The sequence below is a fragment of the Bacillus cereus group sp. BfR-BA-01381 genome (assembly GCF_022663555.1).
Taxonomy (GTDB): domain Bacteria; phylum Bacillota; class Bacilli; order Bacillales; family Bacillaceae_G; genus Bacillus_A; species Bacillus_A pacificus.
In genome coordinates, this window is sequence record NZ_JAKUFR010000009.1 from 57,672 (window position 1) to 100,594 (window position 42,923).

The window sequence follows — 42,923 nt, forward strand, 5'->3', positions numbered from 1 at the left end:
AATGAAGTGCATACTCCTCTTCAACTTGCTCAATATGCAGCAACTTTAGCAAGTAAAGGTGATAAATATAAACCTCAAATCGTAAGTGCTATTATTGGTCAAGATGGTAAAGAAACAAAAAAGTTTAAACCAATTTTAGAAAGTTCAAATCGTTACCCAATGAACTTTTGGAGTGTCGTACAAGGTGGAATGAGTCAAAATATAGAGGAGATTAAAAAGTTGCCCTTCGACGTCGCTGGTAAAACAGGTATTACAGGTTTTCCGAATGAGCAAGCAAGAATGATCAATCATTCTCTATTCATTGCATATGCTCCTACCGAAGATCCACAAATTGCCCTTTCTGTCGTTATTCCTGGTAGTAATTCAGAAAAAAACATTGCTGCTCTCGTTACATCAGAAATTTTAGAGTCCTGGAATACTCTTCAAAAAGAGAATAAAAACCAAAAGGAAGGTTCACTTTAATGAACCTTCCTTTTTTACCAAATAGAATCTATATTTATTATTTTCCATTCACCTTCATTATTCTTTTCAAACATAAATGAGTATTTAATGTCAGTTAAAACATACTCTTTTTGTACATATCCAGTATTACCGTTAATTGTCGATATTTTTATATATTCATCTTTCTGCACTTTTTCTGGAATCCAAGCTTTTACCATTTCATTAGATACTTCATATAAAACTTGCGATTCTCGCTTTGGTTCAGCTAAAATTTTCGTTTTATTTCCAGTAACAGTTGCATATATAAAATGAGGTTGCTTTGGTTGGTTACTTTCTGTCAAACCACTTGGTACTTTATATACATGTTTTGTATCATTTGCAAATTCTCCCCCCATTGTAAGAGCGACTTGCAACTCATGAAAAATATCTTCATCAAACTTCAATTCATCCTTCTTATAGCTCTTCCCTTTAAATTGAACTTCATCGTTTAATGCTTTATACAATTCATTTTTATTTTTTACATTTGTACTTTGATATAACTCATTCATGAATTGTTTTAATGTTGGATCTTGAGCAGACTCATCTTTTGTTTTAGGCTTAATTTGTGTACTACTTTGTACCGGTGATTTATTATCATCAAGCCAAGGTTGTTGAACAATAAAAAATAAAAATGTACAAGCTAAAACCACAACAATTGGCAATGCTTTTTTACGAAATCGTCTTGTTTGTTTTAGAGAGCCTCCCTCATTACTTTCATATATAGATTGCTTTATTTTATAAATATATTCTTCTTCGTTTTTACGGTGTTCCATTGGGCCTTTTTTTAATTTTCTATACCAGTCAGGATTTTGTTTATTGTTCATCACTACTACCCTCCCCTATTAATTTTGAAACCTTACTTCTTGCTCTACTTAATCTAGATTTTACAGTTCCAATGGATACTCCTAGTGTTTCAGCCATTTCTTCATAAGATAATTCATATTTTGCATCCAATATTATTATTTCACGGTGCTTTTTAGGTAGTTTTAATACAACTTTCCACACATCATTCATTTCTTCTTGCTTAAAAAATTCTTGTTCTGCCGACACAGTTTGCTTATCATCACTAAAAAAACCTACTAAAGATATTCTTTTAAAATAAGATGATTTCAAATAGTTTATTGCCGTATTTCTTGTGATTTTTAATATCCACGTTTTAATAGATGACTCCTTTCGAAATGAATTCCAATTTTTAAATACCTTTATAAATACATCTTGCGTGATATCATCTGATAAGTGTGGATCTTTCGTAATAATAAATGAATAATTCCATACATCTTGCCAATAGTCTTTTATAACATAGTCCAGCTCATCATGATTACACTTTTCAATAAACGTCTGTTCCATTTCCACACCTCAAACTTATTTGAATAAACATAAAACTGCCCTCACTTTTATTATGGTTTCAATATATAGACAAGATACAAATTTCATTTGTTCCATTGTTTATCTTTTTTTGATAGAAAAATCCTCTTGAGAATGTAAAGGTGTGTAATCCCCCATACATTCTCTTACATGACAGGCTCCTAAAAAACAAGTAAAGCATACAATGTTAAAAATACACTCATAAAAATCTGATTATTATTTGTGAATTTCATGCAACACTCCACTTATATCACATTTTTTCTTAGAGCATGCTTATTTGTGTGCTCTATTTATGTTTTACTAAATAACTGTTTTGTTTAATTTTAAAACTTGTCCATTTCATTTTGTTTTACTCTTCTATTTACTATTTACAATGTCAACCTTTCAAAAATGAACATGAAGATGAGTTATCAACTTTCTGTAGCCACAGTAAAAAAGCATTCTCGACTAGTAAGAATGCTTTTTTAAAATATATTTGTTCTATATTTCAAGCAATTTATACCTTTGAGTTAAGCAAACATATAGTGAATTTACTAGAAGATTTCACCTTATGATAAGCTATTATTTCTGAAAAATATGTTTTACTTTTTCGCCTGGAACATTGCTCCCTCCTCTTCCTTTTACATCTTCAATCATCATGGTTACAATCATGTCTGGCTCATTTGCATCAAAAGCTGCAAACCATCCGAGTTCTTTTCCGTCTGCCTCTTTCGATTCTTTCAATTCTGCTGTACCTGTTTTACCAGCAAGAGTTACACCATTAATCTTAGCAATTCTCCCCGCGCCATCAGGGTCATTAATGACTTTGATTAATACACTCTTTAATATGTCTTGATTCTTTTTAGAAATCACATTTTCTTTCCAATTCCCCGTAACTTTTGCTTCTTTTAAAAGATGAGGCGACGGAATATTCCCTTCATTCACAATCGGTGCATATGTTAATGCTAAATGAAGTGGTGTCATTAATACTTGTCCTTGTCCGTATCCCGTGTCTGCTAGTTGAATATCATTTTTTATCCCATCTCTTGCAATGATTGAAATAGGAAATGCGTATTCAATTGGTAATTTTTCATGAAATCCGTATTTTTTAAATTCATTTACATACTGATCCTTTCCCATTTTCAAAGCTTGTTGAGCAAAATAAATATTATCAGAGTACTTCATTGCCTTATCAAAATCAATTGGACTTGCATCCTTCACACGTGTTACATAATAATTTCCCCAAGAGGAATCTTTTGTCCACTTTAATCCTTGAATATTAAATTCTTCCTTAGGTTTTATTGTGTTTGTTTCCAAACCAATTGCACCTGTAATCGTTTTAAATACGGAACCTGGTACAAATGCTTGTGTGAAGCGATTCATCATTGGTAGTTTCGAGTCGTTATTCCATGCTTCTCGTTGGGCCTTTGATGCTCCTCTAACTATTGTATTTGGATTATACGCAGGGCTACTTACAAGCGCGATTGTTTCACCTGTTTTAGGATTGATCGCTGCACTAGAGCCGGCTTCATTTTTCATCTCCTTATAGATTTTTTCTTGAATTGCAGCATCAATTGTTAACGTAACATTTTCCCCTGCTTTCGCTTCTTTTTTGGCTACGTTTTTAATTTCTTGCCCGTTTTCATCTTCTATAAATACGCGTCCACCCTTTTCACCACGCAATTTATTCTCAAGTACTTTCTCTAAACCTGTCTTACCTATTAAATCATCAGCTTGATAACCTCTTTTTTGAAGCGATTTTAATTCCTCTGCATTCACCTTTCCTATATATCCAGTTAAATGTGCAGCTGCTTCACCTAATAGATACGTACGAATATTGACTGGACGAGATGATACTCCTTCTAATTCAATATAATCATTCTGTCTAGTTCCCTCTTTTAAAATACCAATTGGTACAAAGGAATCCGGTTTTATCCATTTCGCTGTAAGCTTCTGATCGACCTCTTCTATAGACATATCCAGTAACTGTGCTACTATTTCTTTTGTTTGCGCCGCCGTTTCGCCGAGTTTCTCTGGAATAATTCCAACTTCAGTTGCTTTACCATTCGTTGCTAGACCTTTCCCATTTCGATCGTATATTTCCCCACGTTTTCCTTGTTCTATTTGCATACGTACTTTGTAATCTTTTTTCATACCTGGAAAAATAAAATCTGGTGTCCAATCTATTTTCCAAGATTCTTTCTCTTTCACAAGTTTTGCCTCATGGATAAATGAAGCTGTTCCTCCACCTGTATCCATCTTAACTTCAAAAAGTAACAGTTCTTTATCTTTTGCATTCTCTCCTTTCGTTTTAACTTTTAAATTCTTAACGCCAATACCTTCATAAATTTTTTGATATTTCTCTGTGAATTCCTTTTTAGAAATCGTTTTTTGGGCATGTTCTGATAAATGATCATACATATTTGCAAATTTTTTATCATTCCATAAATTTATATATTCTTCAAATGCTTGTTTTGGCGATTCGTTTTTATTACATCCTACCAACATAACTGCGACACAAAAGAAAAGCAGTATCCATAATTTTTTCAATTCAATCTTCTCCCTTATATAAAAATGTTTTTTCCTTTCTTGATATATTAAATAAAAACGCGTAACGATTAATAGACAGCGTAAGTATTGAAATTGTTCCACATTTACAATAAAAATTTAATTTATGGTTAAGCCGGATTAGAAGAGAGAAGTCTTTAAGCTCATACAAAAAGAAGAAGCCGATATAATTAACGAACTTTATTATTAGTATTGTTTTAACAATTTCATTTAAAATATCTCTTGGTTCCTGTTCTCCAATTCTATCTTTTTTGTATCAAATATCTACAAAAAAGAACCCTTATACAAAGAGTTCTGCAACAGAAAATATCAAAAATAAAAAGTTACTTAAACTATAATTTATAGCCCTTTATCCTTCTTTTTCGTATTAAAAACCCCTGTGCGATATGTCCGACAGGAGTTTTGGTCATTCTACAGCTTATTTAGAAGAATCATGTACAGGCAAACTATTAAAAATCAATTCAGCAACTTTTACATAGCCTTTTGAGTTTGGATGAATGAAATCCGTAGACCAAAGCGTATTGTCATTAACTAACTGATGATTCCAAAAATCAACATGATGAAGCTTATACTCTCTACTTAGTGAACATATAACATCATTTACCTCTAATAATTGTTCTTTTATTACTTGTTTTTTTTCAGAAGCAAAAGGATGCCGCACTGTAAAATCTGGAAGGTTTGCTATAACAATATCAGCTTCTGTTTTACTTAATTTATCTATCATAAATTCCATATCGTTCTTATATGCTTGATGATTCCAACGTCCTTTTAATACATCGTTTGCACCCGCAATTAGACTAACCAAATCTGGTTTAAAAGTTAATGCTTTTTCCAATTGCTGCGAGCGAATTTCTTTCGTTACTAAACCACGCTTTGCAAAATTGGCATATTCTATATCGTGTACACACAGTTGAACAAAGTGATCTACCCAGCTTTTTAATACAATCCCCTCAACTTCATCCCCTATTCCCTCTGTAAAACTATCACCAATCGCTACAAATCGCTTCCACATATGTATTCCCCCTTTAGTATTAACCATATCTATACTATACAATAGCTCACAACGTAATTGTTATTTCTAAATGGTTTTCGATTTCATTTATATTCCACTTTACTATATTTACATTTATAATCCTAAATTGACCGATTCATAAAAATGCTTAGGAATCGGTCATATTCGTATATTTACTAAAGAAATAAACTCTCTCTAGGCATTATACTTTTTTCAATAAATTTGTGGTTCTTTGTTTTGCCCAATTGATACATTTCTTTTCGATTAAATGATACGAAACTATAGAAAAAAGTAGTGTCATTGTAATGCACAAAATAAGAAGGAAAAAGATAGGTATCTTTGTATACAAAAGTTTAAATAGTACCATCATGATTGGAAAGTGGCACAAATAGATACTGTATGAAATTTCCCCTAAATATACAAACACACTCTTATTTAAAAATGCTTTTACTTTTAGGTTACTCATGGCCATTATAATACATATACTAACACCCATTACGACACCCCAATCTTTTAATAAGAAAGTAGTATCATTACGGGAAATACCATAAATTAAAATGGAATATAAATATAAAATAATCCCTAGTGCAATAAGAAATCCTTTATTAAATTTTTTCATATTCCTATATGAGTAGATAAGTTTTTCCTGATGTTTAAAAAGTAACATTCCAACCATAAACATAGATGTAAAATGTAGCGTATCAGCATAACCATTATAAAACCCCTCAGCTTTCCCAATATGCAACATATTAAGAAAAACACTAATTAAAGAAAAGCTCAAAGCAAATAGCATCGTTTTCTTCCAATTCAGTTTATAAAAGAGAAGAAATAACAAAGGAAACACAATAGATATACGCATTTCTTGAGCCAATGACCAAATAACTGGATTATAATTTTCCGTAAAAAAGTTATTAAGAAGCACAAAGTGGTTTATAATATCTAATTTTGTTATAGACCCTTGCCATCTATCATAGAACCAATCACGTAGTCCTACCACTTCATACGGCGAAAATAAAATAAATAAAGCAAAGGTAACGATTATCCAAAAATAATAAGGAATATAGATTCTTACAAATCTCTTAATTAAATATCCCCAATAATTTGTTTTTGAATGATAAAGTGCCATAGACAACACGAAACCACTTAGTACATAAAAAACGATAACAGCTTCCCCACCCGCCCATAAAAACCTAAGTGGGGAAAATTTAATAGCATTAGGCAACGATGGTAGCATTAAACAAAAATGTCCAAATACCACAGTAAGTGCCGCTAACCCTCGTATAGAATCTAATTCTTTTATTCTCTTACTCATAAAATGTTCTCCTTGTAAATTGTAGATTTTGCTATTCATAAAGGCCACTATACTAGTGTAGCGGGAGAATTGTTATATCCCTGATATAAGCACTTCAAAGTCAATCTATACATCTGTTTTTTGGTCTCCATTTCCTTATATAAATAATTTAAAACAAAGTATTTAATACAAAGAAAAGATTTTATTAAGTTTTTATAAAATCTAATTACAGAAATAAGTACCGGATATTATTTTTTTATTGTCACTTGATGAAATAATGGATGGTTTTTCTTTATATAACTTTATTAAACTAACCTTGTAATAGAATGCTTTGAATTAAAAAATTCATAATAAACGCCATCCTTTCTGTATATTTCCACAAAAAGAATATTGTTTTTTGATTTTATAGATACAAATTTCTGTTAGCTTGATTACAATAACAAAAGTTTCGAAGTATCCAATTTAAAAATTAATACCATCTTCCATTTCGAGCTATCTACATAAGAATCTATAAAGCTTCGAAACTCTTTTTTTAGATTAATATTTAGTTTTCACCCTATAAACTTAGCTTTTTACTATATCAACCGCACTATTCCACATACCATTAAAGAAAGATCCGATTTTACGCATAAAACGTGTAAACCAATTTGCTTGTTCTACATCAGATTTTGTTACAAGGTCTATTTGTAATGATTTACCTGATAAAAATCCAGGATCCGTATTATCTTTAGGCGAGATAACCATTTTACTTATTGCTATACCTTTTTTAATGGGCGCTTCTTGTTCTTCATTCGATACTTTAAATTCTTTTTTATAAACGTCCTTGTTTCCCTTCGGCATTGGAAGTGAAATAGCTTGTTTTGTTTGAACTATTACATCTTTGTCTTTTGCATTTGCAACTCGCACTGTTTCATGCCCTTTTACTACTGAACCTTTTCCATAGATATTCTTCACTTCAAAATTTGCAAATCCATAATCATATAATTTCTTCGTTTCATCAAAACGTGCTGTATGAGAGTTTGCTTTTATTACTACAGAGATTAGACGCATACCGTTTCTTTCTACCGTACCAGTGAAGCAATCACCAGCTTCTGGAGTTGTTCCTGTTTTCAAACCATCTACACCTTCGTATTGCTTAATTAAACCTTTTAACATCATGTTAAAATTCACCATATCAATTGGATACTTGCCACCCTTTTGGAATGTTTTTTTGGGGATTTTTGCTGTATCTAACATTTTGGGGAAATCTTGAACGAGACGTTGTGCTAAAATCGCACAATCTCTTGCGGACATTTTATTTTTCTCGTCTGGAGTTGTCCCTTCTGGATGATGTCCCTTTAAATCATAGTTTGTTAAGCCTGTAGAGTTTACAAATTTGTAATTTTTCATTCCAAACTCTTTTGACTTATCATTCATCATTTTCACGAAATCGGCTTCTTTTCCAGCAATTTCTTCAACTAAAGCAATTGTTGCACCGTTTGCAGAGTAAATTGCCATTGCCTCATATAACTCTTTGACCGTATAAGAGCCACTATTTTCTAATGGAACGTTTGATAATGAACGATCTTGCGAAATCGTATATGCATACTCAGAAATTTTAACTTTTTGATCCCATTTAAGTTTTCCTTTCTCCACCGCTTCATGAACTAAATATTCACTCATCATTTTTGTCATACTAGCAATTGCTAGTGATTCATCAGCATTTTTCTCATATAAAATTTTTCCGGAATTTGCTTCTACTAAAATTGCTGATCCTGCTTCTACGTCTAAAACAGGGACTGTTTCCGCTGATGCGCTCCCAGATGTAACAACTATGCTACAAAATAGTGTCAGCACTGTTACTATTACAATGAATTTTTTGTAAAACATACCTTTCAATTCTCTTACCTCCAATATCTTTTCTAGCATAATCACTATAAAAATAGACAATTTTATCAAATTCTATATACATATAAGACGTTAGGATCGCTTCCATATAAACCATTCCATCATTTTAGGCGCACTGATACAGTCAGTATTCCCCACACATCCTTATTTTTAATACCCTTGTATTATTAAAAATGATCCGTAATTTCATATTTTTTAGGATTACAATGAATAGACAATCTAAATAATACATTTGTTCCACATTTACAAAAAATAAAACCAGTGTGTCCGATTAAATATCGAGACACACTGGCTTTATTAGCTATCAAGGATTTTAATTATTCAATTCAGCTATTTGCTAGACTCATACCAGAGATAAATTTTCCTTAGTCTAGACTATTAATCTTTTATAATAAAAAACTACATCCTATATAGAATGTAGTTTTTTTCACAGACTTATCTATTTTTTACTTCCTTTTTATAAAAATCATATAATAGATTGATAGATGAGCTAGATAATATAGGCATTGCCTTCTCAACTAATTCTCTATCCCAATCAAACCAACGCATTTCCATCAGCAAATTTATTTCTGTATCAGTGAATCGTTTCTTTATTTCTTTAGCTGGATTTCCACCCACTATTGTATACGGCGGAACATCTTTACTTACGACTGATCCTGCTGCAACGATTGCGCCTTCACCAATTGTAACGCCAGGCATTATAATTGCATTCATTCCAATCCAAGCATCACTTTTTATAATTGTATCACCCTTCGGTTCATATGAATGTTCAATTTGCTCAGCGAATGGATATACTGTAATCCATTCTGAGTGATGATTATGATTACCACCCATTAAAATGACTACTCCACTGGCAATACAAACATAATTCCCAATAATGAGTTTATCAAGATGCCATCCCATCTGTTCAATTGGATTGAAAAGTGCTCTGGACTTAGCATCCCCCCACAAATACCTTACACAGCCATCTTCAAAATTTTGATGACCATAATACCCTGAATAATAGGAGTACTCTCCTACCTCAATGAGTGGATTTGTAACTATATCTTTTAAATACTTCGTTTCTGACCAATGATTATATAATGGATGCTTCATAACTTTATTCCTCGCTTCTAAGTATTGTAGATCTTTGTAATTCACTTAGAAGCTTAATACGACTGCTACATTTTTTAGCTTTCTCAAACGACGGATCATTATATTCAAGCCTTTCTTTTATAATAAAAAAATCATAACTTGATAAATTACATAAGTCAAATTGTAAAATTATGTACTGAAACTTAAAGTTGAATTGAAATTTAAACATTAAAACAATCGAGTTTTCAAATAACAAATCCCAATTACATATACTACAGATTTCTTAGCTATACTTCTAACTTCTTTCTTATATTAGCCTTAACTCTCTCGATATAGTTTTATTATTTATTGATTTGTCTGATAAATCAATAAATGTTAATATGATTATAGAAGATATTATCATCCATTAGATTTCATAGCTAGCTTTTCACAAAAACGATTTCTGAATCCTTAAGTAAATAGGAGGTTTAGAACATGAAACTTTTAAGGCAATCAACAATTATTGGTGCATTGACTGTTGGAGGATTTTTATTTTCGAATACAATTGGTACGCTCCCACCTGTGTCTGCTGAATCGCAACTTACACAAACAGAATCACGATTTTCAGATAATTGGCGTTGGCAAAGCTATTTTTTATTACATCATAATGCAGATTTTATAGAAGAGTTAGCAGTTGGTGACTTAAAACATGGAGATACATTCGATGTTACTATATTTACTGGTGGTAAAGATACTGGTATTGTAAAAATATATCAATTGAGTGGAAATGAAAATGATGAAATAAACTTGCATAGATATAAAACCATTTATGACTCTGGTTTAAAACATAATTATGGTAGATTTGTAACACCTATTACTAAGGCTTATAATCCAGGAACATATGTAGCTGTTATGAAACTTGGAGAAAATTATTATTATGGAGGCAGCTTTAAAATCTCAAAATAATTTACGTTTATCTCACCAGCAACTAAATATTGGATACTATTTTCTTAAACAAAAACCCTTTTAAAATCTCCTCTACCTTATATAAGATAGAGGAGATTTTGGTTGTTTGCCCTTTTTAAAATTAGAAAAAATCCTTACTTTCTTTATAAATTATCATTTTTACTCAATACCTGTTTCCACTTCTTTAAGTTCTACCATTCAATATGCAATATTACATATCCCACATGTTCGATTTATAAATATGCGATAATTATTTTATATAAATATCGAAGGGATAATGTTATATGTCTTTCTTCTCTTGGTCTCCTCTTATTTTCTTAGTAGTTGTTTCAATCATCATTTCTATTTAAAAGCTTAAGAAACAATAATGTATTATTTGGAGGTGTAATAATGTCATTTGCAGCGTGGAGTGCAATTTTCATTACTTTAATAGGGGCAATATCCGGAGCAATTTTTGGTACAATCTCCTCTAGAAATTAAAGCAAAAATGAAATACTAACATAAAAGTGAATTTCTAATACAACGCTATACAAAAAAGTAGCCTATAAAATTTTATAGGCTACTTTTCATTTCATCATTATTACTTAGCTAATTCTTTCGTACCCTTCATTACATCAACAAAGAATCCCCAGTTATTCACAACAGAAGAAATACTAATATGTTCATCTGGAGTATGGACATTGAATATATCTGGACCGAATGAAATTGCATCTAATTCAGGCATCTTTTGAACGAATACACTGCATTCAATCCCTGCATGTACAGCGAAGATTTCAACATCTTTATTGTATTTTTCTTGATGCACTTTTTCAAACAAATTACGAATTTGTGAATTCGGATTGTATGGCCATTCTGGATACTCTGACTCGATTTCAAATGTTGCACCAACTAAATCGGCGATACATTTAATCTCATCTGCAACATGTTGTTTTAAACTACTTACAGAACTTCTCACTTCGTTACGTAATTTAATTTCATCTTGCAACGTTTCAATAACACCTAAATTTGTTGAACTTTCTACAAGACCTTTAATATCCATGCTCATACTTTGAATGCCGTTTGGAATTAAGAATAATGATGAAATAAGTTGTTTTTGCGTCTCTTTAGCAAATACTTTTTCTACTTTCTCATCCAATTTTGTAAGTGTAACATGAACATCTGGATCAACAGCACGCATTTCTTCTTGTAATACTCGTGTCCATGACTCTAGCTTTTCTTCTACCTTCTCTACATCTTCTTGACGTAATAAAATTGTAGCTACACTTTCACGCGGAATTGCATTTGTTTTTAACCCGCCGTGAACTTCACTTATATCAAATTGAATATTTGCTGATAAATCGCGTAATACTCGTCCTAATACTTTGTTTGCATTACCACGTTGTTTATCAATTTCCATACCAGAGTGTCCGCCTTTTAAACCACCAACATATAGACGATATGCATCCGTATTCGCTGACGCTTCATCCCAAATTACTGGAATTGTTTCAACAGCTTTCGCACCACCTGCGCTACTTACAAGTAATTTATGATCTTCTTCAGAATCAATATTTATAAAAATCTTTCCTTCAAAATGATTTGAATCAACAGCAAAAGCCCCGCCCATTGTTGTTTCTTCTTCAGTAGTAATAACTACTTCAAGTGCTGGATGCGGAATGTCTTTCGAATCTAATAAAGCCATCGCATACGCCACCGCAATGCCATTATCAGCGCCTAAAGTTGTTTGATTTGCATATAACATGTCCCCAATGATTCGCAATTCAATTGGATCTTTTTCAAAATCATGTACGGTTGCTTGATTTTTTTCACATACCATATCCATATGGCCTTGAATGATAATAGCTGGTACATTTTCATAACCAGCAGTTGCTTCTTTTTTAATAATGACATTCATTGCTTCATCTTGAATTACTTCTAAATTACGCTCTTTTGCAAAACCAACTAAATAATCACTAATTTCCTTTTCATTACCCGATCCTCTAGGAATCTTTGAAATTTCTGCAAAATGATAAAATACAGGGTGCTTTGTTAATTGTTCTAAAGTAGAATACATTTTTAAGCTCCTCTCAAAATGACAAAATAATATGTAGGTCTTTTATCATTATACCATGATTCGTTATTTTACTTTTCTTTTAACTTTTTAATATATTATTCATTTTATGTACAACACTCTTACAACATTGTAAGGATGTTGTAATCTATATCGATTTTTCTCACTTCATAATAGCCGTATACTGTGTAAAGAACGAAATTGAAGGAGATAAAGAAAATGAAAAAGTTTTTAACAATTATTACACTATGTTTATTATTTTCTAGTTTTACTATTGGCTGTGAGAGAGCATCACTAAATCGAATTGGTAAAGATGTATATTACGTACAGATACAAGGCGAAGGAACTATCGAAAAAGTTGAAGGTAAAAACTTAAGAAACTACACACTGCCTGCTTATGACGAAGACGGAGTAAAAAAACAAATTACATTTAGAAGTAAGAAAGCATCAAACGAACATAAATTAAATGAAAATGCATTTTTATGTCTTTATGTAGATCAAGATGATAAGAGCAAAAATGAAATATCATCAATTGAAGTAAAATCCTATGAAGAGATTCAGAAAGCAGATTTACCTGAAAAAATAAAAGAAAAGTTTAATATTAAATAAAAAACAAAAGAAAATGCACTATGCATTTTCTTTTGTTTTTTTCACTCGTATATATTTTGAACTGCTATTATTCATCAGTTTCTCTAAGCGATTTATATTTTCCGTTAACGCACCTTTCACAAGAGAGAAATCTGTATTTGGTTCTTCTTTTTTTTCTTTAAAAAATGAAGACTTTTGTACATTTACTCCAGCCATCTCTTCTCCCCCTCTTCAAAAAGATACAATCTTCTATTTATATTATATAGCAAATGCAGAAAGAGTGTACACTTATGATTTTCTTTTTAATTCTTCTTCTAATTCTTCTTCTTGCTGTAATGTATCTCCTTTTATTAACGAGAAATCTGTTGTATCTTCAACTCCTACCTGGCATTCTCTCTTTTTTATTTTTGTCAATTACCATAAAATTACCAATATTAATCTACTATTTAATAATAATATTTGATATTATAAAAAAGTAGATTTTATTGGAATTATAATCTAATATATTTTTGGTTAAAATAATTTTTCACACATAATAGATTAAAAAACAACACAGTCTATTTACAATGCGTTTGGATATAACAGAAAAAAATGAGATTGTTTCTGACAATGGATTCTTTGTTATTAAATCACCAAACATCCAATGGCTATTAACTCGAAATATAATAAATGATTCCTTTGATATAACCTATTTAACCAAAAATCTTTTCGAAAATGAAATAGCAAAGCTAATAAAACATTAATCCTTTAAGACGGGAGTATATTTATATTGAATAAACAACAGCATTCTAGCAAAAAAAAGGAAGGTTTTTTCGAAAATAGGATATTACCTATCCTTACTGTTCTTTCAGGTGTAATACTATTAGTATACAAAGGGTTAGAATTCATTTCAAAGTATGTATTACTTTTAATCTTATTTGCCCTACTTATCGCTTCATTATACTTATTGTTTATGAAAGAAATAGTTGGTGCTGTTATTGGATTCATCTTTGCAGCCCTTGGGTATTATATGTATAAAGTCATTTTTAAACAAAAAAGAAATAACGCATAAACAAATCATAAAGAGGTAATGCAAAAGAGAATGTTTTTACGCATTCTCTTTTGCATTACCCTCTTTTATATACTTATATGGAATTGCCTCTACAAATTTTTCTAATCGATCTACATTTTGAGTCAATGCACCTTTCACAAGAGAGAAATCTGTATTTGGTTCTTCTTTTTTTTCTTTAAAAAATGAAGACTTTTGTACATTTACTCCAGCCATCTCTTCTCCCCCTTTTCAAAAAGATACAACCTTCTATTTATATTATATCGTAAATATAAACAGCATGTACACGTATCATTTTCTTTTTAATTCTTCTTCTAATTCCTCTACTTGCTGTAATGTATCTCCTTTTATTAACGAGAAATCTGTTGTATCTTCATTATCTTCTTTAAAAAAATCATTGTCATAATCTTTTATCATTACAATCACCTCTATGTGCTAGTGTAGGGATGATTGTCCGATTTTATACAAGTATATCTAAATTTACTTTACCATTATATATAAGTGAAAAGGACAGAAAAAATCCTGTCCTTATTTACTAAAATAGCTATGATGTATTGTTAAATTATATACATTTTCAAAATCTCGATCTTGCAGGTTATTTTTCTTCCCATCAATAACAATGAAAACATCACTCACTATTTTTGCTGGTATAATTCCGACATTTTCTACTTGCACCGCTTTCTGCTCATTCAATTGCTCAATATGTTCAAACGGAACGATGATACTAAATTGTGAGCGGATACCGCGAAAGTTTGTATTTAATTCCTTTGCCGCTTCAAATACAACAATTTTTGCCCCAATCTTTTCACCATACGAATCTAAAAATGCGTTTAAGCTTTTTGTATATTCTTCTTCCGTATGCCATTCCATCGTACCGAATACTGCCGGATTGACATTTTGAATAATTGTTGTGTATATTTCTCCTCTTGCTTTAGAAGCAATTAATGACCGTTTTATCGATTGAACAGTCTTGCCGATATCGCTAAATTTCGCTCCCCATATTTCTGAAATATTAGGGGTTAAAATAAATGCAATATCAACGAAAATAACCATTGCAGTGAACATTAAAAGATTTTTCCAGAGGGTTAAATCAATTCCTTTTATCATGAAATACACGGTGACTGATACTATAAACAACCCATACCAAGTCTTTCTAATACGTTGCTTCTTCTCTTCGTACAACTCTTCATTTCTCCAGTAAAAGAAAACAAGAACTAGAAAAACGATTGCTAAAATAAATAAACCGATTCGAATGTTAGAGATCACCAATGACATCACCCTCCATTCAAAAACTACTCACGATATCATTACATGCACAAGCAGCTCTCTTTATGACAAAAGACGTGGACAAGCTTCTAAAATTAGCAATATCGCATATACATTAGAAGGTACCACGTCTTTTATCCTGAATCTACATTGTATATGTAGACAAGCACGCGTTTCAAATTTTCATGTTAAAAAGAAATATGTTTCGGAATTTCCCCTTCTGGTACTTCTCCGTCCATACTTAAGTAATAATGACGAATTGGTCGTAAATTATCGTCTAATTCATACACGAGTGGTATACTCGTTGGAATATTTAATGAAACAACACCATCACTTGAAAGATTGTCTAAATATTTTACTAGCGAGCGAATTGTATTACCATGTGATGAAATGATTACTTTGTTACCATTCTTTAATTTCGGCGCAATTTCTGAATGCCAATAATTAAGTACTCTTTTCTCCGTATCCACTAAACATTCTGTCAATGGAAATTCACCTTTTTTCAGTGTTTTATATCTTGGATCATTCATTCCATACCTAGGATCATCTTCAGTAAGAGCAGGTGGTCTTACATCAATACTTCTTCTCCAAATATGAACTTGCTCCTCACCATATTTTTTCGCCGTTTCATCTTTATTCAATCCTTGCAATGCACCGTAATGTCTTTCATTTAGTTTCCAACATTTATGTACTGGGACCCATGCAAGGTCCATCTCATGAAGTACAATCCATAACGTCCGAATTGCTCGTTTTAATACAGATGTATAAGCAACATCAAAAGTATATCCATTTTTCTTTAATATTGCCCCTGCTTCTCTCGCTTCACTTAATCCATTCTCTGATAAATCTACATCAGTCCAACCAGTAAAACGATTTTCAAGATTCCATAAACTTTGTCCGTGACGAATAAGTACAAGTTTTATCATGATAACCCCTCTCGGAAATGTGAATATGATTGTTCCATTGCGTACACGTGTCAACTACCCCATTGTTTCAGTGGGGCTTGAGTTAGAACGCTAGGTCTTTTCGTCTATCACTAGACAGGTTGACGCTCTAGCATTCATGCCACCATACGATAACACCTCAAGTAAGTTTTTGGTTGGTACTGGCAACGAACGATTGTTTTCCCACTTGCACCACCCTTTCGAAAAAGAGCAATTCTTCCTTATGAAAGAAGCCACCACTCAGATTACTCCGGCGTGTGCTACAAGCCCCGACAAATCGAGTACACATGGATGGTTGACACACCCACTAAGCTATGCACGAAGCAACAGCCTTACGTTTTTGCACTTCTAATAGAATCGGCGTTTTCACTTTGAGATTGCCATCCAATTGTACAACTCTTGATTTTTGCAATGTATTCAGCACACCATTAATGTCAGTATGGATACATGTTCCTGCTTTACTTCGGTACAATCTAAATGTAGGAGATTTTTTTATTTCTTACATTTTTAGGCATACGTATTTTAATGGAATGGATAAAATCTGTTCTTTTTCAAACTATAAAACAGATATATTTCTTATCATTTTTGATCGATTGCAACTTCCCGTTTTGATATCCAAGCATCAAAACCTGATCGGCTATTTGCCATTTCATTCATAACTTGATGCCAATTTTCTTCACACGATTCACCAAATTTTGAAAAAATAGTACCCATTTGTTGTCTTTGTACATCGCTCAATTTTTTCTCTAATTCGGTACCTTTTTCTGTTAATGATAACTGTTTCACACGACGGTCATGTGTAGCTTCATTACTCTCAATTAAACCCTTTTCCACAAGTTGTCGTAATGGTCCGTGAAGAGCTTGTTTACTTATTTCTAACAGTGATAATAACTCATTTACGCTTATACCTGGAAAGCGTGCGATAAAAAATAAAATTCGGTGATGTACTCGTTGTATGCCATACTCTTTTATAATTTCATCTGGCTTTTCAGTAAATGTTTTATATGCAAAGTAAAATAATGCTAATGCTTCATTCATCTGTTCTTCTTTATGTTGTGTCATCTACTTTCCCCCTGTATATAAATTATACCACAATCCAGTAATCAATATTTTAATGAACGCATTTGAACTTCTTTCGTCTATTGAAATATTCATTGCACAATTAGGAGATGATTCATTTGAAAACGCAATATACTGTAAGTACATATTTATTAGACCGACTAATCGAATTAGGAATTGAACATATTTTTGGTGTCCCTGGTGATTATAATTTGGCTTTTTTAGATGATGTAGTAGCACATGAAAAGTTAGAATGGGTTGGCAATTGTAATGAATTAAATGCGGCATATGCTGCTGATGGATATGCTCGTATAAAAGGAATCGCTGCTCTTATTACCACTTTCGGTGTTGGAGAATTAAGCGCCATTAACGGTGTTGCTGGCTCATACGCAGAAAATGTACCTGTTATAAAAATCACGGGGACACCACCAACAACAGTAATGGAGAATGGAGCACTCGTTCATCATACGTTAGGTGATGGAAAGTTCAATCACTTTTCCAATATGTATCGAGAAATTACTGTAGCGCAAACAAATTTAACCCCCGAACATGCTGCTGAGGAAATTGATCGTGTGTTACGTGCATGTTGGAGTGAGAAACGCCCTGTTCATATTCAATTACCGATTGATGTGTATAATAAACCAATTAATAAACCTACGGAATCCATTTTACATAAAACAGTTGTAAGTAATAAAGATGCGCTGGATAAAATGCTTCTACATGCAACTTCAAAAATAAACAGTGCCAAAAAACCTGTTATTTTAGCTGATTTTGAAGTGGCTCGTTTTCATGCGGAAGAATATTTGCATCAATTCGTAGAAAAAACTGGGTTTCCTATCGCAACATTAAGTATGGGGAAAGGAATATTCCCTGAAAAACACCCCCAATTTATAGGAATTTATACTGGTGACGTTAGTCCTTCATACTTACGAAAAAGAATTGATGAATCTGACTGTATTATTAGTATTGGCGTGAAATTAACTGATACTATTACCGGTGGCTTTACACAAGGATTTAAAAAAGAGCAAGTAATAGAAATCCATCCCTATACTGTGAAAATTATAGATAAAAAATATGGACCCGTTATAATGAAAGATGTTTTAAAACAATTAAATGATTTAATCGAACATTGCAAAGAAGAAACACTTGAAATTAAGCCGTTTATTTCAGAATCACTATCTATAACAGAAGAGTTCAATCCAAAAGCACAAATGATTACACAAAAACGATTTTGGCAACAAATATACCATTTCTTACAAGAAAACGATGTTTTAATTGCAGAGCAAGGAACCCCTTTCTTCGGTAGTGCCACTATCCCTTTACCAAATAACACCACTTATGTAGCACAACCATTATGGGGATCAATTGGTTATACATTACCTGCTCTACTCGGCACACAGCTCGCTAATTTATCGCGGCGTAACATTTTAATTATTGGTGATGGTTCTTTCCAATTAACTGTTCAAGAGTTATCAACTATACTTCGGAAAAATTTAAAACCAATTATATTTTTAATTAATAACAATGGATACACTGTTGAACGTGCAATTCATGGTCAAAATGAACCGTATAATGACATACAAATGTGGGATTACACAAAACTAGCGAACGTATTCGGAACAGAAGAAAAAAGTCTAACATGGAAAGTGGAAAATGAAACAGAGTTAGCAGAAGTCTTAACGAATATAACTGTAAATAACAATCAACTTATCTTTATTGAAGTTGTAATGAGCCAAGGGGATCAGCCTGAACTGTTAGCTAAACTTGGGAAAAGATTCGGCATGCAAAATTCTTAATAAGGCAACGTGTAGCAAAAAATAATAACAGGTTCAGCTGAGAGTTGTAAAATTTGTTTATATACTCAAAATACACAAGAAAAAGGATGGCCAGTGCCATCCTTTTTGACATATATTGAACTTTCCCTATTTTGAAGACCATTCTTCAACTAATCCCGGTATAACAAGTAATAATTTTTAATCCATCTTTAACTTTATTGCTTTTGTAGCAATAAAAGTTTTAATATGTTTATCTAATATTCTAGTTCCACCAAAATCATCCTCGTAAAAACCACTTATAACTAAACCAGCTTCAATTTGACCTTGAATTTGGTCTTCAAGAGTATGTGCATATTCTATTGTTTGATTGGAATTTACATAATCTTGAACTTCATCCTCTGGTAAGTAGTCTAGTGTTGATGAAGGTATAGAATGTTTAACATCAAGTATACCCTTTTGCTCTTGATTGTCATCAAAAATCCATAGTAACGGATTTGTAAATCCTGAAATAAGAATTCCTCTATTCTTTAGTACCCTTGATATCTCATTCCATACAAGATTAACATCTTTTACAAACAAATTAGAAACGGGATTTACGACCATATCAAAATATTCATCTTCAAAATCACTAAGGTCTGACATATCTCCTTGAACTGTTTTTAAAGTTAACCCGTCCCGTTCTGCTACCTTTTTATCTTGTTCCAACTGCTTTCTTGATATATCAGTAACTGTTACATCTGCTCCAGCAGCAGCTAGAACAGGTGCTTGTTGCCCTCCACCTGACGCTAAGCAAAGTATCTTTAATCCATCTAATGATTTTGGAAACCACTCTCTAGGAACTGATTTTTCTGTGGTAACTGTGATTTCCCATTCACCTGATTTACTTCTTTCAATAACCTCGCGACTTACAGGTTGTGTATATCTAGAACCTTCTTCAACCTTTTTATCCCATGCATTACTGTTTTGTTGAGTTGTATCCATTATAACTATTCCCCTTAGCTATCTTGTTATATTTTAAATGTAAGGTCATTTACTATTTATGCTTTTCTTTTTCTATTAACCTAACCAATAATTAATACATATTTTTATATTAACAGATAAAAAGTAGTAAGAAAAATAAAATATTCTAAATAGAAAAAATACAAATTTATTTTAAAAAATAAAAAGGCATTCCAAACCTGTTGACGCTTGGAACACCTTTTTATTTGTTGTTTAAATTTTTAATCTCTTAACTACAACCATTTAACAAATCAATTACAATTTATTTATTCCGCAAGCGTTAACTGCCAAGACACACCATACTTATCATTTAACCAACCAAATTTTTTACTAAACGGATAAGCACCTAAAGGCATAAGTACTGCTCCATCCTCCGCTAATTTATTAAAAGCCGTTTCAATTTCTTCTTCCGTATCACAAGTTACATAAAGAGACATAGCTGGTGTAAATGTAAAATTATGATTTACATAACTATCTATGCACATGAATTCTTGCCCGTGTAACGTAAACGTTGCCTGAATTACAGTACCCTCTTTACCAGGTCCATTTTCATCGTAGCGAGAGATACTTACAATTTCTGATTGATCAAATAGTGATGTGTAAAAATTCATCGCTTCTTCAGCTTTGCCTTCAAACATTAAAAATGTAGTGATTTTTTGATTTGTAGTACTCATACAGAGACAACCCCTTGTTATGTATTTATACAAAATATACATCGGTCAGCAAAACCGAACGTATTTTCCCTTAAGTGTATTGTCTATAAAAACGATGAGTTTGTCAATTATCTACTTTCTTATTTCTTCTTAAATAATGCTGTCCAAAGAAATGATTCTCCAAACATAGTATTTGGTTGTTCAATTTGCTTCATTTTTCTAATTTCAATCACTTCAAATCCCTTAAATACCTCTCTTAATTTCTCTTCCGAATAAGCAAGACCACCTTGCAGACTCCATCCTCTATATACGTCCCAATCTGTTATTTCTGAGCCATTTCGCTCATCTAAATCGCCTGCCGCAAAACATGTTAATCCGAAATAACCACCTGATTTCAATGAGTTTTTAATTAAATCCACATAATTTATTCTTCTATGTGGTGGAATATGATGTAAACAACCCGAATCGTATACAAAATCAAATTCATTTTGAACCTCTAAATTAAAAATTGAATCACAAATAAATTCAATTTCTATCCCTTTTGCTAAAGCCCGCTCTTTCGCCCATTTAATGCCTTCTATAGATAAATCCACTGCCGTTACATCAAACCCTTCATTTGCTAGATAAATTGCGTTTCTACCCGGACCACATCCAAGTTCTAGTACTTTTCCTTTTGAAACCAAATTTTTATTTATATACGAAACTAGGTTCTCATCTGGAACGTTTTCAAAAAACGGAACATCTTTTTCTCTATTCGCATAAAATTCATTCCAAAATGGTTCTGCTGGTCTTAATAATGAATCAAGCATTTTAATAATATCTTGTTGATTATGCAACGTTTCATTTTTCACTTGTATCCCTCCAAATTTAAATAGTCAGAAAATCATTATACATCTTTTAGAACTTTCAAACAAAAAGAAAAACTCCTACATTCAATAGGAGTTTTTCTTTTTAAAATCCAAGTATAGCTAACCATTTTAACAACTTCTCTTCTCGCGCTTTTAAATCATCGTTCCTAAGCTTACCTAACTGTATTTCACTCACAATTTCTCCGTCCGCCATAAAGAGCACTCTTTCTGTTTTCGCTGCTACCTTTACATCATGAGTCACTAACATAATAGTCGTTCCATCACGGTTAATATTTAATAAAATTTGCATTACCTCTTCTGTTGATTTTAAATTTAGAGCACCCGTTGGCTCATCAGCAAAAATAATATTTGGATTATTAATGAGCGCTCTACAAATAGAAACTCTTTGTAATTGCCCTCCAGATGCTTCGGTTATATAATGAGACGCTATATCACTTATCCCCATTTTCCCCATTAGCTCTAGAGCACGTTTATTTACTATTTTCTTACTCTCACACTTCGCTAAATATGCTGACAAAATGATATTATCAAATAGATTCAAGTTTCTAAGAAGGTTACTCTGCTGAAAAATAAATCCTATTTCAGTAAGACGCAACTTGGCTAACGCTTCTTCTTTCATACAAGATATTTCTTTACCACCAATTTTCACACTTCCTGATGACATTTGATCCATTCCACTAATATTATATAGTAACGTCGATTTCCCAGAACCAGAAGGCCCCATAACCGATACAAATTCTCCCTCATAAACCTCTAAATCTATATTTTTTAGCACGTGATAATTTGCATTTCCATCTATTGAATATGTTTTGTTTACTTGCTTTACTTCTAAAATTTTTTTCAAGTTTTACACCCCTACTCCCCATTTGGCTTTACATCGTTTGTTTGCTTTATAGTAAAACTACTGAAAAGTGTTGTTGCAGTCACACATATAAATAATATAGCTGGGCATATTATATAAGAAACGATAGGATTTACGACAAACTTTATATGAGCTGCTCCCATAAATGAGCCTAACCAACTTACTAACATTTCACCAAACGTAGCAGCTATACATGTCCCTGTCACAATGCCTAATAATACGATCACAATAGAACGAGTTATATACTGTATACGAATATCTTTATAAGAAAAACCGATATTTTTCATAATTAAAATTTGCGAAGAATCTTTTGCTAATAACATTTTAAAAAACATCGCAGTAATTAAAACTGATATCAATATCGCAATCAAAATAGCCACCTGAGTCACGAGTCTTAATTGTTTAATTGTCTCTCCTAAAGTTTGCGTTAAATAATCATCCGTATCTGTTATTTTTGCAGAACTAAAATTTTGTTTATACTCCTTCACTTTTTCTTGCAAATCAACATTAGACTTTAAATCTACATTTACTACATACCATAATATGTTTTCGTTATTATAAGAAAAGCTCGCTTTAGCTGTTTTCCCGCCATTTGTTACATCTTGATACATACCACTAATCGTAAGTGTTTTCTCTTTCCCATCAACAAATAAAACGATAGAATCCCCTACATTCTTTTTTAATTCATTTGCGTTCATATAAGAAAGAGCAATTTCATTTTCAATTTTTGGTGCCCTACCTTCCATATAGTCTAATGGAAATGTAGTGAAGTCTCCCACTTCTACATGTAAGTTTTCATGTATACCATCAGCGCTTACCATTTTAAATGTACTCGTTACAAATGTTGCATATTTTTCTACTTCATCATCATTTCGTAAATATGATATAACATCCTTAAATCGTTTCTCTATATTTTCAGTTTGCTGTAAATCTATTCGAATATCACTTTTTCCTGTTCCCATATAATTAACAAACTTCGGTGACTGAATCGTATACAAAAAGTGAACAGGTACAACAATCATAAACACAGCTATTATTAATACGATACTTAATACGCGATATAACTTAAATCTTTTTATAACATCTTGTATACCAATAAATATATTTACATTTTTAAATTTAGATCGATTGAGTGAAAAAGAGTTTCTAATCTTTCTTTTCCCTATTTTATCTCTTGATTGTAAAGCATCTATTGCTGTAATCCCCCTAAATTTCCGTAAAATGATACGACAGAACAAGATAACGACTAAAAATAATAGTGTTGTAATTATGAATGGCACAACATTGTGTAAAATACTTTTATCTGCCGCCCCCATATAAAGAGTGATATTCGAAGTGAATATCTTTGTAACAAATAGTGAAAGTATATATCCACATATACACCCACCAGCTGAAATAACAACATATTTTGTTACATATAGTTTTTGAATATCTTTACTTGTAATGCCGATAGCTTTCATAACACCAATTTCCCGGTAATCTTCTTCCATCGAAGTAATGATCGTAAATCTAATACATAGCATTGCAATTAACATTAATAATGCGCTTATTATGATAAGTACCGCAGCTATTATTCCATCTGTTAATGAATTGAGTGTTTTAAATAGGGAATACGTAATAGAGGGACCTTTTTGAGGTAAGTTCGATGACTCGTATAGATTTTCAAATTCATTTATTTTATTTACATCAGTTAGCTGGAATTCAATAAGATATTCGCTTTCTCCAAAATTCCTTTTTATTCTTTCGAAATCTTCATAGCTTATTACGAATCGTTTTGAACTAACAATTGATGGATTCATTTGAACATCACGAACAAATGCTGAAATAGTAAATTCTAGTTCATTTTTATTTTTATCAACCCATATTTTATCTCCAATACGCAAATTATATTTTTGCATATAATAAATGGGTACACCTATTTCCCCTTTCCTAATATCAACCACTTCATTATTTAAATTTAATAAAAAATCAAACTTACTATTTTGTTTAACGAAGCTTATGTCCATTACACTATTATGTTCCGCTTCATTTTTCTTCTTTATAAAAATGTTAGATCCGTTTATTTGGACCATCTCAGCCGTTTGTTGTTTTTTTACAAACGGAGTTTTTTCTACAAAAGAATCAATTGATTTTTGATTTACTTCTCCGGCATGCATTTGTACGAAATGCGGTGCGTTTGATACTTTAACCAATTGCTCCATTGAGTTCAATAGATTTATAACATTACTTGAAGCACTAGCCATTAAAAGACTTGATAACATGATAAACATAAATAAAATGGTAATTATCATTTTATTTTGAGAGAAATCACTTTTTAACATTCTCCTAATCATATTAAGCTAGTTCCCTTCATTCGATAGTATTTTCTTCGTCACAACCGCTATTAATAACATTATGAAACTAATAACTAATATAGGTAAATAAATTTTCATACTGAATTCTTCAAACATAAAACCATAAACGACTTGCCCAATCGGTGCCATACATTGGGATACCGCTGTTATAATTGCCATTACTTTTCCTAAGTTTTCATTTGGTGTTTTCTTTTGAACTACAGTAATCACATAGATGGATACAATTGTCATGATCATTGCAATTAGAATTGAAGAAAGTATAAAGAGAATAAATGGTGGATAGTATCCTAAATTAAGAATAAATGGTGTAACTGATAGTGCCATTGGTATTACTAATAAAGCTATTAAAATCATCCAATAATACAATGTTTTCATCTGTAGCTTTTTCGCAAAAAAACCTATTGATAATGCACCTATTATAGTAGCAAAATCGATCAATCCCATTCCAATTCCATATAACGTGTGGCTACTTTCCATTGTTACTCGTATAATAATTGGAGCACCAACAACAAATAGCGGCGTCAGTATTAAATTTAGTAATGCGGCTAGAAGCATAGATTTCAAAATAAATGGCTGTTTTAAAACGTATATAAACCCTTCTTTCATATCCTTTACAATTGTCGGTATGATATGACTTTCTTGCACTCTCTTTATAAAAGGTATTGTAATAAACATTTCTAAAATCGCAGATAAAAAGAAAGCAAGACAGCTTATTATGACAAGCATTTTCAAACCAATTATGCCGTATAATATTCCTCCTAATACAGGAGCAACTATATTAGATAATGCTTGCACACCATTTACGATACCGTTCGCTTGTTCTAACTTTTTCTCTGGAACTAATTGCGGAATACTCGCCATTACTACCGGTGCGTACATTGCACTAATGATCGCTAGTAAAAACATAATTGTTCCAATCGATAGAATAGATACAGATCCAGTAAATAACAAAACTATAAAGCTTAATACAATCGCAGCGTTTATAAAATCAAATATAACCATTACATTACGGCGATTGAAACGATCTGCTATCGCACCGCCAAGAGGAGCTAGCAAAAACGGAATACTCGTTACCGCATATAATCCTGCGAATATATCAGCACGCCCTGTTATATCTAGCACATATAATGACAGAGCAAAACGTAAAAGTGTTGAACCTAAAATAGTAATAATTTGCCCACTCACCATTAAATAAAAATCTTTCATCGAGGGTTTTATACTAATAGACATCATAATCACACCCTCCCTTTAATTTAGACCGACTGTCGGTCTATAATAAACAAACAGAAAAGCATTATTTCTGCTTCATTAAAACCTCCATCATATAATCAAAGGATCCTTCTTTCGCTCCAACAGATACTTCCATCATCTTAATATAAGCTTTCGCTCTTCTCATCATTTCTTCCGGCTTCCATTGGAATAAACCTTCATCAAATATGACTTGCGCTGAGGATAGTAATAATTCAATCGTTTCTTGTGGGTATGGTGTAGAAAATACACCTTCATCGATTCCTTGTTCTAAAATCTCTGCTAAAACAGGAGATAAATGAATAATGGATTGCACTATACTTTTTTGATGCATTTCCGCATTATTTGGTTGATGAAATTGCTCAATCATTTTATCTTTTACATCCCCTGATTTTGGCGATTGCTCCATTAAAACTCGAAATAACTTTTCTAACACTGGGATATTTGGATTAGAGACGATTACTTTTGCTTTGGCAACATCTTCTTTAATAATCCTCATAATAATTTCATCCATTACTTCCTCTTTCGACTTAAAATAGTGATAAAACGTCCCTTTTGCTATCCCTATCTCTTTTAAAATGTCATTTACTGTTGTTTTCGTATAACCTTTCGTAACAAATAAACGTTCAGCCGTTTCTAAAATTTCCTTTCTACGCTCCTCATACTCCTTTACAATGCGCATTCAAGTGCCCCTTCCAATCAGACCGACTGTCGGTCTATTTAAATTATATGTTAAGTTAGTAAAAAGTTTCCTACTATCGTACATATACAACAAACTACTTTATATTTCCTTTATGTATTTTAAATTTTTTAATACGGTGAATGAAATTTTAAAGGTTATTTCTATGCAATCACTCTTGTGCTTATATCGACTTCGTTGCATAAAAACCAAAAATAGCCGCAACGCTTTGCGACTATTTTTGAATACTAACTATTTAACGGCCACGTCTTTGCTGACCTGGTTTTGCACTACTTTTCTTATTACTTGGCTTATTAAATGATCGGTTATTATCGTTTCTTGAACTATTTCTTGAATTGTTTCTTGGGCCACCTTTTGAATCACTTCTTGAACCTTCACGGCTATCTCTTTGACGATACTCGCCTGATTTCTTCGGAGCCGGCTTTGGTACCGGTTTTCCATTTTCATCTACACGTTTTATCTTCGGTTGTTCGATTATTTCTCTTTGTATTGGTGCACCAAGCGTTTTTTCAATTTCTTCTAAATGTTTTTCATCTTTCGCTGCAACGAACGTAATTGCAATACCTGATCCACCTGCACGTCCTGTTCGGCCAATGCGGTGAATATAACTTTCTACATCTTCAGGGATATCAAAGTTAAATACGTGCGTTACACCATCTACATCCAATCCACGAGCTGCTACATCCGTTGCGATTAAGTACTGAATTTTTGCTTCGCGGAAACTCTTCATAACTCTTTCACGTTTCGCTTGAGGTATATCACCATGAAGTTCAGCACAATTATAACCTAGTCCTTTTAAATTATCATACAACTTACTTGCTCTAACCTTCGTACGACAGAAAATAACCGCTAAAAATGGCTGATCACGATCCATAACAAAACGAAGTGCATCTGGCTTTGCACGATCTGTCGTCTCAATGACACGCTGCTCAATTGTATTTACCGTCACTTCTTCACTTTGTACTTGAATCATTTGCGGGTCATCCATATAACGTTTCGCCAATTTTTTAATATCTTTTGGCATCGTTGCTGAGAATAACATCGTTTGTTTACTACCAGGTGTCTCATCTAAAATATCTTCAATATCGTATAAGAAACCGAAATAAAGCATTTGATCCGCTTCATCTAGTACAATCGTTGAAAGATTACTTAAATCAATTGTTTCACGACGTATATGATCTAATAATCGTCCTGGTGTCGCTACAACAATATGTGTATTGCCTTTTAATTTTCTCAATTGTTGTGCTACATCTTGCCCGCCATAAATCGCTAGTACATTAATATCTTCTCTTTGAACAAGCATTTTTTTAATTTCAGTCGTAATTTGCAGTGCTAGTTCCCTTGTTGGCGCAACAATTAAAGCCTGAACATCACTACACTCTGGATTGATTTTTTCTAAAATCGGTAACACAAATGCTAATGTTTTACCCGTACCTGTTTTTGCCTGCCCAATAATATCTTTACCAGACATAATAACAGGAATTGCCTTCTCCTGAATCGGTGTTGCTTCTGTAATTCCATTTTCACGTAATGTATGATTAAACGTTTCACTAATTCCTAATTCTAAAAAGTTTTTCAAATAGACCACTTCTTTTCCTTATTTTTCACATTAGCTTTCATTGTACCATTTGTTTCGCCAAATATGAAAAATAAAAAAATTCTTATCTTCTTTTTTTATATTCATCGTGTACTAGGTGGACAAATTCTTTTTGTTTTTTCTCGGAATTAATTAATGCCTCCATATTAGTAGTAGACAAAATAAACTTCTTAATTTTTCTATTACTCCAAATTAGTCTTGTATACTTTGTATCTTCGTGTAGATTTCGAAACCACTCAAATTCGCTTAATTTGGCAATATGATGTTTTAATTTCATGTCATTTCGAGGATAAAATAAAATGATATCTATTATTACATCAAGCAATAAACTCATCTTCTCCCCTCCTATACATATATATTTCAATGTTATGGAAATATAGTTACAGGGTGATGAAATTGACCACTACATGCATAAAGATATTTTGCGTATTTTTCTTACTATATTTTCAATCGGCCTCAATTATTATGGCGAAATCCCAAACAGATATAATAAATGAATTCAAACATGCTTTACTTAAAAATGATAAAAAATTAATGCAGTCATATGTAACTGAAGGGATTAAACTACAATGTTCATGATTTGATTAGAATTGCGGAATCTATGAATTAAAAAACCGATCTTTTTGATATAAGAAAGATCGGTTTTTTAATATTTTATATAATGAGTTTTCCTCCTAAAAAAAAGGCTAACATAGTAGAAAATTTTTCAATATTATTCTTAATCAGCATTTTTATCTTTCTTATCACTGTTATCATTTTTATATGAATATGACAACAAACTAATAACAATTAACCAAAAGACTGAGTTTTGTATCCATTCCGATACTACAGGAATTTGGAACGTTATAAATCCTAGTATAAGACTAAATACAATAATAAACAGTTTATGCATATAATTCCCCCTTTTTATCTAAGTGTATTTAAAAAATGATAGGAGAACAATAGACACTACTTCAATGCTATTTTTAAACATCTATTTCTTTTTTGAAGTGACTTTATTATTCGGGAGCAAATATAAATTTTTATACAGTAAGTTTTCCTCCATGATAGCAATAATAGCTTGCTGCTTTTAGACTTTTAATCTTATTTAATGACTCTTCCGCTTTTTCTATATCTAAGCAAAAACCCGGATTAGCTATTACTAACTCACGATTCTCTTGAACGGCCGCATCTCCTGTAATTACACAATCTAAATTCGGAAAATATAATGAAATATGTCCCGAAGTATGTCCTGATGTCGCTACTATTTGACATTCATTATTCAAAATCATTTGACCATCACATACTTTTTCATCGACGGAAACATGTCTTATATTTTTTAATTGTTGTATAAACCACTCACCAAATTCTTTCTCTTCAATTGGCATACATTGTAACATTTCTTCAGCTTGAACTAGTCTCTCCGATTTTATTTCACCACTAATGTAGTAGGAGTCAATTTCACTAGCAATAATATTAACGTGAGGATATTTCACTTTGAAATCATATAAAGCCCCTATATGATCGTCATCATAATGAGTAATAATTATATTTTTTAAGTTTTTCATCTCATAGCCATGTTTTAAAATTGCATTTTCAATTAAAGGTAAAAAACTTGGATATCCTGTATCGACTAATGTTAATTCATTATGTAATATAATTAAACTTGGATAAATACATTGTTTTTGTCCATTAAATTCGAATTCAATTGGTAGTTCTATTATTTTCATTTTTCCTCCCCCATACCCATTATTTAATGTTTAATAATTAATAAATCATCCACATACATTTTACTGTACATACTTATGTAACAAAACACTGTGAGTCGTTACATAACCAACATTCTATTATTTTGAACAGGTAATTCCTTATTTTTATGGAAATATACAATAAGAAAACCAATACAATTGATTATTTCCTCACTTCTTTGTCTATCCTTTTAAAAAATCTATTTTTTGTAAAAGGAGTGTTTATATGGAGAAACAAACACTTTGGAAAAAATTCAAGAAAAGCTCAGCAGATCTCGGTAAATCTAGCGTATATGAAAGTATTATTTTATACTACACAATGAGAAAAAAAGAGCTACCTACTAAAGCGAAATTTATCATATTAGCCGCTTTATCCTATTACGTGCTAACAATTGACTTCATTCCAGATATAGCTGCTATTATTGGGATTGGCTTATTAGATGATGTTTTAGCAATTGCTATTGCGCATAAATTTGTAATGCGCCATGCAGACGCTGAAATTCGAGAAAAGAGTAAAATAAAAATGGAGTCATTATTTACTTCAGCTCAGGCGTGACTTAAAATAGTTAGTCATTTACCCTAACTTTTCTAGTTTCAACGACAACCAATCTTTAATTAAGGTAAACTCTTTGTAGCCACTAAATATTATCCTGCATGAATTGCACTTTTACAGGATAAATCGTGTCAGAAACAACAGAAATTCTCTTAGCTCTTTAACCTTAGAAAATTAGGGTGCCAGCACTTATTCTTAAGTTCCGACACCCTATCATTCGTTTTTATGCAGTTATATGCGTCCCCCTATATAAAACTGCTATTGCCGCTACTATAAGAATCATCCCCATAAAAGCAGGTGCTGCATGGCCGAGTGATACATAGATTTGTCCCCCAATAATTGGACCAATCATTCTTGCTAAAGCTTGAATAGATTGGCTACCACCTTGTATCCTTCCTTGTTCACTAGAACTGACAGACTTTGAGAGCATCCCATTGAATGAAGGCCCGAAAATTGAATCACCAAAACCAAACAGTAACATCCCAACGATTAGAAGCGGATATAGGGAAAACAAAGCAGATACTGCAATAAAACTGTAGCCAATAATCTCCGATACCATTCCAAGTATCGCTATTTGTTTATCACTAAGCTTGATCAAAAGTTTTGGCATTATAAAAGCTTGTGAAATAATGTCTTGAAAGCCCATAATTGAAAACATAATTCCGATTAGTGCAGGCTGCCAATTAAAAGTATCCATCGTAAATTGAGTGAAAATTGCTTGTAAAGATCCGTTAGGTATCCATAGTAAAAACGCTGAGACAAGTAACCATTTTAAATTTTTCATGGAAAGTATGTTTGCTAGCTGTGCAAAAGGATTCAACCTTACAAAAGTAATCTCTTTTAACCTATTATTTTTATCAAGACTCTCAGGCATATATTTCATGCCATATAAAACATTTAATAAAGTTATGAGCGCTCCAAAGTATAAAGGTACAGAATGACCAAACTTTGCAAGTAAGCCCCCAAGAGTTGGTCCAATAATAGTTCCGGCACCTACAACTGCACTCACCCATCCAAAGTATTTCGTTCTCTGCTCTGGGGGGATGATGTCTGCAAAATATGCGAAGATCGTACTTATGCTCCCGCCTGTTATTCCTTCTATTATGCGTCCAGCAAATAGTACCCATAAAGCTCCTCCTATTCCAAAAACTAAGTACCCAATTGCAGAACCAAATAAGCATATTAAAAGTAATGGACGACGGCCATATTTATCGCTCAAAGCTCCGAGTACAGGAGCAGCTAAAAACACGCAGGCCGCATATACGGAAGTTAGTAGTGTAACAACCAATGCTTGTTCTTCCGGATTACTTGTATATGGCTGGACTAAGAATGGAACTACAGGCATGATGATACTGAAACCTATACCACAAAGAAATACAGAAATAAGTCCGAATAGTAAAGCATGTTTATCTATGCTTTTTTCAGTTTCCCTTTCATTTTGTGATCTAAATATAGACATTTAACTTCCCTCCCCATTTTTGTTGCTTTGTCAACAAAATGATAACTCCGTTTTGTTGATTAGTCAATAAAAAATACAATAATAAAAAGGTAGCCTATTCACAGGAGTAAGGCTACCTTTTTATTATTTAAATTTATTACGACTTAATATGTATACCTTGTTTCTTTATTTCTGCATCCAAATGTCTACTATACTTTTCCACAAAGCTAATTATACTGTCGAATTCTTCTTCAGTTACTTGCTCAAATACGACTTTATCCCGCTCTTGAAACTCTTTGTGCAAGTCTTCATGTATTTTATAAATCTCTTTCCCTTGTTCAGTAAGCTTAAAATAGATCTCTTTTTTATTCTCTAACTTTTGATAACTTTCAATAAGGCCTTTTTTCATGAGCTTCTTAGTCATCCTACTTATAGCACCACGAGTTACATAAAAAGCCTCTGCGAGTTGTGTCACGTTAGAATCTGCATTATTTTCAATATATTCCATGCAGTGAACTTCAGAAGACTTAAAACCTTTAAGACCTTCTTCCATCTTATCTTTATTAAGCCAAACCAGCTTATTATATAATTCCCTGAAACCGTTCATGACCTGTTCTTCTTTATTCATGACCTACCCTCCTCACCGCTCATTAGCACGTTAAAACTATTATATTAAATTTCTGCTTACGTTTCGACAATATTGAAATAATTATTATAACATTAAAGATATGTGTAAAAATAGGCGTTTCAATAAAGCAATTCATTAAACACCAAATACTGCAAGTGTATTACTACTTACAGTAAACCGTAGACAAAAAAGAAGAGCTAAAATCATCTCTCTTAGCTCCTCGCTTATAAAACTATTTTAAAAATATTATTTTACTTCATTCGCCACAAAAAATTGCTCACAAACACTCGAAATACGCTGTAAATCTACGTTCCCACCAGATATAACAGCTACTACTTTTTTCTCTTTAATATATGTATCCACTTTCCCTGCAAGTAGTGCAGCAGTAGCTAATGCACCTGCACCTTCTACAACAGTTTTCCCACGTTGTAATAAGTCTTTCATCGCTACTTCCAGCTCTTTTTCCGATACTGTTACAATATCATCTACTAATTCTTTTACAATTTCAAATGTTAGTTCCCCTGGTATTTTAACTGCACAACCATCTGCAATAGTAGGTGCTTCATAATGTTCTACTATTACACCTTTATCATAAGATGCCTTCATCCCATGAACATTTTCTGCTTGTACACCAATTATATTGATTGATGGATTAAAAGATTTCAATGCTACAGAAATACCAGAAATAATTCCGCCTCCACCAATTGGCACAATGATAGTATCAACATCCCACATATCGTCAAGAATATCTAATCCTATTGTACCTTGACCTGCCATTACTTCTACATCGTCATACGGATGTAAGTATGTTTCACCTGTTTCCTTAATAATCTCCTCACATTTTGCCTTCGCATCATCAAAGGTTTTACCATGTAAAACCACTTCAGATCCATATCCTTTCGTTGCATCAACTTTCGCCTGAGGTGCAGAAATTGGCATTACAATTTTACTCTTTATACCAAGTAAATGAGCAGATAATGCAACTCCTTGTGCATGATTACCTGCTGAACATGCAATTACGCCTCTCTCTTTTTCTTGATCTGTCAGCTGTGACATTTTATTAAACGCACCACGAAATTTAAAAGAACCCGTTAATTGCATATTTTCTAGTTTCAAGTGAATTTCTCCGCCAGTTTTACTAGTCAAATAAAATGATTTTACTAATGGAGTTTTACGTGCATTTCTATCCAAAATGTTTTGAGCTTTTTTAATATCGTCTATATGTAATGGTAATTTTTTAGTTATCATGCTAACACCTCTTCCAATGTTCTATTCCTAAGTTTTCGTAAGTTGCAGCTCCTTTATACGAAATGAAAAAGTCTTTATATATGTACCCCACTCTGTAATACATACATCTGCAAACAATTTAACATCCTCTTTATATCACGTTCTTTATAATGATTTAGGCATGCGATTTGGATCCAGTTATTCTTTTGTAAGTACGCTGATTCATAATGGACAATATATCCTTGTAACTCTAACGCATCACCGACCGCTTTAGAAGAAAGACCTCCATTTAATTGAATCGTAAGTATAATTGGTGCGGCATGTTCTTTAGGTGAAACAAGTTTTAAGCCTATATTAGTAATAGCTTCTTCCATATAATCATATGTCTCTTTAATTTTTACAAATGCTTTTTCATCTTCAAATCTCTTCAACGCTTCTTGCAATGCATAAATTAAATTCCATGAATGAGAATACGGAATACTTTCATTTTCTTCGTACATACCAATATCCATATAGAACGGTAACGTCTCGTTTATTTTCACATTATGATTATGAAAAACGAAGGATAATCCAGTAAACGATTTAATTGCCTTTCCGCTCACGCCACTGGCAAAATATACATCCTTTAAATCTATCGGTATCGCTCCAATTGAGCTAATACAATCTACACATAGTTTTACTTTATACTTTTCACATGATGCATTTAACTCGTCTAAATCATTTAACATTCCGGTAGATGTTTCATGGTGAACAAACCAAAGCCACTCATAATTTCCAGCTTCCATTATTTGTTCTAATTCTGTAGAAATAAATGGTTGTCCCATTTCCTTTTTATACGTATCAAAATGTAATTGCGCGCGTGTTGCGTGTCCAACTAATCTATTGCCAAATTCCCCATTCGTTAATACTAGTCCTTTTCCTTTTAAAGAGCGTAACTGTAAAGCAATGGCATCATTTGCTAACGTCCCTGTTCCTAACATGATTTGCACACGTTTTGCTTTTGTCATTTGTAGTAAACGTTTTTTCACATTTTCCATCGTCACATGAAATGACTTAGAACGATGTGAAATCGGCTTAGTAGAAAATGCCTTTCGAACATTTTCTTCAATATCTACTGGACCAGGTAAAAACGTATATTCTTTCGTCATAATGCCCCCAACACTCGACTCTTCAAACATAGCAGGAGTAACATACATTGGCTGAAAGGCTGCTGCTTCTGTACCAACTAACGTATGGAAAGATTTGAACCCCATTTGCTCATATAAAGGTAGTTCACGTGTTGTCGCAGAAATGAGTGCCAATTCATATCCATTTAGAAGCAAATAACGATGTAAAAAGCGAATTAATCCTAACAATGCTCTTCCATTTCGATATTCACGTTCTACTGAAAGTAAACGAATTTCATACACATTTTCTCCATGCTCTTGCAAATAAACATCTAAATTTGAAATTTTATAATCTAACGAGAATGGTCTTTTTCCTCGCAGCGCAACCATACCTACTAACTTATCGTCCTCTAAACAAATTAAATATGTATTTTCTTCATGAAAACGATCTATACGAACACGATCTTTCGTTTCTTCATGTTGCGGAATTTCTTCTACAAATGTTTTATAATTCAATTTATGTATATGTTCAAATTCCCAATCTTGATCAGCAACTTTATATATTAACCCCATGCCTTCTCTCCTTTATGTATTTAATAAAAATGATAAGTGGAGATTAACCCCACTTATTAAAAGTTCATTTCATTCTCGATTTACATATAAAATAAGTACAATGATAAGAGCACTTAACATAGTCGTAACAATAGAGTAAGAATACAAAATCATGCATACTGGTAAACAAGCGATTGTAATTAACACCGGCTTAGTAAAACCTTTAAAGATTAAATAAACTATAACGAAAACAGCAACAAGAGTAAGCGCTATCAAATAATCAAATGCGATTAATCCTCCAATAAATGTTGAAATGCCTTTTCCGCCCTTGCCTTTAAATACAATTGGGTAAATATGTCCAAGTAAGACAGCTAGTAAAGCTAACATTACGAATGTAGCATCTTCAAAGAGATATTCTGCAATAAAAACTACGATTGCCCCTTTAATTGCATCACCTAAAAATGTAACGATAAAATACCCTTTTCCATATACACGTCCCATATTTCTTGCGCCGGGATTTCCGCTTCCTTCATTCCGAATATCAACGTCATGTCTCCATTTCGTTACTATATAAGCAGTCAATATGTTTCCAAATAAATAAGAAGCGACCAAATACAAAAACTGCATACTATTAATCATATAATCATTCACTTTCTACGTAGGAGTACTTATACAATATTCAAAAACTATGTATATTGTACTTTTTATCCACATCCCTTTATACATTTTAACATCATATATTTACAATTCATACAAAAATTCTCATGCAGCTATTTTTTAAAATACATATTTTTCATTAAATAATATGTTCCTTTCACTGCTGGTTCGGATTGTAATACAAATGTAACTTCTCCTACACTTTTCTCACAGCATTTCTTAAATTCATCATATATTTCAGGAACGAAACGCAATATGCTGCCACTTACCGCAATTGAAGCTGATAAATCAAACTGCATCTTGTTATAAACATCTATCGTAATCCTTGCTAATTCCTTTCCAGCTCGCATCATAATTTCATGTGCAGCATCATTTCCATTTCTAGCTTCCCGAATAACTAATGGTGTGATTGCTGCAACTTTATCTTTTGAAGATCTATATACTAGCCTTTTTATATGAGACGCTGTCAAAAGTTGAAACTCGTCTTGAATTCTTAAGCTTAATGGACAAAGTCTAACTCCTTGATCAAATTGATTTGCCATTCTCTTTAAAGCTTGTAATGCAATCCAATATCCACTTCCTTCATCTCCTAAAATATGTCCCCATCCGCCGCTATACTCGTATACATCTCCTTTTCTCCCTAGACAAATCGCGCCTGTGCCACCAATCGTTAAAATTCCATCCTTCCCTTCTAAAGCGGCTGCATGTGCTATCATTGCATCATTAAAAATTGCAATTTGTATTCCATACTTCTTTTTTAGACGTATTGTTAATTCATTTGTATTTGCTCCGCTTACACCCGCTAATCCTAAACAGATACAAACGCAATGCTCATTTAATAAACCTTTCTGGCATTGATCAATCGCCTCCATAATATGCACAAGAGCTTCTTCAAAATCTATTAATATATTTCCAAAACCACTTGTAGCTCTTACAAGTTCATTTCCGTCTTTATCAAACGCAATCGCTTCTGTCTTCGTTCCCCCGCCATCTATTCCAATCATATACTTCATATACGTTCTCCTCATTTTCTTCATATTGAAGGGTACGTTACATTCCCTAAAATTACAGATTTCTTTGCACCTGTTGCGCTTGGCACATTACTCGGATTACGATGATGCGTTTCGTTTGCTAAAATGGCAAAGGCGATTGCTTCTTTCGCCTCTGAAGAATAGCCTATATCTTCTTGAATGAATATTGTACATTTTTCATCCTTCAATCCATACCGTATCATTTCAACAAGTGTGCTATTATAACTTCCGCCACCACCTAAAATTACCTCATCAATTTCATAATACGGCAAAATAAACTCCTTATAATGATGAACAATTGAACTTGCTGTAAACATCGTGACAGTCGTCAATATATTTTCTTTACTATGCTTTTCAAGCCGCTTCAATAACTCTATGACAAATTCTTCTCCAAACTGTTCTCTACCTGTTGATTTCGGTGGATGCATTTTCAAAAATGAATGATTCATACAATATGTCAAAATTTCTTCTACAACTACTCCTTGTTTTGCAATGTTACCATTTTGATCATATGGCAACTGAAATAACCTTTGACATACTTCATCCATTACCATATTTCCTGGACCAGTATCAAAAGCTATAACGTTTTGATCACTTTTTTGACTTGGTATTACTGTAACATTACTAATCCCACCGATATTTTGTAGTAGTCTATTTTTACTTGGATCACGATACAAAATGACCTCTGAATATGGCACAAGTGGTGCACCTTGTCCTCCTGCTGCCATGTCCATCGTTCGGAAATTCGAGATAACCGTCGTGTTCGTTTCATATGCTATTACTGCAGGTTCCCCAATTTGCAATGTGGAAGATATCATATTACCTTCTGGCTTTGGCTGATGGTAAATCGTTTGTCCGTGAGAACTTATTAAATCTAATTGTCTCAAAGGAAAATTGGCCTCTTTACAAACTTCCTTTACGGCTTTGGCGAAACATAAACCTAACTTAAAATTTAAACTACATATGAGTTGGACATTTGAATTTTCTATTGATAATACTTGCTGAATTTCATTTTTTATATCATTACGAAATGGCACAGTAGTAAAATGGATGAGTTCAACTTTTGAATCTACACCGCTTCCTTCTATACGAACGAGCGCTACATCTATTCCATCTAATGACGTACCGGACATTACCCCTGCAATATACATAACATGCGTGACCTCCTATTTATTAAAAAACAATCATGTAAGTTACAAACGTACAACCGATCGAAAAGAATATAAATCTATAAAACAACTGAGCTTTTGATACAAACGATCCATCAATAAAAGAAACAACTAGTGTAAGCAAAATACTTGCCGCAATGCTTGTAACGACCCATATACTATGCATTTGTGATAGATGTAGCATTCTTAATAAAGGCACAAAAAGTAAATTCGCACATATCACTCCAAATAATAATAAAAATACACCTTTATAACTAAATTTTATATTCATTCTATTTCATCCTCTCTGGACTTCATGTGAAAGAAGTGATAGGCAAAATACCTATCACTCATAAATTAAAGCATAGAGATTATGGATTAACAGATTCCCCTTCACCATTCTTCTCAATTTCAAGCATATTTTTATCGTACATTTTAAAGAATGGTAAATATATAAGGAACGATATTGCTATATTTATAAAAACTAATACAATCGCACGCCAATCCCCACCTGTTGCTAAATAAGCACCAATTGGAGCCGGTAATGTCCACGGCGGCATAATATGCGTTGGTGTTACAAATCCCATCGCAGTTGCAGAATATGCAACAGTTGCCGTTACAAGTGGTGTAATGATAAATGGGATAATTAAAATTGGATTTAGTACAATCGGTAATCCGAATATGACTGGCTCATTTATATTAAAAATACCCGGAACAATACAAGTTCTTGATAATGCTTTCGAATATTTTGATCGACCAAATACAATCATAGCTAATACAAGCCCTAATGTCGCACCAGAACCACCAATCCATATAAACCATTGATATAACGGCTCTGGTGAAATAAATGGCAATTGATCTGCTCCACTAGCAACAGCTTCTCCATTTTTCCCTAGGTATACTTCCCATAATGGCCGAGCAACAGTTCCAACAACCGACACACCATGGATTCCGAATGACCAAAAAAACGTAATTAAAAACACTGGAATCATTACACCGAAGTAACTATCCCCAGCTTTTACTAATGGTGCTGCTAATGTATCAACAACATGGTGTAAATCAATGCTAAAAACGACAGTTACTAGACTCATTATAATAATAACGAATGCAGCAGGTATAAGTGCTTCAAATGAACGCGACACAGATGGCGGTACTTGTTCTGGCATTTTAATCATTACATTTTTCTTCTTACAAAATCTTAAAATCTCTACGGATAAAATAGAAACAATCATCGTCACGAATAACCCATGACCTCCGAGATTTGTCATCGGAAGCATAAATCCTTTTTTATCAATTAATTCGGGGGTTAATGTTAATAGCAGTGAACATACTGCAAGCTGTGCTCCTGATAAAGCATCTAGTTTATAACTTTTCGCCAAATTATATCCTATTCCAAATGCTATATATAAAGACATAATAAACATAGTTAACCGATATGGTATTAATATACTTGTTTGATTCTTTAATGCCCAAACTGATATGAAGCTATCTTTCGGTAATGGTGGAAATGCTACGATTAAAAAGAAACTTCCTACGATGATAAACGGTAATGCTGAAATAACTCCATCACGGATTGCTTGTAAATGCCTTTGTTCAGAAAGCCTTGCCATCGGTCCAGATAAATTTTTATCAAGAAACGTGACAAACTTATTCATAACGCTTCCCCCTAACGAATTAAATCATTTACAGTTTTTAATAAAGTTGGTCCACCAAGCGGCGTGTATGCTTGCGGCGGTATAATACCGCACGGGATAGATTCCTCTTCTGCGAATTTTTTAACAGAATCAAATCGATGTCTAACTTGAGGTGCAACCATTACAACGTCCCAGCCATTCTTTACTTCTTCCTCTACCTCATTTGTTCCAATCGCATGCACTTCCATGTTCATACCCTTTTTCTCCGCCTCTTTTTTTAAAGCGTTTACAACAATTGCACTGGACATTCCTCCAGAACAAACGAACAAAACCTTCATTTATGAATCCTCCTATACTTATAATTTACTACCCTTCAAATGAAAGGAAGTTTCACTTTACTAACAAGCATATGAAGAAGTAAAAGAATTTAGTTATACTGAAAGTAAATTTCAGTAAAAATATTTTTCCTATTAAATTAATGTTTCAATATGCAATGTTCTCTATTGCAAGGCCAACCTTACCTCGTATATTATCTTAGATAATCATATGATAGGGAGGCGTATACATGATTGTTAAACGTTTATTTATGATATGTTGCATCGTCATCTTGTTCATCCCTTTCTCTTTCATTTCCCCTCACTTTACTTATGCTGAAGTAACTACTACGTACAAAAAACACGAATTACGTGCTGTATGGATTGCATCTGTTCTTAATATTGATTGGCCCTCAAAAACTGGTTTACCAATTGAAAATCAAAAACAAGAATTTATTAAATTATTAGACGATGTAAAAAACACTGGTATGAATGCAGTCATTGTACAAATAAAACCAACTGCTGATGCCTTTTATCCTTCCAATTACGGACCGTGGTCTGAATATATTACCGGTACACAAGGAAAAGATCCCGGATACGACCCACTAGCATTTATGATTGAAGAAGCACATAAAAGAAATATAGAATTCCACGCATGGATTAATCCATACCGAATAACGATGAATCACACTGATATAAATCGATTATCAAATAATCACCCTGCAAGACAGCACCCGGATTGGGTTGTACCTTATGGCGGAAAATTATATTACAACCCCGGTATTCCAGAAGTAAAAAAGTTTATAACTGAAGGTGCTTTAGAAATCGTACAAAATTACGATGTTGATGCATTACATATGGATGATTATTTTTATCCATATAAAGTGGCGGGTGAACAATTCCCCGATCAAAAAACGTACGAATTATATAATAACGGTAGATTTACAAATATAGAAGATTGGCGACGTGACAATGTAAATGAACTTGTAAGAGATTTAAATACTGCTATTAAACAAGAAAAGTCATATGTGAAATTTGGCATTAGCCCATTTGGCGTATGGCGAAATATAGCTGATGATCCGACTGGCTCTAACACAACTGCCGGCCAAAGAAACTTTGATGATCTTTATGCTGATACACGTGAGTGGATACGAAAAGGTTACATTGACTACATCACACCGCAAATATATTGGAATATAGGTTTCACTCCTGCTGCATATGACATATTAGTAGATTGGTGGGTAAAAGAAACAAATAATAAACCGATCCACCTATACATCGGTCAGGCAGCCTATAAAATTAATAATAACTCTGTCCCCGCTTGGTCTGATCCTGAAGAATATCCAAGACAGATTGCATTAAACCGGCTATATCCTCAAATTAAAGGTAGTATGCATTTTAGCTTAAAAGACATTAATAATAATCCACTTGGAGTGAAAGATAGACTATCAAAAGACATATATAAACATCCTGCATTAGTCCCACCTATGCCTTGGCTTGATCATGAACCACCAAAACAACCTACTTTAAAAGGTGCCATTCCAAGAGATGAAGGGATTGCTGTAGGTATTATTGATGATAGAGAGAATGACTCTGCTTATTACGCCATTTACCGTGTGAATGGAAAAAATGAAGTGGATATACAAAATCCGAAAAATTTACTTACTACTGTAAGAAAGACAAAGCCTGGAGAAATTTATGTAGATAAAACGGCTATTCCTGGAGAAACATATACGTATGTAGTAACTGCGGTTGATCGATTGCATAATGAAAGTGTTGCTTCTAGTAAGACCACTGTAAAAGCAAAATAGTATACACAAAAAAACTACCTATTCTTTTTTGAATAGGTAGTTTTCATATTATCAATTAAACTACATCATTTCTTTTAATAAGGAATTCGCACTTTTAAGAATTTCTCCACCATCATTCATTAAATTTGTAGCTCTTTGCATTTTATTTGTATTTCCTTCATCCAAAGCTTCTGGAGTTAACTTCGCAGATTGATTAAATTTCTCTAAAGCCTGCAAATATAAACTATTAACTTCTTTGAATTTGTCAGGTACTTGAGCGTTTGGTGGATTCTGAGTTACATCTTGTAACATAATTAGACTCGCAGCTAATTTAATCGTCCATTCCTCATCCCCAATTTTATTATTTACTAAAAGATTACCGGTCTGATTTAAAGAATCTGTTAGTTTTTTACTATGAATAGCATATGCTGATCTATAATTTGATTCCAACACCTTTTGTTGTGTTTCTGCCTTACGCGCCTCTGCTTCTGCTTTCTGTTTCTCTTCT

Annotated in this window: 43 protein-coding genes and 3 pseudogenes (1 of these 46 only partly in view); 8 read left to right on the forward strand and 38 right to left on the reverse strand. The window is 32.7% G+C overall.

Translation table 11 applies throughout. The annotated features are described in order from the left end of the window. Window positions 1-462 carry the 3' portion of a peptidoglycan D,D-transpeptidase FtsI family protein gene (locus MR079_RS05065; RefSeq protein ID WP_242293658.1) on the forward strand. Its footprint begins 1,302 nt before the window's first position, so the window shows 462 of its 1,764 coding nt (coding positions 1,303-1,764); the start codon falls outside the window, past its left edge; the stop codon is at window positions 460-462. 14 nt (window positions 463-476) lie between these two features. Here the strand turns inward: MR079_RS05065 and MR079_RS05070 are convergent, their stop codons facing one another. The 7 genes from MR079_RS05070 to MR079_RS05100 form a co-directional block, all read right to left on the reverse strand. Beyond that, on the reverse strand, window positions 477-1,304 hold the full coding sequence (locus MR079_RS05070; protein ID WP_087952680.1) for an anti-sigma factor: 828 nt from the start codon (window positions 1,302-1,304) through the stop codon (window positions 477-479). Next, entirely contained in the window at window positions 1,294-1,827 is a 534-nt protein-coding gene (locus tag MR079_RS05075) for an RNA polymerase sigma factor (protein ID WP_000438333.1), read from the reverse strand. Before MR079_RS05075 ends, MR079_RS05070 begins: the two co-directional genes overlap by 11 nt. 579 nt (window positions 1,828-2,406) lie before the next feature. Beyond that, the gene (locus MR079_RS05080) at window positions 2,407-4,374 is read right to left on the reverse strand and encodes a penicillin-binding transpeptidase domain-containing protein (RefSeq protein WP_242293659.1); all 1,968 of its coding nucleotides are present in this window, start codon (window positions 4,372-4,374) and stop codon (window positions 2,407-2,409) included. Window positions 4,375-4,810: 436 nt separating this feature from the next. Continuing rightward, on the reverse strand, window positions 4,811-5,431 hold the full coding sequence (locus MR079_RS05085) for an SGNH/GDSL hydrolase family protein (protein ID WP_242293660.1): 621 nt from the start codon (window positions 5,429-5,431) through the stop codon (window positions 4,811-4,813). A 175-nt stretch (window positions 5,432-5,606) separates the two neighbouring features. Then, entirely contained in the window at window positions 5,607-6,755 is a 1,149-nt protein-coding gene (locus tag MR079_RS05090) for an acyltransferase family protein (RefSeq protein WP_041184666.1), read from the reverse strand. A 504-nt stretch (window positions 6,756-7,259) separates the two neighbouring features. After that, window positions 7,260-8,573 carry a D-alanyl-D-alanine carboxypeptidase family protein gene (locus tag MR079_RS05095; protein WP_277932994.1) on the reverse strand — a complete coding sequence of 438 codons (1,314 nt, stop codon included), beginning with the start codon at window positions 8,571-8,573 and terminating at the stop codon, window positions 7,260-7,262. 444 nt (window positions 8,574-9,017) lie between these two features. Then, entirely contained in the window at window positions 9,018-9,677 is a 660-nt protein-coding gene (locus MR079_RS05100; protein WP_242293661.1) for a CatB-related O-acetyltransferase, read from the reverse strand. A 453-nt stretch (window positions 9,678-10,130) separates the two neighbouring features. On the opposite strand from MR079_RS05100, the gene MR079_RS05105 reads away from it, so the two are divergent. Continuing rightward, complete coding sequence (locus MR079_RS05105) at window positions 10,131-10,601, forward strand: DUF5065 family protein (RefSeq protein ID WP_098229065.1); 471 nt, start codon at window positions 10,131-10,133, stop codon at window positions 10,599-10,601. 580 nt (window positions 10,602-11,181) lie between these two features. Here the strand turns inward: MR079_RS05105 and pepD are convergent. Further along, a complete protein-coding gene (gene pepD / locus MR079_RS05110; protein ID WP_000287562.1) occupies window positions 11,182-12,651 on the reverse strand; it encodes a beta-Ala-His dipeptidase in 1,470 nt (489 codons plus the stop codon). Window positions 12,652-12,867: 216 nt separating this feature from the next. Here pepD and MR079_RS05115 point away from each other — a divergent pair, with 216 nt between their 5' ends. After that, window positions 12,868-13,257, forward strand: a complete 390-nt coding sequence (locus tag MR079_RS05115; RefSeq protein ID WP_098229068.1) for a YxeA family protein — start codon at window positions 12,868-12,870, stop codon at window positions 13,255-13,257. Between the two features lie 18 nt (window positions 13,258-13,275). Here the strand turns inward: MR079_RS05115 and spoIISB (MR079_RS05120) are convergent, their stop codons facing one another. After that, window positions 13,276-13,452 carry a stage II sporulation protein SB gene (gene spoIISB / locus MR079_RS05120; RefSeq protein ID WP_167496980.1) on the reverse strand — a complete coding sequence of 59 codons (177 nt, stop codon included), beginning with the start codon at window positions 13,450-13,452 and terminating at the stop codon, window positions 13,276-13,278. Window positions 13,453-13,524: 72 nt separating this feature from the next. Continuing rightward, window positions 13,525-13,650 carry a hypothetical protein gene (locus MR079_RS29190; protein ID WP_276608980.1) on the reverse strand — a complete coding sequence of 42 codons (126 nt, stop codon included), beginning with the start codon at window positions 13,648-13,650 and terminating at the stop codon, window positions 13,525-13,527. Window positions 13,651-14,005: 355 nt separating this feature from the next. On the opposite strand from MR079_RS29190, the gene MR079_RS05125 reads away from it, so the two are divergent. Further along, complete coding sequence (locus tag MR079_RS05125; RefSeq protein ID WP_139869159.1) at window positions 14,006-14,287, forward strand: hypothetical protein; 282 nt, start codon at window positions 14,006-14,008, stop codon at window positions 14,285-14,287. A 36-nt stretch (window positions 14,288-14,323) separates the two neighbouring features. On the opposite strand, the gene spoIISB (MR079_RS05130) is transcribed toward MR079_RS05125, so the two are convergent. The 6 genes and pseudogenes from spoIISB (MR079_RS05130) to MR079_RS05155 all read right to left on the reverse strand — a co-directional run bounded on the left by spoIISB (MR079_RS05130) (window position 14,324) and on the right by MR079_RS05155 (window position 17,556). Beyond that, complete coding sequence (spoIISB, locus tag MR079_RS05130) at window positions 14,324-14,500, reverse strand: stage II sporulation protein SB (RefSeq protein WP_242293662.1); 177 nt, start codon at window positions 14,498-14,500, stop codon at window positions 14,324-14,326. 75 nt (window positions 14,501-14,575) lie between these two features. Then, a complete protein-coding gene (locus tag MR079_RS05135) occupies window positions 14,576-14,701 on the reverse strand; it encodes a hypothetical protein (protein ID WP_000588712.1) in 126 nt (41 codons plus the stop codon). A gap of 111 nt (window positions 14,702-14,812) precedes the next feature. Continuing rightward, window positions 14,813-15,550, reverse strand: coding sequence for a type II toxin-antitoxin system SpoIISA family toxin (locus tag MR079_RS05140; RefSeq protein ID WP_141403215.1), 738 nt, complete (start codon window positions 15,548-15,550; stop codon window positions 14,813-14,815). Between the two features lie 188 nt (window positions 15,551-15,738). Then, window positions 15,739-16,476, reverse strand: coding sequence for a 2,3-diphosphoglycerate-dependent phosphoglycerate mutase (gpmA, locus tag MR079_RS05145; protein ID WP_098229069.1), 738 nt, complete (start codon window positions 16,474-16,476; stop codon window positions 15,739-15,741). Between the two features lie 325 nt (window positions 16,477-16,801). Next, a pseudogene (locus tag MR079_RS05150) lies at window positions 16,802-16,984 on the reverse strand (RNA-guided endonuclease TnpB family protein); the annotation flags it as partial. Window positions 16,985-17,073: 89 nt separating this feature from the next. Next, window positions 17,074-17,556 (reverse strand): MarR family winged helix-turn-helix transcriptional regulator, encoded by a 483-nt coding sequence (locus tag MR079_RS05155; RefSeq protein ID WP_098229070.1) that lies wholly within the window; start codon window positions 17,554-17,556, stop codon window positions 17,074-17,076. A 107-nt stretch (window positions 17,557-17,663) separates the two neighbouring features. Between MR079_RS05155 and MR079_RS05160 the strand changes: the two genes are divergently transcribed. Then, window positions 17,664-19,349 (forward strand): alpha-keto acid decarboxylase family protein, encoded by a 1,686-nt coding sequence (locus MR079_RS05160; protein ID WP_242293663.1) that lies wholly within the window; start codon window positions 17,664-17,666, stop codon window positions 19,347-19,349. 177 nt (window positions 19,350-19,526) lie between these two features. Here MR079_RS05160 and MR079_RS05165 read toward each other — a convergent pair whose 3' ends face one another. The 9 genes from MR079_RS05165 to MR079_RS05205 all read right to left on the reverse strand — a co-directional run bounded on the left by MR079_RS05165 (window position 19,527) and on the right by MR079_RS05205 (window position 28,944). Continuing rightward, a complete protein-coding gene (locus tag MR079_RS05165) occupies window positions 19,527-20,309 on the reverse strand; it encodes a class I SAM-dependent methyltransferase (protein WP_000381777.1) in 783 nt (260 codons plus the stop codon). Between the two features lie 284 nt (window positions 20,310-20,593). Continuing rightward, window positions 20,594-21,001, reverse strand: a complete 408-nt coding sequence (locus MR079_RS05170; protein WP_139869162.1) for a VOC family protein — start codon at window positions 20,999-21,001, stop codon at window positions 20,594-20,596. A 119-nt stretch (window positions 21,002-21,120) separates the two neighbouring features. Beyond that, the gene (locus MR079_RS05175) at window positions 21,121-21,831 is read right to left on the reverse strand and encodes a class I SAM-dependent methyltransferase (RefSeq protein WP_242293664.1); all 711 of its coding nucleotides are present in this window, start codon (window positions 21,829-21,831) and stop codon (window positions 21,121-21,123) included. Between the two features lie 100 nt (window positions 21,832-21,931). Then, window positions 21,932-22,693 carry an ABC transporter ATP-binding protein gene (locus tag MR079_RS05180; RefSeq protein ID WP_139869164.1) on the reverse strand — a complete coding sequence of 254 codons (762 nt, stop codon included), beginning with the start codon at window positions 22,691-22,693 and terminating at the stop codon, window positions 21,932-21,934. An 11-nt stretch (window positions 22,694-22,704) separates the two neighbouring features. Further along, entirely contained in the window at window positions 22,705-25,044 is a 2,340-nt protein-coding gene (locus tag MR079_RS05185) for an ABC transporter permease (protein WP_242293665.1), read from the reverse strand. Window positions 25,045-25,050: 6 nt separating this feature from the next. After that, window positions 25,051-26,298 carry an MFS transporter gene (locus MR079_RS05190; protein ID WP_116733357.1) on the reverse strand — a complete coding sequence of 416 codons (1,248 nt, stop codon included), beginning with the start codon at window positions 26,296-26,298 and terminating at the stop codon, window positions 25,051-25,053. Between the two features lie 61 nt (window positions 26,299-26,359). Next, complete coding sequence (locus tag MR079_RS05195) at window positions 26,360-26,995, reverse strand: TetR/AcrR family transcriptional regulator (RefSeq protein ID WP_087996827.1); 636 nt, start codon at window positions 26,993-26,995, stop codon at window positions 26,360-26,362. Window positions 26,996-27,248: 253 nt separating this feature from the next. Further along, window positions 27,249-28,601, reverse strand: coding sequence for a DEAD/DEAH box helicase (locus tag MR079_RS05200; protein ID WP_242293666.1), 1,353 nt, complete (start codon window positions 28,599-28,601; stop codon window positions 27,249-27,251). Between the two features lie 73 nt (window positions 28,602-28,674). After that, entirely contained in the window at window positions 28,675-28,944 is a 270-nt protein-coding gene (locus tag MR079_RS05205; protein ID WP_139869167.1) for a hypothetical protein, read from the reverse strand. Window positions 28,945-28,973: 29 nt separating this feature from the next. Here MR079_RS05205 and MR079_RS05210 point away from each other — a divergent pair. Beyond that, window positions 28,974-29,177 (forward strand): annotated as a pseudogene (locus MR079_RS05210) (hypothetical protein); the annotation flags it as partial. 151 nt (window positions 29,178-29,328) lie between these two features. On the opposite strand, the gene MR079_RS05215 reads toward MR079_RS05210, so the two are convergent. Together MR079_RS05215 and MR079_RS05220 are read right to left on the reverse strand one after the other, a co-directional pair. Then, window positions 29,329-29,502, reverse strand: a complete 174-nt coding sequence (locus MR079_RS05215) for a hypothetical protein (RefSeq protein WP_167496982.1) — start codon at window positions 29,500-29,502, stop codon at window positions 29,329-29,331. A gap of 130 nt (window positions 29,503-29,632) precedes the next feature. Further along, entirely contained in the window at window positions 29,633-30,319 is a 687-nt protein-coding gene (locus MR079_RS05220; RefSeq protein ID WP_139869168.1) for an MBL fold metallo-hydrolase, read from the reverse strand. A 244-nt stretch (window positions 30,320-30,563) separates the two neighbouring features. Here MR079_RS05220 and MR079_RS05225 point away from each other — a divergent pair, with 244 nt between their 5' ends. After that, window positions 30,564-30,893, forward strand: coding sequence for a YkvA family protein (locus MR079_RS05225; protein WP_139869169.1), 330 nt, complete (start codon window positions 30,564-30,566; stop codon window positions 30,891-30,893). Between the two features lie 220 nt (window positions 30,894-31,113). On the opposite strand, the gene MR079_RS05230 is transcribed toward MR079_RS05225, so the two are convergent. From MR079_RS05230 to MR079_RS05275, 10 genes are all read right to left on the reverse strand, one after another. Continuing rightward, the gene (locus MR079_RS05230; protein WP_242293667.1) at window positions 31,114-32,349 is read right to left on the reverse strand and encodes an MFS transporter; all 1,236 of its coding nucleotides are present in this window, start codon (window positions 32,347-32,349) and stop codon (window positions 31,114-31,116) included. A 136-nt stretch (window positions 32,350-32,485) separates the two neighbouring features. Then, window positions 32,486-32,956 carry a MarR family transcriptional regulator gene (locus MR079_RS05235; protein WP_139869171.1) on the reverse strand — a complete coding sequence of 157 codons (471 nt, stop codon included), beginning with the start codon at window positions 32,954-32,956 and terminating at the stop codon, window positions 32,486-32,488. Window positions 32,957-33,202: 246 nt separating this feature from the next. Further along, window positions 33,203-34,204: a bifunctional threonine ammonia-lyase/L-serine ammonia-lyase TdcB gene (tdcB, locus tag MR079_RS05240; protein ID WP_242293668.1), complete on the reverse strand. Its 1,002-nt coding sequence runs from the start codon at window positions 34,202-34,204 to the stop codon at window positions 33,203-33,205. Window positions 34,205-34,278: 74 nt separating this feature from the next. Further along, a complete protein-coding gene (locus MR079_RS05245) occupies window positions 34,279-35,862 on the reverse strand; it encodes an aminotransferase class V-fold PLP-dependent enzyme (protein ID WP_242293669.1) in 1,584 nt (527 codons plus the stop codon). A 69-nt stretch (window positions 35,863-35,931) separates the two neighbouring features. Next, window positions 35,932-36,480 carry a glycerol-3-phosphate 1-O-acyltransferase PlsY gene (gene plsY / locus MR079_RS05250; RefSeq protein WP_242293670.1) on the reverse strand — a complete coding sequence of 183 codons (549 nt, stop codon included), beginning with the start codon at window positions 36,478-36,480 and terminating at the stop codon, window positions 35,932-35,934. A gap of 131 nt (window positions 36,481-36,611) precedes the next feature. Further along, entirely contained in the window at window positions 36,612-37,511 is a 900-nt protein-coding gene (locus MR079_RS05255) for a BadF/BadG/BcrA/BcrD ATPase family protein (RefSeq protein ID WP_242293671.1), read from the reverse strand. 20 nt (window positions 37,512-37,531) lie between these two features. Continuing rightward, on the reverse strand, window positions 37,532-38,680 hold the full coding sequence (gene anmK / locus MR079_RS05260; RefSeq protein WP_242293672.1) for an anhydro-N-acetylmuramic acid kinase AnmK: 1,149 nt from the start codon (window positions 38,678-38,680) through the stop codon (window positions 37,532-37,534). Between the two features lie 22 nt (window positions 38,681-38,702). After that, a complete protein-coding gene (locus tag MR079_RS05265; RefSeq protein WP_242293673.1) occupies window positions 38,703-38,969 on the reverse strand; it encodes a hypothetical protein in 267 nt (88 codons plus the stop codon). Between the two features lie 79 nt (window positions 38,970-39,048). Next, window positions 39,049-40,332 (reverse strand): PTS sugar transporter subunit IIC, encoded by a 1,284-nt coding sequence (locus MR079_RS05270; RefSeq protein ID WP_139869178.1) that lies wholly within the window; start codon window positions 40,330-40,332, stop codon window positions 39,049-39,051. Window positions 40,333-40,343: 11 nt separating this feature from the next. After that, the gene (locus tag MR079_RS05275) at window positions 40,344-40,649 is read right to left on the reverse strand and encodes a PTS sugar transporter subunit IIB (RefSeq protein ID WP_000865887.1); all 306 of its coding nucleotides are present in this window, start codon (window positions 40,647-40,649) and stop codon (window positions 40,344-40,346) included. Window positions 40,650-40,876: 227 nt separating this feature from the next. On the opposite strand from MR079_RS05275, the gene MR079_RS05280 reads away from it, so the two are divergent. Beyond that, the gene (locus MR079_RS05280) at window positions 40,877-42,436 is read left to right on the forward strand and encodes a glycoside hydrolase family 10-like protein (protein ID WP_242293674.1); all 1,560 of its coding nucleotides are present in this window, start codon (window positions 40,877-40,879) and stop codon (window positions 42,434-42,436) included. Window positions 42,437-42,496: 60 nt separating this feature from the next. On the opposite strand, the pseudogene MR079_RS05285 reads toward MR079_RS05280, so the two are convergent. After that, a pseudogene (locus MR079_RS05285) lies at window positions 42,497-42,923 on the reverse strand (hypothetical protein); the annotation flags it as partial.

Coding starts and splice junctions, on each gene's coding strand:
- MR079_RS05070 (WP_087952680.1), bottom strand. CDS start 1,304: ATGAACAATAAACAAAATCCTGACTGGTATAGAAAATTAAAAAAAGGC.
- MR079_RS05075 (WP_000438333.1), bottom strand. CDS start 1,827: ATGGAACAGACGTTTATTGAAAAGTGTAATCATGATGAGCTGGACTAT.
- MR079_RS05085 (WP_242293660.1), bottom strand. CDS start 5,431: ATGGTTAATACTAAAGGGGGAATACATATGTGGAAGCGATTTGTAGCG.
- MR079_RS05090 (WP_041184666.1), bottom strand. CDS start 6,755: ATGAATAGCAAAATCTACAATTTACAAGGAGAACATTTTATGAGTAAG.
- MR079_RS05100 (WP_242293661.1), bottom strand. CDS start 9,677: ATGAAGCATCCATTATATAATCATTGGTCAGAAACGAAGTATTTAAAA.
- MR079_RS05105 (WP_098229065.1), top strand. CDS start 10,131: ATGAAACTTTTAAGGCAATCAACAATTATTGGTGCATTGACTGTTGGA.
- pepD (WP_000287562.1), bottom strand. CDS start 12,651: ATGTATTCTACTTTAGAACAATTAACAAAGCACCCTGTATTTTATCAT.
- MR079_RS05115 (WP_098229068.1), top strand. CDS start 12,868: ATGAAAAAGTTTTTAACAATTATTACACTATGTTTATTATTTTCTAGT.
- spoIISB (WP_167496980.1), bottom strand. CDS start 13,452: ATGGCTGGAGTAAATGTACAAAAGTCTTCATTTTTTAAAGAAAAAAAA.
- spoIISB (WP_242293662.1), bottom strand. CDS start 14,500: ATGGCTGGAGTAAATGTACAAAAGTCTTCATTTTTTAAAGAAAAAAAA.
- MR079_RS05135 (WP_000588712.1), bottom strand. CDS start 14,701: ATGATAAAAGATTATGACAATGATTTTTTTAAAGAAGATAATGAAGAT.
- gpmA (WP_098229069.1), bottom strand. CDS start 16,476: ATGATAAAACTTGTACTTATTCGTCACGGACAAAGTTTATGGAATCTT.
- MR079_RS05155 (WP_098229070.1), bottom strand. CDS start 17,556: ATGACACAACATAAAGAAGAACAGATGAATGAAGCATTAGCATTATTT.
- MR079_RS05160 (WP_242293663.1), top strand. CDS start 17,664: ATGATTCATTTGAAAACGCAATATACTGTAAGTACATATTTATTAGAC.
- MR079_RS05165 (WP_000381777.1), bottom strand. CDS start 20,309: ATGGATACAACTCAACAAAACAGTAATGCATGGGATAAAAAGGTTGAA.
- MR079_RS05170 (WP_139869162.1), bottom strand. CDS start 21,001: ATGAGTACTACAAATCAAAAAATCACTACATTTTTAATGTTTGAAGGC.
- MR079_RS05185 (WP_242293665.1), bottom strand. CDS start 25,044: ATGATTAGGAGAATGTTAAAAAGTGATTTCTCTCAAAATAAAATGATA.
- MR079_RS05190 (WP_116733357.1), bottom strand. CDS start 26,298: ATGATGTCTATTAGTATAAAACCCTCGATGAAAGATTTTTATTTAATG.
- MR079_RS05195 (WP_087996827.1), bottom strand. CDS start 26,995: ATGCGCATTGTAAAGGAGTATGAGGAGCGTAGAAAGGAAATTTTAGAA.
- MR079_RS05205 (WP_139869167.1), bottom strand. CDS start 28,944: ATGAGTTTATTGCTTGATGTAATAATAGATATCATTTTATTTTATCCT.
- MR079_RS05215 (WP_167496982.1), bottom strand. CDS start 29,502: ATGCATAAACTGTTTATTATTGTATTTAGTCTTATACTAGGATTTATA.
- MR079_RS05220 (WP_139869168.1), bottom strand. CDS start 30,319: ATGAAAATAATAGAACTACCAATTGAATTCGAATTTAATGGACAAAAA.
- MR079_RS05225 (WP_139869169.1), top strand. CDS start 30,564: ATGGAGAAACAAACACTTTGGAAAAAATTCAAGAAAAGCTCAGCAGAT.
- MR079_RS05230 (WP_242293667.1), bottom strand. CDS start 32,349: ATGTCTATATTTAGATCACAAAATGAAAGGGAAACTGAAAAAAGCATA.
- MR079_RS05235 (WP_139869171.1), bottom strand. CDS start 32,956: ATGAATAAAGAAGAACAGGTCATGAACGGTTTCAGGGAATTATATAAT.
- tdcB (WP_242293668.1), bottom strand. CDS start 34,204: ATGATAACTAAAAAATTACCATTACATATAGACGATATTAAAAAAGCT.
- MR079_RS05245 (WP_242293669.1), bottom strand. CDS start 35,862: ATGGGGTTAATATATAAAGTTGCTGATCAAGATTGGGAATTTGAACAT.
- plsY (WP_242293670.1), bottom strand. CDS start 36,480: ATGATTAATAGTATGCAGTTTTTGTATTTGGTCGCTTCTTATTTATTT.
- MR079_RS05255 (WP_242293671.1), bottom strand. CDS start 37,511: ATGAAGTATATGATTGGAATAGATGGCGGGGGAACGAAGACAGAAGCG.
- anmK (WP_242293672.1), bottom strand. CDS start 38,680: ATGTATATTGCAGGGGTAATGTCCGGTACGTCATTAGATGGAATAGAT.
- MR079_RS05265 (WP_242293673.1), bottom strand. CDS start 38,969: ATGAATATAAAATTTAGTTATAAAGGTGTATTTTTATTATTATTTGGA.
- MR079_RS05270 (WP_139869178.1), bottom strand. CDS start 40,332: ATGAATAAGTTTGTCACGTTTCTTGATAAAAATTTATCTGGACCGATG.
- MR079_RS05275 (WP_000865887.1), bottom strand. CDS start 40,649: ATGAAGGTTTTGTTCGTTTGTTCTGGAGGAATGTCCAGTGCAATTGTT.
- MR079_RS05280 (WP_242293674.1), top strand. CDS start 40,877: ATGATTGTTAAACGTTTATTTATGATATGTTGCATCGTCATCTTGTTC.